Here is a 57,671-nt window from a genome sequence, read left to right on the forward strand (position 1 = left end):
CAGTCATTTTTAGTTGATGGGATTTTTGTGCGATAACCTTCAATACTTTCGTCTTCGACTCCCCAGTGCTCACATGCAATTTCAGTTGAGTTGGGTTTCGGTACACTCTGATGTTGGCGGTTTTTGGTTGCCTCGGTGACAAAACCATAAAGTTGAATGTCTACCATCTCGGCATATTTAATATCGGCATCAAATTCTTGAATTTGCTCAGTATCTTCGGCTGTGTCTTTAATAGCCGAACAGATTTTGTTGAATCCATGTATGACATACAGGATTTTTTTAACGGCAAGGCGAGGGCTTTTGCGTAACTTGCCAAGATTGATAGGATCCCACTGACGTTCCAGATAGTCGAGCATCTTCAGGTGCTCGGCTAAGTTGAGTTGTGAATCGGTTTGAGGTTTCGCAGTATGTAATTCGTCCTGTGTGCGTCTAAGTTGCCCCAGTAATATGGATGCATCCCAGCACAAAAAATTATCCGGGTAGTCGCGATCGGTTACGGGCATTGCCCCTGTGGGTTGTGATGGGTCGACATAAAAATGGTGTTGGGCAAACTTGGGGTGTTTTTCAAGGTTAACCAGATGTATCCATTTTTTGAGCCAGTGGTCTGCAATTTCAATTTCTCTGGCGGGTAATGCGCTGGGATGGATTTGTGTAAGTAAAAGTGCGCGTATATATTGTGCTGTGCATTTTGACTGTTTATCACCATACATTAATACTGATAGTTCGGCATAGTTGTGACTATCGGCATGTTGGAACAGTTTGTGCAGGATGCGCCAGAGTTTTTCATCAGGTTGTTCAAAATGAAAAAAACGCCATTTAAATAAATTTCCCAGATTGTGTAAGGCGCGAACCGTCAGTACAGGTAACAGTGCTTGTTGTTTTACTAGGCTGGGTTCTGCAACTATTGTGTTGATGTGGCTGTAATAAGCTAAGCTGATTTCACTGTAATAGGCATAAATGGCCTGCCATAACTTAGTTTCAACAGCAGTTGATATGCGTGTGTTACGTAAATATTGTTTGCATAGCATTTTTTGTATGGGCTGCGCATATTCATCCAGCGCTAAGAGCACATCCAGGCTATCAGGGTTGTATTCACTATCTTTGTTACGCAAGCGTATCAGTGCGTTTAATATTTCAGCATGATTATCGGTTGAGTCTGTATTGGGGAACTCATTCAACCAATTCATCACCGCTTTGCGATTGGCGAGAGGATCTGTGGAGGCGCTAGTTTTATTTAAGAAAGATAGAAAATTCAACATGGCGTAGTGCTACTCCCTAAATGGTGTGTTGTCTGCGCCAATATTGTTATTTTGTGCGTCTCCTGAAGTAGTGAATATCCATGTATTTAAATTTGGATATTCACCTAATTCATCACGCTGCAATCAGGCGCTATTTAATTTAATTGCTGTTGTATCCATTGTGCCACAGAAGTCAAAGCGGGTGGTAGTTTTGTAGGATTAGTACCGCCTGCCTGTGCCATGTCTGGCCTACCTCCGCCTTTTCCGTCTACCTGTAATGCGACGAAATTGACTAAGTCCCCAGCTTTTATACGTTTTGTGTAATCTGCACTTACTCCCGCTATCAGGCTGACTTTGTCTGTGGCAGTGCTGGCTAATACAATTGCACAAGGTGCCAATTTATCTTTGAGTCTATCCAGTGTGTCGCGTAAAACTTTGTTATCCGCATCGTCTAACTGTGCTGCAAGTACATTGAGTTCGCCGATTTTAATTACCTGAGTAAGTAATTCATTGCCTTGATGAGCCGCGAGTTTGCCTTTGATTCGATCCAGCTCTTTTTCGAGTGATTTGTTTTGTTCAAGCACTAGCGTTACTCGGTTTTGCAGCTCATTGCTCGGCGTTTTAAGTAAGTTTGCAACATCGTTAATCTGCTGTTGCTGCGCTTGTGTGTAGGTGAGTGCGACGTCCCCGGTGACTGCTTCGATACGGCGCACGCCTGCGGCAACACCAGATTCTGTGACTATCTTAAAAAGCCCGATGTCTCCCGTTCGTTTTACGTGAGTGCCACCACATAACTCAGTAGAAAATTCACCCATGCCGATAACACGAACTTCATCACCATATTTTTCGCCGAATAAAGCCATGGCGCCATGTTTGATAGCTGCATCGTGTGACATGATTTGTGTTGCAACTTCATGGTTGCTACGGATTTCCTGATTCACCAGTGCTTCAATTTGCTGAATTTGAGTAGGGCTAATAGATTCGTCATGCGCAAAATCGAAACGGGTCTTTTGTGTGTCAACCAAAGAACCCTTTTGGCTGACATGAGTGCCTAATACAGCACGCAAAGCGGCATGCAGCAAGTGGGTTGCTGAGTGATTGCGGGCAGCACGGCTACGTAAATCCGCATTGACGGTGGCGGTAATCGTGTCGCCGACACAAAGTGTGCCTTGATTGAGTATGCCACTGTGGCCAAAGACATCTGGCATGATTTTTTGAGTGTCTTCAACCTGGAAGGAAATATTGCCCGCGACGAATTGACCCTGATCTCCGGTTTGTCCGCCAGATTCTGCATAGAATGGGGTTTTGTCGAGTACGATAACTGCGTGTGCGCCAGATGAGATGCTGGTTACAGGCTCACCATTCAGATAAATGGCGAGTATTTTAGCAACGCTTTTAAGCTGGTTGTAGCCTTGAAACTCGGTAGTAGGACCTTCATAGCTTAAACCACTTGCCATGGAAAACTTGCTCGCAGCACGAGCGCGAGTGCGCTGGGCTTCCATGGCGCGCTCAAAGCCATCCACGTCAACACTGAAACCACGTTCACGACCTACATCTGCAGTAAGGTCCAGCGGGAAGCCAAAGGTGTCGTATAGTTTGAATGCGGTATCTCCATCGAGCAGGCTGCTGCCTGCAGGGACGGCTTGTTCAAGTATGGCCATGCCGTGTTCCAGCGTTTCCGCAAAGCGCTCTTCCTCTTGTTTTAATACTTGAGTTACGCGTGCCTGTGCAGCAACTAATTCTGGATAGGCGGCACCCATGACTTCGGCTAGATCAGCGACTATCAAGTGGAAGAAGGCTTGTTTCTGTCCCAATTTGTAACCGTGGCGTATAGCGCGACGAATCACGCGACGTAATACGTAGCCTCGGCCTTCATTGCTAGGAATTACACCATCGGTAATTAAAAACGAGCAGGCGCGGATATGGTCAGCAATAACTTTAAGCGAATTGTTGCTTAAATCTGTTGTGTTGGTGACACGTGCGGCAGCCTGGATAAGTGCCTGAAACAGGTCGATCTCATAGTTGCTGTGTACGTGCTGCATTACTGCCGAAATACGTTCCAGTCCCATCCCTGTATCGACGGAAGGTTTAGGTAGTGGATGCAAGGTACCTGTTTCATCACGATTGAACTGCATGAATACCAGATTCCAGATTTCTATATAACGGTCACCATCTTCATCGGGCGAACCAGGAGGGCCGCCTGCTACATCGGCACCGTGGTCGTAGAAAATTTCAGTGCATGGCCCGCAAGGACCGGTGTCACCCATTTGCCAGAAATTGTCTGACCCACCACTGGCTTTGTCGCCGATACGAATAACGCGATCACTAGGAATGCCCATTTCCTCTGTCCAGATGGTATGCGCTTCATCATCAGTGTGATAAACCGTGACCCACAGTTTTTCTTTAGGAATGTTGAGTTCGGTGGTCAGGAACTCCCAGGCAAATTGAATTGCATTACGTTTGAAGTAGTCGCCAAAGCTGAAGTTGCCCAACATTTCAAAAAAAGTATGATGACGTGCGGTGTAGCCTACGTTTTCCAGATCATTATGTTTACCACCTGCGCGGACGCAACGTTGTGAACTTGCCGCACGGACGTAGGGTCGGTGTTCGCGCCCAAGAAAGACATCTTTGAACTGCACCATCCCTGCATTAGTAAATAGCAGGGTGGGGTCATTGCCGGGTATCAGCTGGCTGGATGCAACAGGGGTGTGGCCATGGCGGGCAAAGAAGTCAAGGAAGCGTTGACGAATTTCACTACTTTTCATGATGATAGGCTAGGTAAATTGAATAACCCTCATTTTAGCTTGGAAACGTAATAAATTCACCACAAAAAAGAGCCACACAACGGTGGCTCTTGATTTTCGAGGTGGTCCTGATGAGTTAAACGACGTATCCTGGATTGTTGCCTATGCCAACTACTTTTGGTGTGTTCAGTTTCCGTGGTGTGACAACTTTAATATCACGCAAGTAGGTAGCGACTACATCCCAGATTGGGGTGCCAGTAACGCCTTCACCAACAGGCGCCCAGCCGGCAACTTTGTATTTCCGATTTGCATCTACGGGCTTGCCTTTGAGTGTCATGTTGCTAATGCGGTTACCTATCGTATTGTTGGGATTGACGGTATATTGGATGCCGCCCACTCGTACCATGTCACCACCTTGTTGGTAGTATGGGTCGCTATTGAATAGGTTGTCGCAAACATCTTCCATAATGCCCTTGATAGTAGCACCTGTCATTTCGTTCAAGGTGGACGATGGGTAGGTAATAGCAGTCTGATCCATCAATTTGTCCATAGTGATGACATCGCCAGACAACAGGCTGGTTCCCCAACGGAAGCCTGGTGAGAATGCAGCATCAGCACCTTTAACGGTCATTAGCGCATCAAGGATGAGTTGGTCAAATGTGCCATTGAAATTGCCGCGACGATAAAGCATGTCTTCTGTGACAGCGAGTTTTTCGTTGAGTTTTGCCGCGAAAGGTGCGCGTACATCTTCGATGTATTTAGCCATCTTTGCATCAGGTGCGATCAGATTAGAGAATACAGGCAGTAAGCGATATTTCCAGCCCACAATTTTGTTACCTCGGACATCGAAATCCATGACGCCGAGGAATTTGCCGTTAGAGCCTGCGTTGGTAACCAGTGTAGTGCCCTTTGCATTTTTAACCTGATAAGGTTGAGGCACGCCGTCATGTGTATGACCACCAAAAATAGCATCGATGCCAGTGACGCGTGAGGCCATCTTGATATCCACGTCCATACCATTGTGCGAAAGTACAACGACAACCTGTGCGCCTTTTGCGCGCGCTTCATCAACGATCTTCTGCATGTTTTCGTCTTGTATGCCGAACGTCCAGTCTGGAACCATGTAGCGTGGGTTTGCAATCGGGGTGTAAGGGAAGGATTGGCCAATAATAGCGACTTGTACGCCATTCATGACTTTCATCACATACGGTTTAAATACCTGATCACCAAAATCGTTGGTAGTCACATTTTGTGCAACAAAGTCGATACTGTTTTTAAAATCATTTTCTACGATGTGCTTAACGCGTTCTGCACCATAAGTATATTCCCAGTGACCAGTCATGACGTCTACACCTAATAATTTGCAGGCGTCGACCATGTCTTGTGCATTAGTCCATAGGGAGGTTGCTGAACCTTGCCAGGTATCGCCACCATCGAGCAACAATGAGTCTGGGCGGGAGGCACGTATTTTATCTACCAGCGTTTTCAGGTGGGCAAAGCCACCTACTTTGCCATAAGTGCGCGCTGCAGCCTGGAAATCGAGATAAGTAAACGCATAGGCTTCACGAGTACCTGGCCGTATGCCATAGTGCTTCAGTAAATACTCGCCTACCAAGTGCGGAGGTTGTCCCAGTGCACTGCCGATACCAATATTGACATTAGGTTCGCGGAAATAAATAGGGAGTAATTGTGCATGACAATCAGTCATGTGCATTAATGAGACATTGCCAAAAGTGGGGATGTCATAAAAATCGCTGGGTGCATTACCAGCCAAAGCCTGTTTACTGTCGATAGCCATGCCAGAAGCAGCTGCAACGGCGAGTAGTTGTAAAAATTCACGGCGATTCATCATGCTTAATTACTCCAAATTATAGAGAGCTGTTATGTTTGGGCCTTCAGTCAATTTTTATTACTATGCATGATTGAGCAAAGGTACTATTTTGCTGATTTTAGACGTTTGTCGAAATATGTAAATGGTATGAATAACCTACTTTCGACGGGTATAAAAAACGGCGAGGGGTTGCCTCGCCGAGTTTTGTTGCTGACCTGCTTGTGGCAGGTTATTTACGGAATACTGATGCTTTCATCGGTAAGCCATTGCTGATGTAGGAATGGAAATATTCCAGATTGTTATATTCTTCACTGCCTTCTTTAAAAGGTGTTGCTCGAACTAATTTATTGCAACCAACATAACGCATTTGCAAGGTGACTAAATTATCACCACCACGAAATACTGGCCAGTGTGTCGCTTGACCTACTACTGGGGAAAGTAATTCGGAGCGGAGACGACTGCCTGCGCTATAAACGTGGCAGCTTGCGCATGAGAAGCCCAGTTGGCCATGACGAGTATAAAACTCGGATTTACCCGCCTCGTATGCCGCTTCTGCTTTGGGTCCCTTGACTTTGATGTTCATTTTCATGCCGTCAGATAAAGTGCGCGCATAAGCTGTCAGTCTGCCTATGGTGGTCGCATCACTCAGGTTGAATGGTTCTTCGCCATTGCTAACGCGGCATTCATTGATAGCCATTTCAAAAGTAACAACCTTATTGGCTTTATCATCGAAGTACGGGTAGTTACCCGCTACATTTTTGCCGCCATTTGGAAAGCAGCTGGCATAGGTTTTGCCATTTTTGAATGGCGTTTCCCACATTTTCTGACCTTGGTCAACTACAGTACCAAATGGAGGGAAGTCCATGATGCTGTTGTACTGAGCCATCGAATCTTTATCAAAAGCAAGTGCGCCATAGACATATTGATCTAATTTGATGTCTGGATATTTTTGAGTGAAATACTTAACAAGATTCTTTTTGTCTTGTTCTGGGGTTGCATTTGCAGCGACTGCGCCCAACGTCAGGGTGGTTGCAACTAATGCTAGCAGCGTTTTCTTCATGCTGTCCTCCTTGGAATGTGGGGTGTGTCGCAAGTTACTCGACACACCTGATTTTAATTAGCGCCCGGTTTAAGCGCTAAGGCTATTTAGCGTCCAGGTATTAGCTAACGGTTGCGTCAGCAGTATTAGACTCACCTGTGTTGTCTTTCCAAGTGACAGTAACCTTGTCTCCAGCCTTAGCACCTTTAACTTTAATACCCAAGTATGGATTTTTGGAAATGGCGCCACTCCATTCAGCTTCCATAACGGTTTTGCCGTTAAGCGTTGCGGTTACTTCTGAAATGAAATGCGCTGGAATCAACTGACCTGTTTTAGGATCTTTACGTTGACCAGTTTCCATAGGGTGGTTCATTAATACTTTAATATCAGCTGTATCACCGGTCACGGTGGCACGGATTTTCATTGGTTCTGCCATGGTAATTCCTTTAAGTGTGAGTAATGTGTTGGGTTAAATACGGCAATTAACCGCCACAACCACCGATGGTTACTTTAACTTCTTTAGCTGCTGTGTAGGATTTTCCACCTGCGGTGACAACCGCACGTATCATTGCAGTCTGACCCATTTTAATACGAACAGAAACGTAAGGCTCAGCCCCATTTTCCAATTTAAAATCGGCAACTAGCGGATTAGGGTTCTTTTCAGCCAAGATAGCAATGTTGGTCGTGCCAGCGATTTTGCTGGTGACTTCTACAGGCACCACAGCACCATTTTCAGCGATTTCAGGCGCCTTGATTGCAATGTCTTTGCTCTCAGTTGGGGAAGTTGCGCCCATGCCTTTCAAGGCGTCAGCAACTGACTTTGCGCTGAACGCTGCGCTGTTATATGCGGCGAATGCGTTACCAGAACCAAATAAACCTGCTGCAATAGCTAATGTGCTAGCCGCGCTAGCGCCTTTTAAAATATTACGACGTAACATATTCATGCATTTCTCCTGTGTGAATTACAGACCGTAAATGAAATCGGTAACTTTGTTGATTTCGTCTTCGGTCAGGATTTTGTTTTTGCCAATCGAAGGCATAACTGTTTGTGGATTCGCATCCATCGCATTCCAGATTTGTGCACGTAATTTTGCTTTGTCTGGATAGCGTGCAGCCATCGCAATTAATGGAGGTCCTATGGTGCCTGCTGATATTGCATCTGTCTGAGTAGGCATAGCATGGCAAGCCAGACAATTACCCAGTGAACGATCATAAGCAATTTGCTTTCCGGTCATTTCAGGCTTGGCGTCATCTGCTGCTGCAGCGATGCTGACTATGCCAAGTGCACCAATTAAACCGACGACTAGTTTTGATAAAGTTGCGTGTGAACGCATGTCATCCTCCTGACTTATGGGTGCTAGCAAACACTAGCGAAATCTTACTTTATGTTCCTGATATCCATACTGGATTACATAAGGATAATGCAAAAAAATATTGAAACCAATAGCTAATGGCGTGTTTTTTTCCCAAAATGCTATTTTGGGTATATTTGTACTAAGCTGCACTGAGCCGAAATATACTATTTTTTCTCCATTTGTATTAATTTGTTCTGTGCGATTAATTGTTTCAGACGCGCATCAGCTATGGCGATTTGATAAAAATCGCCGTCTTTGGTTTTGAGTGCGATTTGTAACTGCTCTATCGCAGCGGTTAGGTTGCCAGATTTTGCATAGAATTCGCCTTGTGCATAATGCCGTAAAAAATCTTTGTTTTGCTGCGCATAGACACGGGCTTGCAACTGATAGAGCTTGGCGTCATCTGGATAAATTCGGATTAGGTCAGTCAATAATTTTACCGCATCATTAGACAAGCCTGCGTTAATCAGTGCGTCCGCATAGCTGTATATCAGTGGACGGTAATTAGGATAGTGCGCACGTGCCTGTTGATATCGCAATAACGCAGTTTTGATGTCGCCCGATTTGAATTTGATGTCCGCACCGAGTGTATCGATAATAGGGCTGTCGAGTTTCATTTGTTTGAGTTGCTGATAGCTGGTTTCAGCGTCGCTAAACTGGCGATTTTGTAATTGAGCAAAGCTCAGGCCATAAAGGACTGGCGCTAAGCTGGTATAGCGCTGATCTTTAATAGCAGCCTGATATTCTGTTACCGCCAAATCGGGGCGAAGATTGAGGACGCGTAATTTGGTTCGTACTAGCTGAAATGTCAGGCTATCTGCAACGGGTTTGTTGCTAAAATTGGCCGCCCGGTTTTGCATGTCTGCAATACGTTCGGTGGTGAGTGGATGGGTTTGCAGGTAGGCGGGTGCATTGTTTTCATACAGGCGGCTATATTTTTGCAGGCGTTCAAAAAAACTTGCCATGGCATGAGGGTCAAACCCCGCTGCGGCCATGGTCTGGATGCCGATGCGGTCGGCTTCACGCTCATTGTCACGGCTAAAATTGAGTTGTTTTTGTATGGTCGCTGCTTGCGTAGCGGCAATGGCGCCACCTGCAACTTGAGGATTTGATTTTGCAGCTAAAATAGCTATCGCTAGTACGGCTAATGATGGCAGAATACCATTGCTTTGGCTTTCTATCATGCGAGCCATGTGGTGTTGTGTGACGTGTGCGATTTCATGGCCTAGTACACCGGCGAGTTCTGACTCATTTTGTGTGGCTTCAATTAATCCAGTGTGTACCCCGATATAACCGCCGGGCAAAGCAAAAGCGTTGAGTGTATTATCTTTCAGCACAAAAAATTGAAATGAGCGTTGAGGTTCTGCACTGGCGGCGACTAAGCGGTCACCTAAATTGTTTAAATAATCAGTTAATTCAGCGTCATCGTAATACTGCGGATCAGCGCGAATTTCACGCATAATCTCGCTACCTACGCGCGCTTCGTCGCTGGCAGAGAAGCTGCTTTGTGAAACATCGCCCAGATCGGGTAATTCGCTGGCGATGACAGATTGGCCGTACAGGCACGTTATTAATATAAGTGTAATTAGTTTCATGCGTGTTTGATATGCGTGATAATTTTGGAGTTCCTTAAACTATGCAAGCTTTTACCCATTTTGACCAGCAGGGCCATGCCCAAATGGTAGATGTCGCTGATAAAGCTGACACCAGACGAATTGCAGTTGCACGTGGTCGTATCGTGATGCAGCCTGCTACTTTGCTTATGATACAACAAGGTTCAGCAAAAAAAGGCGATGTATTGGGGGTGGCGCGGATTGCCGCGATACAGGCCGCTAAACGTACTGCTGATTTAATTCCCTTATGTCACCCGCTGGCGTTGACCAGAGTGAATGTGGAGTTTGCGATAAATCAAGAACTATGTGCGATTGATGCTGAAGTCCGTGTGGAAACAGTAGGTAAAACAGGGGTGGAAATGGAGGCGCTGACTGCGTTGAATGTTGGCTTGCTTACTATTTATGATATGTGCAAAGCAGTGGATAGAGGCATGCGAATGGACGCGATACATCTGCATGAAAAGCTAGGTGGTAAATCTGGTCATTGGCTGGCCGAGTAACATGTTGTTACAGTTTTATTGATTTCAGAAATGTTTAAATAACGTATCGGTTCTAAGATGCAGATGTGGGTGCAAAGTGTTGTGCCCAAGTAGAAAGGTAGCTCATGACTAACTCTAAATTACTTGTCGGTATGCTGTGCATAGTCTGTTCCATGCCTGTATGGGCGGGGATGGGTCGTGCGCGTGATTTCCGGTCAAATGATGTTTATTCGGGGCGGGACAGTCAACAGAACGTGGGACGAGATGATCAACAGCAGCAACCCTCACGTAATGAAGTCACACCTGAACGTAACGAGGGTTTTGGTTATGGTTTTGAGCGTCGTCAGCAGCAGATGGAACAGCGCGGCAATAGTGGGCGACGCGGGAGTAATTAATCTACAACGTATCTGTGTTTATGAATCGGAGAATAAAATGAAAAAGTCGGTGTTAATAACTTTGCTGCTTGGTGCAGTAACTAATGTGGCATGGGCGGATAATCAAACCAGTTTTAATGATCGCGCCCAAGTGATTTCCAGCACGCCTGTTTATCAGCAAGTGAATGATCCACGTCGTGAGTGCTGGACTGAAACAGTCAACGCTAATGATGGCAATAATACAGCCGAGCATGGCTATGGCGGTGCGATTTTGGGTGGTTTGGTTGGTGGTTTGTTAGGTAATACTGTGGGTGGTGGCAATGGACGTACTGCTGCAACAGCGGTGGGTGCGGTAACGGGTGCAATGGTGGGTGATAAAATAGGGAATCAGCCTGTGGATAATCAGCCCCGCCAAGTTGAGCATTGCACCAATCATGATAATTATCATCAGATCATTAGTGGGTACAATGTAGTCTATCGATATCAGGATCGTACGTTCAATGCGGTTATGCCTCAGGATCCAGGCAAATTTGTGAATGTGAATGTCAATATAGGGCTGGCGGATAATCAGTATGATGAGCATCATGAAGGTCATCATCATGATCGGGATGCTAATTACAATAATTAGCATCAGTATGAAATCAAAAAAGCCAGCTCGCGAGCTGGCTTTTTTGATTTACAGGGGAATTAATAATAAGGCTGTATTCGACCACTTCGGTTCATGGCAAATTGTGCAGAATTGACTATACTGGGTTGTATCTCAATGATGGAGGAAATCATCATGAATACCCAATTTCTATCCCAATTAAATCGTATGCCTACCCACGATAGTAACAATCATGTGGTTTCTTGGCATGTATTCCGGTGTTTAAGTGAGGCTGAAGATTACGCCAAAAATGTTATGTTGGCAGGTGGGCAACATGTGGTTGGTGGTATGGATTTTGATAGTGTAGGTTCACTTTGGTGGGTAGGTGTCGCAGTAGAGGACATGGCGCACTGGGGGCATGCTGGCGCTATTAACAAACATGCAGCTTGAGGCTGGTGCGTAAATTTTAGCTGTCGCACTGATAAAGTGCGTGGTGACAGCGCAACTTTAGTGTAATCCAGAAAATTATTTTTAACTATATGATTAATAAATAATTATTTTTTCTGGCATGTGGTTTGCTTAGTGTCTGGTATGAATACTAAGCCAACAACCTCTCAGATTGCCTCAGCCTGCCCATATTGTGGCGTGGGTTGTGGAGTTTTGATTACAGCTGATGGCGGGCACATTACCGGTGTTCGTGGTGATCCTGATCACCCTGCCAACTTTGGGCGGTTATGTACCAAAGGTGCGACGTTGAATATTGCGTCAGACCAACTAGGTGCAGCACGTGCGCTTTACCCTGTATTGCGTACTGACCGCGATGCCGAACGTACACGTACCACTTGGGATGTGGCGCTGAATCATGCAGCAAATAAATTCGCCGACGTTATTCAAACGTATGGTGCGGATGCTGTGGGTATCTACATTTCTGGTCAGCTCTCGACCGAAGATTATTATGTATTCAATAAACTAGCCAAGGGTCTGATAGCGACCAATAACATTGATACCAATTCCCGCTTGTGTATGTCCAGCGCGGTGTCTGGCTATAAGGCTACATTGGGCGCTGATGCACCTCCTGTCTGTTACGAAGATATTGCACACACCCAGTGTTTGTTGATAGCGGGCTCCAATACCGCATTTGCTCACCCTATTATTTATCGCCGCATCGAAGATGCGCGTAAAGCCAATCCTGATTTAAAAGTTATCGTAGTCGATCCGCGGCGCACAGATACCTCGCGTGAAGCCGATTTGCATTTGCCGATTTTGCCCGGCACAGATGTGGCGTTATTTAATGCGATGCTGCATGTTATGTTGTGGGAAGATATGGTTGATCCCGCCTATATCGCTGCGCACACCAATGGTTTTGAAGAATTACGCGCCACAGTGCGAGAATATTCGCCAGAGTCGGTAGCTGCAGTGTGCGGTGTACCTGCTGCTGACATCATCACTGCTGCGCGCTGGTTTGGAAAATCGCCTGCCAGCTTATCCATGTATTGTCAGGGCTTGAATCAATCCAGTCACGGTACCGATAAGAATGCAGCGCTCATCAATTTGCATTTGGCAACAGGACAAATTGGGCGTGAAGGTGCGGGGCCATTCTCTTTGACGGGTCAGCCTAATGCAATGGGTGGACGTGAAGTGGGTGGTATGGCAAATCTGTTATCGGCACACCGCGATATGGCGAATGCTGAACACAGAGCGGAAGTTGCCAAGCTGTGGGGCGTCGATGACGTGCCAGCTACGCCTGGTAAATCCGCTATGGAAATGTTTGAAGCCGCGGCGGCGGGCGAAATTAAAGCCTTGTGGATCATCTGCACTAACCCCGCGCAATCGTTACCGAATCAGGTCATGGTGAGAGCAGCTTTGGAAAAAGCTGAGTTTGTTATCGTGCAAGAGGTCAACGCTTATACGGAAACCGCGGCATATGCCGATTTGTTATTACCTGCGGCAGCTTGGGGTGAAAAAGAATGTACGGTAACCAATTCTGAGCGCCGCATTACCCGTTTGCATGCGGCTATCTCAGCGCCAGGTGAATGTCGCCCTGATTGGGAGATCGCGACAGACTTTGCGCACCGTTTGGGTGCGAAATTGGGTAAATCGACAGCTAATTTATTCCCTTATGCTGACGTTGAGGCAGTGTTTAATGAACACAGAGAGTCCACTCGCGGACGTGATTTAGATATTACAGGCTTGACGTACGCGCTGCTGGATGAACAAGGGCCTCAGCAATGGCCTTTCCCTGAAGGTGCAATAGCGGGCAAGGTACGGTTGTATGTTGATGGTGTTTATCCTACAGAAGATGGGCGCGCCAAGTTTGCCAATGTACGCTATTTGCCCACCGCTGAAGTCATTGACGCACGATACCCGCTGCACTTGAATACTGGTCGCCTGCGCGATCAATGGCATGGTATGAGTCGCACAGGCATGGTAGCTCGATTGTACAGTCACGTTGAATCACCGGTTTTATCTATGCATGGTGATGATATGGCACGGCGCAGCTTGAGTACGGGTGATCTGGTGCGGGTCAAGAGTCGTCGTGGTGAGTTGTTGATTCCAGTAGAAATGAGTGACGACATGCGTATCGGGCAAGTCTACATGCCCATGCACTGGGGCAGTCGTTACATGAGTGGGTTGGGCGTGAATGCGCTCACTATGGATCAGCGTGATCCAATATCTAAACAGCCTGAATTAAAGCATGCCGCCGTGCAAGTGGAAAAAATGGCGTTGCCGTGGCACATGGCAGTCATGCGTCGTGATAACGCCGTGGCACGGATGTTGCGTATACAACCATTGTTGGATCAGTTTGGTTATGCGAGTTGCGGGCTGTATGGGCGGCAAAATCCAGTTCTGGTGTTGCGGATTGCAAATGCCACTCCACTGCCGGCTGAATTGATGAAGCAAATAGATGCGCTACTGGATATGCAGGATGAAACCAGCATCATGCGTTATGACGATGCTAAGCGGGGTGTTTCTAAACGCGTATTGGTTGAAGATGGTCGGGTTGTCGGTGTTCGTTTGACGGGAGAAATTGCCGCGCGAGACTGGCTTAAGGAAATGATGGCTGAAGGCGTAGAGATAGCGCCGTTACGTAATTGGGTATTGGCACCATTATCTACGCCTCCTACAGGTAGCGGTAGCAGAGGACGTATTGTGTGTAATTGCCTCAATATTTCAGAATCGCAAATTGTAGCCGCGATTGCGGCAGGAGAAGATTTGCCAGCACTGCAAGCTGGTTTGAAATGTGGGACGGAATGTGGGTCTTGTGTACCCGAATTGAAACGTATGGTGCTACTAGGGAAGCAGGGGGCAGCATGAGTTATTCCGCCATTTTGAAAGAAATTGCACGAGGTGTACATGGCGCCCGCAATCTGAATGTGGATGAGGCTGCCCGGTTATACGGCGCCATGCTGGATGGCGGTGTGCCGGAAATGGAGTTGGGCGCAATTCTGATTGCTTTGCGCATGAAAGGTGAGTCCGAGGACGAGTTGCTGGGCTTCTATCAGGCGCTGGAATCACGTGTATATACGCTGGATACACCAGCAGCAGGTGTCCGGCCTATTGTGATTCCGACTTATAACGGTGCGCGACATCAGGCAAATCTGGTGCCTTTGTTGGCCTTGTTGCTAGTGAAGTTTGGCATACCGGTGCTGATACATGGCACGCTGGAAAGCCAGGGTAGAACCACGACAGCTTATATTTTGCGCGAGCTGGGCATATTGCCGAGCGGGAGTCTGGCGCAGGCGAATACGGCGTTAGCGAACGACAATATCGCGTTTGTGCCGACGGCAGTGTTGTCGCCAGGATTAGCGAATTTGCTGGCTTTGCGTAATCGTCTGGGCGTGCGTAACAGCGCACATAGCCTGGCAAAAATGATGAGTCCGTTTAGCGTAGATAGTTTACGTCTGGTGAGTGTGTCTCACCCGGACTATTTAATCAAAATGCAGGCGTTTTTTGAGACAACTGGATTGCGTGCATTGTTGTTGCGCGGCACCGAAGGTGAGGCATTTGCTAATCCTAAGCGCCGTCCTGATTTGCTGTATTGCGATGATGGCCAATCGAAACTGTTGTTTGAGGCAGAGGCCGGGCCGTTGAAAATAGTGCCGCATTTACCTAATGCCATAGATGCAGTGACGACGGCAGCCTGGATACAGGACGCAATGGCGGGGCGGCAGCCGATACCGCTGGCGATCATTAATCAGTTGGCATGCTGTTTGTACGGTACGGGTTACACCAGCGATATGAATCAGGCGAAAGCAATAGTGGCGATGGAAACTAACAGCCTGACCATGGCGTAAGGAGAGCAGCATGAACGGTAAAGTTTATTTGATTGGTGCCGGCCCTGGTGACCCTGAGCTGATAACGCTTAAGGCAGTACGTATATTGCAGACGGCAGATGTGGTACTGGTGGATGATCTGGTCAATCCAGTGTTACTGGAACATGCGCGGAAAGATGCGCGCATTATTTACGTGGGTAAGCGTGGTGGCTGTTTATCCACACCACAAGAATATATCCAGAAACAGATGATAGCTGAAGCACGCGCAGGTCTGATGGTGGCACGACTCAAGGGTGGCGATCCCTTCATGTTCGGGCGCGGTGGTGAGGAAATCGAGGCATTACGTGCTGCGGGAATTGCCGTAGAAGTCATCAGCGGTATTACTTCAGGTATTGCGGCACCTGCCAGTCTGGGTGTGCCAGTGACTCATCGTGATAGCGCGCCCGGTGTGACTTTTGTGACCGGGCATAGTCGTGATGGCAATAGTGTGAACTGGCAAGCACTGGCAGCGAGCAGAACGACGCTGGTGATTTATATGGGCGTGAAAAATTTGCCCGATATCGTGGCTGAATTACTGGCTGGCGGTATGCGTGCAGATATGCCTGCACTGGCGATACAGAGTGGCACGCTGGCAAACCAGCGTCAGGTTCAAGCGACTTTGCAAACCCTGCATGCAGCGATGCAGGCAGCTGATCTGGGTAGCCCGGCAATTATAGTATTAGGTGAAGTAGTGAAATTGGCTGACATCGCAGCGCAGGCTGCATGGGTGGCACAAGCAGCATAAGTAGTAAAACTTATCTCATCAGCACAAGTAAGCTGCAACGGCGCGGCTCCTTGATACTGTGGTGTTAATTACTAGTTGATAGTGATCTATCCGCAATCAGAAGGAGTATCCGCAATGAAAAAAATGAAATTGGTAATGGTCGGCAATGGCATGGCTGGGGTGCGTACCCTGGAGGAGCTACTCAAGCTTGCGCCCGACATGTATGACATCACCGTATTCGGTGCTGAACCTCACGCTAACTACAATCGTATTCTGCTATCACCTGTACTCGCAGGCGAGCAGACTATTCAGGACATTATGCTCAATGATGTGGACTGGTATAGCGATCATGGCATTACTCTGAATCTCAACAAAAAAATAATCAGCATCGATCGTAAAAAACGCATCGTGACGGCTGCCGATGGTACAACGGCAACATACGACAGATTGATACTGGCGACGGGATCCAATCCGTTTATTCTGCCCGTGCCGGGCAAGGACTTGCCCGGGGTGATAGGTTATCGTGATATTGCAGATACTGACGCAATGATAGATGCGGCCAAAGTGCACAAGCATGCAGTAGTCATCGGCGGTGGTCTGCTTGGTCTGGAAGCTGCAAATGGATTGAAGTTGCGCGGTATGGATGTCACAGTCGTACACATCAACGAATGGTTGATGGAACGCCAATTGGATAAGCCGTCAGCTAAATTGTTGCAAAAAAGTCTGGAAGACAAAGGGCTGAACTTCCTGTTGCAGAAACACACTGCTGAATTGATACAAGGTGAATCAGGTCGGGTATGCGCGGTGAAATTCAAGGATGGTGACGAAATCCCCGCCGATATCGTGGTGATGGCAGTCGGTATTCGGCCTAATACAGCCCTGGCTGAATCCGCTGGTATCCATTGCAATCGCGGTATTGTCGTTAATGACACCATGCAAACCTTTGACCCGCGTATTTATGCGATAGGTGAATGCGTAAATCATCGCGGTATTGCATACGGTCTGGTTGCGCCTTTGTTTGAAATGGCCAAGGTTGCGGCAAATCACCTGGCTGAGTATGGAATTGCCCGTTATGTGGGTTCAGTGACTTCAACCAAGCTTAAGGTAACAGGCATAGATTTGTTCTCGGCAGGGGAGTTTACTGGCGGTGATGATTATGAAGAAATCCTGCTGTCTGACCCCGTCGGCGGCGTGTACAAGAAAATCGTCATCAAGGACAACAAAATTGCGGGTGCGGTCATGTATGGCGATACCGTTGATGGCGCCTGGTACTTCCAGCTATTGCGTGAAGGTCGTGATGTCTCAGACATCCGTGATCATTTGATGTTTGGTCAAAGTCACGTTGGCGATTTAGGTCACCAAGGCCAGAATCGTGCAGCAGCGATGACTGATGAAATGGAAATCTGTGGCTGTAATGGCGTGTGCAAAGGCACGGTAGTTAAGGCGATTAAGGAAAAAGGTTTATTCACACTGGAAGACGTGCGTAAACACACTAAAGCCTCGTCATCTTGTGGTTCGTGTACCGGGCTGGTAGAGCAATTGCTGGCAACTGTGCTGGGCGGAGATTACTCCGAAGCGCCGAAAAATAAATCCATGTGTGGTTGCACCGATCATACCCATGCGGAAGTGCGTGCTGCGATACGCGATCAAAAAATATTGAGTATTCCTGATGTGATGTCCACAATGGCGTGGCGTACACCGAACGGTTGCGCCAGCTGCCGCCCAGCATTGAATTATTATCTTATTTCATCCTGGCCGGGAGAGGCGAAAGACGATCCACAGTCTCGTTTCATCAATGAGCGCGCCCACGCTAATATTCAGAAGGATGGTACCTATTCGGTGATACCGCGTATGTTCGGTGGTCAAACCACGCCAGATGAGTTGCGTCGGATTGCCGATGTTGCAGATAAATATGCGATACCCACAGTGAAAGTCACCGGTGGCCAGCGTATCGATTTGCTTGGTGTGAAAAAAGCCGATTTGCCTGGCGTATGGCAAGATTTGGGCATGCCGTCTGGTCTGGCTTACGGTAAGGCATTGCGCACGGTGAAAACTTGCGTAGGCAGTGAATGGTGTCGTTTTGGTACGCAAGACTCAACCAAACTGGGTGTGGATATAGAAAAAGCGCTGTGGAAAATGTGGGCCCCGCACAAGGTTAAATTCGCCGTATCAGGTTGTCCGCGTAACTGTGCGGAAGCGGCGATTAAGGACGTAGGCATAATCGGCGTCGATTCGGGCTGGGAAATCTATATCGGTGGTAATGGCGGGATTAAAACTGAAGTTGCGCATTTCTTTGTGAAACTGAAAACCGACGTTGAAGTGATGGAGTATTCAGCTGCGTTCTTGCAGCTATATCGTGAAGAAGGTTTTTATCTGGAGCGCACCGTGCATTATCTGGCGCGCGTAGGCATGGATTACATCAAGCAGCGCGTGTTGGAAGACGAAGCGGGGCGTAAGGCGTTGTATGACCGCATGTTGTTCTCGGTGCAGAATGAAAAAGACCCATGGCTGGAACGCACCGAAGGTGGTGTGGGCAAGCATGAGTTTGAAATGTTAACAGCCTGATAAGAATAGAGAATGATGATGACTGACTGGAAAAAAATTTGTAATGTGACTGATATCCCTAATTTGGGTGCGCGCGTGGTGCAGACTGCGCAGGGAGATATCGCCGTATTTCGTACTAATGATGATGAAGTATTTGCCTTGCATGATAAGTGCCCACATAAAGGCGGCCCCCTGTCACAAGGTATCGTGGCAGGTAAGACTGTGACTTGTCCGTTGCATGGCTGGAAAATAGGCTTGGAAACTGGCAATGTTGATGCACCCGATGAAGGTCATACACCTTGTCTGCAAACCAGGATAGACGATGCTGGTGCAGTATGGTTGAATTTGGTCACCATACCTGCCTGTTAAATTTATATGAATAACATGCATAATCAACATGCTGCCAGTACGGATAGCCGTGTGAAAATGATATGATGCGCGGCGATTAGTGGGTATGGCAAATTTCGGGAACGTTATGACAGGGCTTATTTTATTTGCACATGGCGCACGTGACCCACGTTGGGCGCAGCCGTTTCGGCGTTTACAGATGATGTTGAGCGAGCAACAGCCGCAGCATCAAGTGGCGCTGGCTTACTTGGAGCTGATGTCACCACGGTTGCCTGATGCGGTTGCGGCCATGGTAGCGCAAGGTATTACGCATATTGATATAGCACCGATGTTTTTGGGGGTGGGTGCGCATATGCGTGATGATTTTCCTGCGATTATGGCGGAGTTGAATATACAGTATCCACATGTAGAATTAGCGGTTTTGCCTGTGTTGGGCGAGAGTGAAGAGTTGTTGCAGCGCATTGCCGACTGGGTGATGCAGGGCGTTAAGGGGTGACGATGTTAACAGTGATGATAGTAGATGATGATGCCGAGCGTGGGCAGCAATTGGTAAAAGCTTTTCGCAGCCAGGGGTATCAGGTTGCAGATCGGGTTGAATCTGCATTTGCGCTACCCGATGCAGTCGCCAAAAGTGCGCCTGATGTCATTATCATCGGTGCAGACTCACCTGACCGCGATATGCTGGAGCATTTGTGCGTCGCTACGCGTGATTGTCCGCGCCCTGTGGTGATGTTTACTGAAGATCAGGCAAGTGAATCCATTCGTGCCGCACTGAAAGCAGGTGTGTCAGCTTATATTGTCGATGGCCTGGAATCTGCGCGTTTGCAGCCTATCCTGGAGGTTGCCCGTATCAGGTTTGAAGAACATCAGGTGCTGGTGGATGCAGCCAATAAGGCTAATCGTTCCCAGCAAGAACGTGATCTGATTGCTGCGGCCAAACAGCGATTAATGGTTGATCAGAATATGAGCGAAACGGACGCTTATCACGCCATGCGTCGTACTGCGATGGCTGAGAATCGCAGATTGGTGGAAATCGCCGAGGCAATTATGCAGGCGATACCACCAATGGCCTGATGCGAAGATATTTTCAAACAGTCGTGATTAAAAGCTTTGCACGTATTTGATTTTCTGTATCTTATTGTGGGGTTTATCTGGTTCCTCGTGTAGGTGATAGCGTGTATGATTCAGCCATATTATGCTGAAAATAGCATTTTTTATGCAACGCTACGTGAGATTTAACAGATTTTACTTCGAAAACGATGAAGTGACAGAGACAGAGACGCGATGCAAACACCCATTATTCCTGACAACGAATCTCAGCGTTTAGCTGCATTGCATGGCTATGATGTACTGGACACACCCGCTGAGGCTGAATTTGATGATTTGACGAAGTTGGCGTCCATTATCTGTGGTACTCCCATCGCGCTGGTTTCACTTATAGATAAAGACAGACAGTGGTTTAAAAGTAGCGTGGGTTTAGCTGCACATGAAACGCCACGGGCTATTTCATTCTGCGGTCATGCAATTAATCAGCCTGAACAAATACTGGAAGTAAGTAATGCATTAGAGGATGATCGTTTTGCCGATAATCCTTTGGTGCTGGGTGCGCCGAATATCCGCTTTTACGCGGGTGCACCATTAGTGACCAGTGATGGTTATGCATTGGGAACTTTGTGTGTAATCGACACCATACCTCATCAACTGACTGAGCAGCAGCGCGAGGCATTGCAAGCGCTGAGTCGGCAAGCTACGCGACTGATAGAAAAACGCTTGATGCCGCAATTGATACAGGCACAATATCTGGCTTATCAGGAACAGGCCGCTATGCTGCATAATCAGGAACAGTACTTCGAGACGCTGTTTGACAAGTCAACCGATAGTGCATTAATTCTGCATCGTGGTCGGGTAGTGAATTGCAATCAGGCGGCGGTACGATTGTTTCATTGTGCTGAAAAGTTGCAGCTGGTTGACATGAGTCTGGCTCAGTTATCTACCACGCATCAGGCTGATGGAGTTTGTTCGCAAGAACGCCTGGCCGATATTGTTTCGCTGGCGTTAAGTCATGGCTATCATCATTTTGATTGGCGGATGATGCGCAGTGATGGCATGCCGTTTGATGCTGACGTTGCTTTAACGGCAATTACCATTAATGGCGAGTTGATGCTGCATGTGGCATTGCGCGATATTACCGATAAGCACCAGCTCGAACAGGCGCTTTACCTGGCCAAGGAACGCGCGGAAGTGACGTTGGCATCCATCGGCGATGCAGTTATTACCACGGATGCCGCGGGGCAGATTACGTTTATGAATCAGGTTGCCGTCAACCTGACGGGCTGGGCACTCGAAGAGGCGACAGGTTGTGCAATTTCTACCGTATTCAATATTACGCATGAAGATACCCATCAGCAAATAGTCAATCCTGTGGAGGTGGTGCTCAGACAAGGCAAGGCGGCTGCCCCCGTAGGTCATACCTTACTCGTGGCGCGAAACGGCATAGAGTACATAATTGAAGATTCTGCTGCGCCTATATTTCTTGCAGATAATACATTGATAGGCTGTGTGCTGGTATTCCGGGATGTGACTGAAAAATACCGGATGCAAAACGTAGTGCGCTGGCAAGCAGCGCATGATGCGCTGACCAATTTGCCGAATCGGGTACTGCTGGCGGAAAGTTTCAAACGTGCTATTGCGCGTGCGCAACGCCAACAAATGCTGTTGGCTGTGTGCATGATAGATCTGGATGAGTTCAAGCCAGTCAACGATGAATATGGTCATGATGTTGGCGATCTGCTGTTGGTGCAAGTGGCGACGCGCTTGAATGAAATGATACGCGGCGATGACACTGCTGCGCGCCTGGGCGGGGATGAATTTGCCTTGTTGCTCTCGGATATTACGGATGTGGACGAGTTGCAGGCTGTTGTGGCGCGCATACTGCAGGCGCTAGCCATGCCTTACATGATAGATGGCAAGATTATTAAGGTTTCTGCCAGTATAGGCAGTGCGTTATATCCATTGGATGACGTAGATGCGGATACCTTGCTGCGGCATGCGGATCAGGCTATGTATCAGGCTAAACAGCGTGGGCGTAATCAGCATCTGATGTTTGATGTGTCACTGGATACACAAATTATTGCGAGTCATCAGGTACTTCGTAACGTTAAAAATGCACTGCAGCACGATGAGCTGGTTTTGTATTATCAGCCCAAGGTGAATATGCGCTCGGGACTTATCGTGGGTATGGAGGCATTATTGCGCTGGCAGCATCCAGTGCAAGGGTTGATACCGCCATTGGATTTTTTACCGCAAGTCGAAAAAACCGATCTGATTATTGATATAGGTAAATGGGTAATTGAGCAAGCGCTGAGTCAAATCTCAGCATGGTGTAGTGCTGGCAGGTGCTGGACAGTCAGCGTTAATATTGCAGCGTTGCATTTTCAGTGTCGGCATTTTTTACAGGATTTGCAGGACAGTTTGCAGCGCCATTCTGACGTGCCGCCGCATTTGCTGGAGATAGAAATTCTGGAGTCAGTTGCGCTAGGCGATATTAATCTGGTTAACCAGCTGATACGAGATTGTCAGGCACTGGGTGTGAGCTTCTCGCTGGATGACTTCGGTACAGGCTATTCTTCATTGGGTTATTTGAAACGACTGCCAGCCGAAACGATTAAAATCGATCAGTCATTTGTACGTGACATATTAGATGATAAAGACGATCTGGCTCTGGTCGAGGCAGTTATCGGTATGGGCCGGGTATTCAACCGTAAAATTATTGCGGAAGGGGTGGAAACGGCTGAACATGGCGTATTGTTAATGCGTTTGGGATGCGATCTTGCTCAAGGTTATGGTATTGCCAAGCCTATGCCTGCAGCTAATGTGCTGGCATGGGCTGCAAGCTATGTGGCAGATCCAGTGTGGGCGATGTGGGCTGATACGCAATGGGAACTGGACGATTTCCCCTTGCTGGTTGCCCAGTATGACCATTTGAAGTGGGTTAAACGTCTGGTGTTATCAGTCAGACATCCGCATATAGCCTTGAACAAGTCGGAGATCACGGATGCGCATCAATGCCGGTTTGGTCATTGGTATTATGGTTATGGTAAAGCGCACTATGGGAGTCTTAGCGAGTTTATCGACATTGAGCCTTTGCACAATAAAGTGCATGAAATAGGGGTGGCAATTGTGCAAGCGTGTGAGGATGGCGATAAAGAAACCGCACAACGCTTATGTGGTGTGCTGTTGGCGACCAAGGATGGTATTTTGGGCATGATGGCGAGATTGCAGCAAGCTGTACGCCTGGAAGTGCATGACATAAGTATTCATCCACATAACAGCCATTGATGGCGCGCTGTTCTGGTGCGTGGTGTGTTGGTGAGCGCACCATATGTTTGCTTTGATAACGCCATCTCTTTATCTTTATCCTTGGTTTTATCGATAATAATTCTTTTATTATCATGCTGTTGTAGTTAATTTATTGAGTTGGCACGGCGTTTGCTATGTATCTATGCAAGAGCCTTGTTCAATGGTGAGCGATCTCTGACAAACCTATTTTTTAATAAATGGAGTAACTCAGATGAGCGACCACAATCCCGACAATTCTGTCGATACCACAATTTCTACTATTACTACCGATACCAATTCACGCCGTGATTTTCTGAAAAAATCCACAGGCATGTTAGGAGCTGCTGCCTTGATGAATCTTGTTTCCCCTGAAGTCCGTCAGGGTGCCTGGGCTGCTGGCTCAGATGCGCCAGAGCTGAGCGAGGTTAAAGTAGGCTTTATTCCATTGACCGATTGCGCGTCTGTAGTTATCGCCAGCGTGATGGGCTTTGATAAAAAGTATGGCATCAAAATTATACCGAGCAAGGAAGCTTCTTGGGCGGCAGTGCGCGACAAGCTGATCAATGGCGAGCTGGATGCATCCCATGTGTTGTATGGTCTGATTTATGGCGTGCAAATGGGTATCGGTGGGCCGAAGAAAGATATGGCTAACCTGATGACTCTTAATAATAATGGTCAGGCGATTACCTTATCTAACCAACTCAAAGCAAAAGGTGCGATTGATGGTCCTAGCCTGGCTAAACTGATTAAAGCCGAGCCACGTGAATATACCTTCGCGCAAACCTTTCCAACAGGTACCCATGCAATGTGGCTGTACTATTGGTTAGCTTCTTATGGCGTGAATCCATTTACCGAAGCTAAAGTCATCACCGTACCGCCACCGCAAATGATTGCGAACATGCGTGTGGATAACATGGATGGCTATTGTGTAGGTGAGCCGTGGAATGCACGGGCGATTCGTGACAAGGTTGGCTTTACAGCGGTAACAACCCAGGAAATCTGGCAAGACCATCCAGAAAAAATCCTCGGCACAACGGCAGAATGGGTAGCGAAACATCCTAACACTGCACGTGCATTGATTATGGCCGTGCTGGATGCATCACGTTACATAGATGACATGTCACATCGTTCAGAAGTGGCCAAGATTATTTCGGATAAGTCTTACGTGAATACCGATTTTGATTCCATAGAAGACCGTATGCTGGGTCAGTATGACAACGGTAACGGCAAGAAATGGCAAGATCCTAACTACATGAAATTCTTTAATGACGGCAAGGTTAACTTCCCTTACCTGTCCGACGGCATGTGGTTCCTGACTCAGCATAAGCGCTGGGGCTTGCTCAAGGAAGATCCTAACTATCTGGCTGAAGCGACCAAGGTCAATCAGATCAAGCTCTACACCGAAGCGGCAACGCAACTCAAGATTGCCGTGCCCAAGAGCCCGATGCGCACCTCCAAGCTGATAGACGGCACAGTGTGGGATGGTAAGGATCCGAAAAAATACGCAGCTTCATTCAAGATCCACGCGTAAAACCATGGACGTAGCAAGTTAGCTTGCTACGTCATCAGTTACACCTAGGAGAATATGATGAGTGCTGTTTATGAAACTGTGCAGGCGCAGCCTGATGTCAAAGTGGTTGCGCCCCCAGCTCAGCCAGTACCCGTTAAGACGACCATGAATAAACCTAAATTTGAGTTAAAAGAAAAGCTGGCTGACGCGTTGCGTTGGGTCATCCCGCCTGTGTTAGGTATTTTGGCATTTATTGCGCTGTGGGCATTGGTTGCACAAGAAACAGAAAATCTGCCTGGACCATTAAAAACCTGGGAATCAGCAAAATTGTTATTCGCTGATCCATTTTATAACAAAGGTCCTAACGATCAGGGTATAGGCTGGAATATTCTGTATTCGCTTTATCGCGTCGGCATAGGCTTCGGTCTGGCTGCGCTGGTGGGTATTCCGCTGGGATTCATGATAGGTCGTTTCAAGTTTCTGGCAGCGATGACCGCACCGATTATCAGCCTGTTGCGTCCGGTTTCGCCGCTGGCCTGGCTGCCTATTGGCCTGCTGGTGCTGCATAAAGCCGAGCCAGCTTCGATCTGGGTGATTTATATTTCCAGTATCTGGCCGATGATATTGAATACCGCGGTGGGTGTGCGCCAGGTGCCGCAGGATTACCTCAACGTCGCTCGCGTGCTGAACCTGTCGGAGTGGAAAGTGTTTACCCGTATTCTGTTCCCTGCCGTATTGCCGCATGTTTTGACTGGTGTGCGTCTGGCAATAGGTATAGCCTGGCTGGTAATCGTTGCGGCTGAAATGTTGACCGGTGGTGTGGGTATCGGTTTCTGGGTTTGGGATGAGTGGAATAACCTGAATGTCGAGCACATTATCATCGCGATTTTTGTGGTGGGCATCATCGGACTATTGCTAGAGCAGGGTCTGATCTGGATCGCCAAACGTTTCAGTTACGAATAAGGGAATAATCATGGAAAAGTTCGTACATTTAGATCATGTTGATGTGAAATTTAGCACCAAAAAAGGGGTTTATCATGCGCTGAGCAACATTAATCTGAGCATAGATCAGGGCCAGTTCGTTACTTTGATCGGTCACTCGGGTTGCGGTAAATCGACGTTACTTAATATTATTGCAGGCTTGCAGGATGCAACAGAAGGTGCTGCTTTGTGTGCAGGTCGTGAAATTAAAGGTCCGGGACCTGAGCGTGCGGTGGTGTTTCAAAATCATAGCTTGCTGCCATGGCTGACCTGCTATGACAATATCTATTTGGGTGTGGAACGCGTGTTTGGCGCTAAAGAAGGTAAAGCTAAACTCAAGGAGCGTACTCTGGCGGCGTTAGATTTAGTTGGCCTGAGTCATGCCGAACATAAGCGCCCGAATGAAATATCCGGTGGTATGAAGCAGCGTGTAGGTATTGCTCGTGCATTGGCCATGGAACCAAAAATCCTGCTGATGGATGAGCCTTTCGGTGCGCTCGATGCCCTCACGCGTGCTCATTTACAGGATGAGTTGATGAAAATCGTCGCTGCAACCAATAGTACTGTAGTAATGGTGACACACGATGTGGATGAGGCAGTGTTGTTGTCTGATCGTATTGTGATGCTGACTAACGGACCTGCCGCTACCATCGGTGAAATATTAACTGTGGATTTGGCGAAACCGCGTGATCGCCTCGCTTTGGCTAACGATCCGCATTATCACCATATCCGTTCCAAAGTGCTGGAGTTCTTGTATCAGCGGCAAATGCGCCCGGCTGCTGCTTGATTCAGAATAACTGCAACAACCGTACTTCAACACCGCTACGGTACGCAGGGGCTGGGTAGTAGGCCACGGGGGGCGGTGGTGCGTATATTACACGTGGCGGCTGATAATAAGGCTGAGCGTAATATGTGTCGTAGTCACGTCCGTGTCCGTGTTCATATCCATGCCCATGTCCGTGATCCCAGTTCCTGTCGCCGCGGTCGTCTCCACGGCCGTGATCCTGATAATAGTGTGGCGCATCATAGCCACGATAGCCATCTCGACCGTCGTGGTCGCCGTGGCCATCAGCCAAAGCAGGTGCAGTGAAACTGGCAAATAATGCTAGTGCAAAAATTTTAGTGAGCGTCTTGTTCATGATATTGTCCTCGTAAGCGTTGGGCGGTGGCGAAAGCTACCGCCATTTTTCATTAATACTGACCAGGTACACGGGCTCTATCATGCTTCTCTTGATAGATATTGCCGCTGGACTGCTGCAAATCCTGATGCACATCCTGGCGTTCAGCTGGCGTGTAACGGCCGTCCGATTTATAAGCGCGTTCTTCAGTACGAATTTGTTTCTGATTCTGTACTAAGCCTTTGGCTTCTTCACGTGTCAAACTTCCTGATTGCACACCTTGTTTAATGCGTTGTGCTTCGTGGTGTTGCATTTGGTTATTGTTCTGGTGATGGTAATTGTCAGCATAAACGCTGGTTGCACCCATAAAGCCGATAACTAATAATCCTGAACCGATAAATTTATTCATGGCATCTCTCCTTTAGGTAAATTGGTCTTCCTTGTGGAAGTGAGTCCATCATAAAGGCGAGTTGTAAGCGAATTGTTGCTCAATATGAAGCAAGTGGTAACAGGATGTTACCGTGTCGAAAATGTAAGTTATTGGGTAATCTATAGCTGTTTTATAGCGTTGAGAGCTGTGGTGTTTAATGGGCTGTGAGCAAATAACTACGGGTTATGCTTATTTTAGTTGCGGTGATAAATAGGCGGGCATACTATGCGTAAACAGGGAGCATGTTTACATTAATTTAAGCATGATGATGCTTATATAAAGATAAAGCGATTCGATTATGGCGACTCCGTCTCTAGCTTTACGCATACAGTATCAGCTTGGGCCGTTGCTGATTATTGCTATTTTAGCCATGACCATCGCGGCTTATTTCAATATGATTCACGATACTGAAAGCCGCACGCTTGCTTATTTGAAAGATACCCTGACAAATCGAGCACTGTTTGACAGTGTGTCATTTAAACAAGCGCAAACTAACACCCAGCAGTTGCGCGCAGAGTACCTGAGACGATTAAAAAATGCTGGTGATCAGGATTTTTCGCCGCAATTTGATCACTGGTTTGAGCGCTACCCTGATGGTCTGGTACGCGTACGTAAGTCGCTGGATGATTATCAACATTTACCCAGTCTGTATATCCGTCCAAATGTGAAAATCACGCCAGAATTGCAAAAGCTGGTCTGGGTGGGTTTTCAACTCCTGAGAGAGTGGGGGCCAGCACTGACGCGTTATTATTATTCGGCTTATATCGACTTGCCTGGTGTTGGCCTGATTATGTATTCGCCATCCGTTAACTGGGGTGCATTAGCTGACCCCACTACTAATAATTATGATTATCCCCCGGTCAGAAATTCAGCCCCTGATCGTAATCCGCTACGCAAAACATCATGGAGCGAAGTTTATTATGATGATAAAGCCAGGATATGGATGGTGTCAGCCATTACCCCCGTTGATCTGGATGGGAAATGGATAGCCAGTATTTCTCAGGATGTGTCCGTCGATGCATTAATTGCGCGAACCAACGATAACGCTATTCCTCATGCTTACAATCTGATTATAGATACTCAGGGACGCTTGATTACTCATCCTTATATGATGGATAAAATCCATGCCAGTGGCGGCAATCTGCTATTGAAAAATGTGGCCGATCCTCAGTTGCAGGAAATTTCCAGATTGCTTCAGCATGCGGGTGCAAAAACAGAGCTGCAACGGAGTGGAGACGAGCAGGAGATTTATGGTTTTACCCGTATACAAGGACCTGATTGGCATTTCGTAACGGTATATCCATATTCTGACATTCGTAAAGCCGCATTTGATAATGCACGTACGATACTGGTCATTGGTGTAATCGTATTGTTTTTTGGGTTGGTAATACTTTTTATTGTGTTGCGTTCACAAGTAGGGCGGCCATTAGGCGCATTGAGCGCTGCCATGCAGAAAATGGAAAATGGCCAATACGATGTGCATATAGATCGATTCGGTAAAGGCGAATTACGTCAACTTGCGACTGGTTTTAATCGCATGGTTCACAAAATCGCAGAACGTGATCAGGCGCTGATACGGCAAGCACGAATTGATTCGCTTACAGGGTTATCTAATCGTTATCACCTGACGCAAGAATTGCCTATCAGCATGGATTTGTGTGATAACTATTCGCAAAAACTGGCTATATTGTTCATAGATCTTGATCGATTTAAGACAGTCAACGACAGTTTGGGACATAACATTGGTGATGAGTTACTGCGCCAGGTTTCATCACACATTATTTCAAATTTACGCGGTGGCGACTGGGTCGTCAGGCTGGGTGGCGATGAATTTATCGTAGTTGTTCATGATGAATTCGATACGCGGAAAGCGGCGATGGATCTGTCCCAGCGGCTGATAGCTGCGCTGGAAAAAGCAATCAGAATTGGTGACTATTCATTACATACCTCGCCATCGATAGGTATCAGTATTTTTCCTGATGATGGTCGGGATGTGGATACGTTGATACGCAAAGCCGATATAGCCATGTATAAAGTAAAAGAAAGTGGTCGTAATGGCTATGCATTTTATGAGGAGAATTTTGAGCGTAGTAGCGATGATATACATTTGGCCAGTGCCTTACGTGCAGCGTTCGAAAACAATGAATTTGTATTGTATTACCAGCCAAAAGTGAATTTAAAAACGCGTCAGGTTGTAGGCTCTGAAGCGCTGATACGTTGGCAGCGTCCAGGACATGGATTGATGATGCCAGATGAGTTTCTGGGGCCGTTGGGAGAGCTGGGATTATTCCCTCAGCTTAACAAATGGGTGTTGAAAGTGGCTTTGCAGCAATTGGCTGTTTGGCAGGATACGGTTGGTCAGCCACTACCCGTTGCAATTAATTTGACACCAGATTTTTACAGGCAGGTCACGCTGGTGAGTGATATTCTGCAGCTCTGTAAAACTGCTGGGGTTGCGCCCGAGTTAATCGAATTAGAGGTGACAGAAGGCGCGTTGTTGGAAGGTAATCCGTTAGTCAGACAAAACATTAACAGTCTGCGTGCGGCGGGTATTAAGCTGGCGATTGATGACTTTGGTACGGGCTATTCGGCTTTGTCATACTTGCATCAGTTCTCTTTTGATTATCTGAAAATAGATCGCAGTTTTGTTATGAGCCTGGGTGAACGGAAATCAGACTCGCCTATGACGCGTGCCATTATATTGATAGGTGAAAGTATCGGTCTGGGTGTAATTGCTGAAGGTGTGGAAACGGAAGCACAAGCAGCTGTTTTACTGGAGCAGGGTTGTGGCATGGCACAGGGCTATTTGTTTGGCCGTCCTGAAACCGCTGCTGACTTTACCCAGCACTGGTTATTACAGGAATCGTGAGCAAGGCTGTTGATGAAGAAGCATTACAGGCCGACTCCTGTTAGACTGCGGTACTTGTTTAATTTGCCTTAAAATCATGTCTAATACCCACGCATTTGCAACACTACCCCTTTCTCCTGCTTTCCTGCGTAATCTGGAAAATATGGGCTACCAAGCCATGACTGATATTCAGGCGCAAAGTCTTCCGCCGATACTTGCTGGGCGCGATTTAATCGCGCAGGCTAAAACAGGTAGCGGCAAAACGGCGGCATTTGGCATCGGTATACTGCATAAACTCAACCCCAGTTATTTCGCAATACAAGGTCTGGTACTGTGCCCTACACGTGAGCTGGCGGATCAGGTGGCTGACTCGATACGTAAGTTGGCGCGCTTTACCAGCAATATCAAAGTGCTGACTTTGTGTGGCGGTTCACCGATGGCGCCGCAAATCGCTTCGTTAGAACATGGTGCGCATATCGTCGTTGGCACGCCGGGACGCATGCTCGATCACGTTGGGCGTGGCAGTGTGAATCTGAGCAGTGTGCAGACGCTGGTGCTGGATGAGGCCGATCGCATGGTCGATATGGGTTTTTATGACGAAATAACTGCCGTTGTCCGTGCCTGCCCTAGCCGTCGCCAGACCCTGATGTTCTCTGCCACATATCCCGACAATATCCGCAAAGCCAGTTCGATGTTCCTGCGGGATCCTGTCGAAGTCAAAGTAGAAGCGATACATGAAGCCAGTCACATCGAGCAGCGTTTTTACGAAATAGGTTATGAAGATCGCAATGCTGCGACAGCTAAACTGTTGCAGCATTTTCAGCCAGTTTCCACGCTGGTATTTTGCAATACCAAAGCGCAATGCGACGGGCTGGCAGAGGAATTGCGTGCACAGGGTTTTTCAGCATTGTCCTTGCATGGTGATTTGCTCCAGCGCGAACGCGATGAAGTGCTGGTGTTGTTTGCTAATCAGAGCTGTTCGGTACTGGTCGCCACCGACGTAGCTGCCCGTGGTCTGGATATTCAGACGCTGGATGCAGTCATCAACGTCGATGTCAGCCGCGATGCGGAAGTGCATATACACCGCATCGGGCGCACCGGGCGTGGTGAGGCAACAGGGTTGGTGTTGAATCTGGCAACGCCGAATGAACTCAAATGGGTGAAATTGATAGAAGACTATCAGGGTAGTCCTGCCCTATGGTATCCGCTGGATGAACTCACTCCAGCCACGGCTAGCCCGCAACCTGCGCCTATGGCGACATTGTTCATGATGGGTGGTAAAAAAGACAAGCTGCGTCCTGGCGATATATTGGGCGCGTTAACAGGTGAAGTTGGCCTGAAAAAAGAACAGGTCGGTAAAATTAACGTGTTCGAATTTGTGACTTATGTGGCGCTCGACAGGCGCATAGTTAATCAGGCATTTGCACGTCTGAGCACCGGCAATATCAAAGGGCGCAGTTTTAAGATGCGTTTGATTAACTGTTAATTATCAATTTCAGTCAGCGGCAATGATAGTGTTTCTTTGACCTCCTCCATTACGATATAGCTTCTCGATTCCTGTGCACCGGGCAAGGTGAGCAGGATGTCTCCCAGCAGTGTTCTGTAGTCCGCCATCTTGGGTATGCGTGCTTTGATCAGGTAGTCAAAATCGCCTGACACCAGGTGGCATTCGAGCACGCTTGGCAGTTTGATAATCTCCTTTTTGAATTTCTCGAAGATGCCGCCTGATTTGGCGGACAGCTTGATTTCTACGAATACCAGTAACGACAATTCCAGCGCTTGCGGATCAAGTCGGGCGTGGTAACCCAATATGACGCGCTCTTTTTCCATACGCTTGACGCGCTCACCACAGGGGGTGACAGAAAGCCCGACTTGGTCAGCCAGATCAGTGATGGAGATGCGGGCATCTTGCTGCAAAATGGCGAGTATCTTACGGTCTATTTTGTCCAGTTCACGAATGGCGTGGGTGCGTATTCTCATATGGATTCGTCCTCAGATAAGCTGGGTCTGCCGCTATGTCTAAATTTTAAGATAATTTATTTGTATATATTAATAAATATGGTTATTTATACTATAAAAATCTATATTTAAAGATAATATTTTTATACCTGTAGCATAGAATTTGATTATTCGCTGTTATCAAATTGTTGTTCTGGAGGTGTGTGATGCGTGTCGTCGTGCTTGGGAGTGGAGTGGTGGGCATTACCAGTGCCTATTATCTGGCGCGGGCTGGTTTTGAGGTGACTGTAGTGGATCGCCAGCCGGGTCCGGGGATGGAAACCAGTTTTGCCAATGCGGGTCAGGTTTCACCGGGTTATTCTGCGCCTTGGGCTGCACCTGGTATTCCATTGAAAGCCGCAAAATGGTTATTTCAGCACCATGCGCCATTGTCCATACGCCCAGATGGCACGCTGTGGCAATTGCAATGGGTGGCTAAGATGCTGCGTAATTGTACCGCTGAACGGTATAACTTAAATAAATCACGTATGGTGCGGTTGGCGGAATACAGTCGTGACTGTTTGCGTGAACTGCGTGCTGAAACCGGGATTTCTTATGAGCATAGGACTCAAGGTACATTGCAGGTATTTCGCACCCAGCAGCAACTGGATGCGGCGGGTAAGGACATTGCCGTACTGGCCGAATGTGGCGTGGCGTATGAGTTGCTGGACCGAGATGGCTGTGCGCGGGTTGAACCTGCACTAGGTCTGGTCAAGGAAAAACTGGTAGGCGGTTTGCGTTTGCCAGGGGACGAAACGGGCGATTGCCAATTGTTTACCAGCTTGCTTGCAGAAGAAGCTAAAAAACTGGGCGTAGTGTTTCATTACAATTTGCCTGTGGACAGACTGCTCAGTGCTAATGGTCGTATTACGGGTGTTGAGGCGGGTGGTGAGCGCATCATGGGCGATCATTTTGTGGTCGCAATGGGGAGTTATTCCCGTGCCATGTTGCAGTCGTTAGGGCTTGATGTGCCTGTGTACCCGGTCAAGGGTTATTCGTTGACGGTGCCAATTACCAATGTAGCCGCGTCCCCTGTTTCTACCATCATGGATGAAACTTACAAAGTAGCAATTACCCGTTTTGATGACCGTATTCGGTTAGGTGGAATGGCCGAGCTGGCAGGCTTTGACCTGACGCTTAATCCGCGCCGTCGTGCCACGCTGGAAATGGTGGCGGGGGATCTGTTTCCGCAGGGTGGTGATATTCCAGCGGCTACTTTCTGGACTGGGCTACGGCCGATGACACCCGATGGTACGCCGATTATTGGTGCTACCCGTTACGAAAATCTGTGGCTGAATACCGGTCATGGCACGCTGGGTTGGACCATGTCCTGCGGCTCGGCGCAGGTATTGGCTGATTTGATGGCTGGGCGTGTGCCCGCGATTGCAGCAGATGATCTGAATTTGTCACGTTATGCTGGCAAGCGTGCAGCTCATACCAAGGTTACTGTGAGTAGCCAGATGGCGGGTTAATGTTATGAGTCGTCCTGCTGTTGCGCATATACGTTTGGATGCATTCCGTCACAATTATCGTCTGGCAAAAAAAATGCATGGCGGGCGTGCGCTTGCTGTCATTAAAGCCAATGCTTATGGGCACGGTGCTGTGCAGTGTGCGCTTGCTATTGCCGATGAAGCAGATGGTTACGCGGTGGCTGCGATCGAGGAAGCGCTGAGCCTGCGCGCGGCAGGCATTACTGCACCTATATTGTTGCTGGAAGGTTTTTTTGAAGCAGCAGAATTACCCGAGATAGTGGCGCATAATTTGTGGGTGGTTATTCATCATCTCTGGCAGGTTGAAGCGTTGATGGCGGCCCAGTTACGCACGCCGCTTACTGTCTGGCTAAAAATGGATAGTGACATGCACAGGGTGGGCTTAGCGACTGATGAGTATCGGCGGGTCTATGAACGGTTGCAGGGGCATCCTAATGTAGCGGATATCATACTCATGAGTCATTTTGCGCGTGCAGATGAACTGGATTCCTGCTATACATCCCGTCAAATACATACCTTTCATACTGCAATTGCAGGCATTAATGCGTCTATCAGTTTGTCCAATTCGGCAGCCGTGTTAGGTTGGCCCGATGCTTATGCAGACTGGGCCAGACCTGGCATCATGTTGTATGGTGCAAATCCGATTGCGGGGCAGGAAGGGCAGCTGAATATGCCTTTGCGTCCGGTGATGCAGCTAACGTCAGCGGTGATTTCTGTGCGTACTGTATCTATGGGTGAGGCTGTTGGTTATGGTGGCGTCTTCGTAGCTGACCGAACTACACGGGTCGGTGTAGTGGCCTGCGGTTATGCCGATGGCTATCCGCGTGTTGCGCCGTCGGGCACCCCAGTGGCAGTGGATGGTAAGTTGACTTGCGTTATAGGGCGAGTTTCCATGGATATGCTCATGGTGGATTTGACCGACTTGCCAGAAACAGGGCTGGGAAGCCGGGTGGAATTGTGGGGTGATCAGGTGTCAGTGAATGAAGTTGCGAGACGCGCTGGTACGATTGCTTATGAGTTATTGTGTAACGTTAAACGTGTCCGTTTTGTTTATACGGACACACCAACTGAGGAGAAATTATGAAACTGATACAAACACAAAATGCACCAGCAGCTATAGGTCCCTATTCACAAGCGATACAGGTCGGCTCGCTGCTATTCACTTCTGGGCAAATTCCACTGCGTGCGGATGGTAGTCTGGTCGAGGGTGGGATAGAAGTGCAGACTCAGCAGGTGTTTGATAATCTGCGTGCAGTCATCGAAGCCGCTGGTGGCTCGCTAGGTGAAGTAGTGAAAACCACGGTGTTTTTAAAAGATTTGCAGGATTTTGCAGCTATGAATGGCGTGTACGAAGCGGCATTTGGTAGCCATCGTCCCGCGCGATCAGCGGTACAGGTAGCGCGCCTGCCACGTGATGTGTTGGTGGAAATTGAAGCGATAGTTGCTCTGTCGTGAACGGCTTGATACATGCTGGTTGAACTGATTGGCTGCGTTTGACAAAGTTTGTCATATCATAAGGGTCTAGCCTTGTAGCTTAAGTCCTTCCATTCAACCGTGAGGAGGTGATAGTTGCGGCACATCGAACAGGCGGTTATAGCTATTAAGCGATCGCTGATTATTTTGGCTTACATTTCACAACGGTGGGTAAGATAGTCAGACGTGTGCGATGAATGCATCTTTTCTAGACCTGACACTGAGGCTCCGCCGCGTTAACCTTCAGTGCCAGCCATCAGGGTGCAACGATGCGGTTGATGACATTAATTAACCGGTGCAATTTGTAACAAGGCTACATCATGAAAATCGTGCGCAAGACCATTACTTTGATTGATCAGCAAGACGGCTGGATTAAAGCGCAGATTGAAGCTTGACACTATAGCAACGATAGTGAATATATCCCGACCTTATCCGTCGCGAACAAGAGCGCAGCGGCGAAATCGAGGCTACACGCGCTGCGCTGATTGAGGGCGAAGCCAGCGGAGAACCAAGTTCATTCGATGTTGTTGCCTGATGGCAATTATGATGTGATTTTTTATCGCATTTAGGTGCGAGTGTTTTGTTCGTCCACTTGACTGTGGGAGGCTAATGGGTGACTCTGCACTTCCTTAAACTCGATGTATTATTGTCTTGACTGAGGGGGCAACTTTAGTTGTCATGAACGTTAATATAGCTATTATATTTAGATACAAGGAAATGGTTTTGGGTAAACTTGATTAGATTCATGCCAATGTTTATTATGTGGAAAAGCAGCAAACTAAAAACACAATTCTGGAGAAAAGATGAATATCAGCAAGGCAGTTAAATTTACGTTATTGACACTATCAGCTTCTATTTTAGCCAGTTGCCAGAGCGCACAAAGCATTCCTCAAGATCAGCTAAAAAACTATGCTGTTGTTGAAACTGGAACAAATGAATATGGTGCTGATTTGGATACTTCTACAGACAAATTCCCTGCGCTTGTTAGTTATATAAATGGAACAGCTCGTTGGGTTTCGTCTCGAACCATGGACTTGTTGCCTGGTGAGTATCAAATCCAATTGGGAATGGCGTGTGGAAATACTGCGACATGTCATCCAGGGAGGAAATATGATCTTAATGTAGAAGCTGGAAAACGTTATGTATTAAAACCATATGCTGTTCTGGTAAGTGATCGCGATGCGTCTCGTAGTGGCGAAATTCCATATAAAAATAGATATTAAATGCTTGTCTTAAAACATAATGGCCAATAAGAAAATTCAGAAATATGCATAAATATACAATTAAATTGAGCATCATAATATTGATGCTTTCTGGGTGTACATCGGTACCTCCGAAAATAACTCCTATTACAGAACAAAATATTCAAACAAGCAAAGGTGATTTTGAAGAGCTTTGGAACGCTTGGATTAAGCCGCAGATCAATTGGAGTGAGCCTGGTGTTGGGTCTGGTGTTGCTGTTTCTACTCAGAAAGAAGTGAATTCGACAGAACAGTCCATCATGGATGGATTCCATCGTTTTTGCTCTAGCATGAATGGTATAACGGCATCAACTGAACAAAAATTTGGATATAAATCAATTTGTACAACAGCAACAGGGGATTATTTAGGAGCCGTTAGCACGAGTCGTTATCTTGCTTATAATTCGCACTCTAGATTTGCTGGAATTGTAATTTCATTTGATTCAAAGTCCATAGCAGAAAAGAGACAGGAGGAAAAGTCAGCTCTTGCCGCGATAGAAGATGAAAAACAATATCGCCTTTTATCTGCGCCTATACTCCCGACAGCCATGTTGTCTCAGTTAATTGAGAAATTTAAAAACAATGATCCTGATAATTTAATTCCTAAAGCAAAAGAGAGGTTGGCAGCTTTAATTTCGGAACAAAAGAAACAAATGGCTGAACAAGAAGCGCAACAAACACGTCAAGCTGCAGCTGCTGCATCACTAAAATTATGGCACCAAGAGCATAGGCATATCGGAGACCAAATTTGTAATGTAGCTGGTGGAACATATGATGAATACACGGGTATTGTTTCATATGGCAAGGGAGAATACAGAAAAATTGAAGGTATTAATCGAATAGTTGGATTTGTAGAAAATATCTCTGGAAAACGTATCCAAATCCGAATTTCTGGAATTAATTTTACTGGCTTAGCTTTATATGGACGAAAAGTTGATGTCAACATTGACGAGTTACATAACTTTAACGGCGGATCATCTCTGAAAATCAACAATATTATCTGGGATGATATTTATAACTGGAATGATTGTTGACGAAATTCAGGTAGTGGGGTTGCTCATGAGCCTCCCGGAGTCAAGCACCTTTTGTCATGTCCAGACCAATCAGAATTGATACGCAGGTGCGTTATATCATGTGAAGACGAGTGGGCGTCGCAAAAATATTTATGTTGACGATCAGGACAGGCAACTGTTTTTGTCTATTCATGAGGATGGTTGATGGGTTTCGCTATGCGTTACCCATCCTACTGGTCTGCTAACAGGTTGCTCAAAATCGTTGTTTTCAATAAATGGCATCGTGGTCACCTACATTGATAGGGATGATTTGCTTGTCCTGAATCAAGAGTTCCAGTGTGATGCGGTATGACAAGTTGATGGAAATAGAATGTATGCCTTGCAGTCTGCCGTTTAATGGGTGTAAGCGCAGCGATGGGTGGAATGGGTTGGCTTCCAGTAATTGCAGGGTTTTAAGATATTGTTGACGTAAATCAGGATGTTTTTTAAGCCAGCGCAATGCACGGCGGTTATATGTTTCGGTAAAAGCAAGCATGTAGTTCATGCAGTGTTATCCAGTCTTGCCAAGTGCGCTTCTGGTGACTCCTGCACATAATTGCCGGATGCTAAATCTGCGCGCGTTTCGACCAGTGCGGCTTCAAGTTCACATTCTCGCAAAAAATTGTATTGCGCTATTTCCATGACTACAAATCGATTTTTCCCGCGGACAGACACAATCGCTTCAGAATGTTCGGCAAGGATAGTTTCTATCGCTGCAATCCCTTTTGTTTTTAGTTCGTTAGCGCTGATGTTTTGCAAAATAATCTCCTTGGTAAACGTGTAAATAAATTGGTTAATCGTGCTATTTATCGTATTGTAGTTGGTATTGATGAGTATGTGTACAATCATAGATATGATTTTAATTTGACCAACGCCGAATACTGCGTCCGTGTTGCAATCTGTCGGCTAAAACTTGCATAATCCTAGAAACGGCAATTGACCGCTAATTTGTTGAGTTAACATCATCATACTTAACGCTTGTTTTGGTGATTTACCTGTCACCTATTTGGTGACTGCGCTACCCATTGAATTGCACACCCCTCACGGCACATGGCGGCGTTGCTCCGCACCTGAATGGAATGGCCATTCAGGCTTGTCGCGCCTTGCCCTGCACCCTGATGGGCGTACACTTCAACGTGTCCAACTGCCGTTTCTAGGATAACAGCAATTCTCAAACTAGTAACCGGATCATTAAGCTAGGCCATTTCTGAAATTGGCTCTGTAATTTTTGCAAAAGCGGCTCTGGTTGTCATGCCATTTTATAGAGTAGTATTTCGCGTATGTGTCGTCGCTGTATGAATTGAACGGAGTGTAATATGAACCATGCTTTTGCCTATTTATCTGCGGGTGGATTTCTCGGTCTGCCAATTACCCCTGATGCCGCACCAGCTGCAACCTCGGGTAAACCATTTGCTATCGCTGGTGTGAACTGGGATTGCAGTGTGACCAATCGACCTGGTGCGCGTATGGGTCCCAGTGCCATACGCCAGACCAGTCGTATGCTTTGCGATGCCACACATCCGCTATTTGATACCTCGCCGCTGGAATTGATGGCTGATCTGGGCGATCTGTTGCTCCCCAATACCAGCCTGGAAACCATGCGCGCAGCGCTGATGCCACAAGCCAGTACATTGATAGCGCAGCATGAGATGGTGTGGCTGGGTGGTGATCATTCGATTACGCTGCCGCTGCTGCGGGCTTATCGTGCGCATTACGGACGACCACTGGCGTGTATTCATTTTGATGCGCACTGCGATACTTGGAGCGACCATTTTGGCGAGCCTTCTGGACATGGTACCTGGGTGTATGAAGCGATTACTGAAGGTTTGGTTGATCCTGCAAGCTTTGTGCAGATAGGCATCCGCTCCTCTGGCGTGCGTGAGGCGCGTGAATATGTGAATGATCAGGGTGGTCGTATCTACACTGCCCGCGAATTGCGGGGGCGTGATGGGGCGGCATTGCAGGATGTGATTACTGAGGTGCGGGAACGCATGGCGTTGGCAGGCAATCCGCCGCTGTACCTGACTTTTGATATTGATGCCCTAGATCCTGCTTACGCGCCAGGTACAGGTACGCCAGAACCCGGTGGGCTGACTACTGCGCAGGCGATGACGCTGCTTGAAGGCTGGCATGACCTCAACTGGGTAGGCATGGATTGTACCGAGGTGTCACCGCCATATGATCATGCAGAATTGACCAGCAATGCTGCTGCAACCTTAATCTGGACGTGGTTGTGCGGACGCATTGCCGCCAAGTCCGCTCTTTGAAAGTCACCCATGCTCGCCTGTGAACAAAAACTGATACAAAATTCCTACTATACCGACAGTGTCAATGCCAAACCAGACTATCCCCGACTTGAGGGCGATTTGGAGGCCGATGTATGCGTGGTTGGTGCGGGTCTGGCAGGTCTGTCGGCAGCGATAGAGTTGGCCGATCGTGGTTATTCAGTGATCGTACTGGAGGCCGAAACCGTAGGTTGGGGCGCGAGCGGTCGGAATGGCGGTCAGATCATTGCGGGTCTGGCCTGTGATCAGTCAGTGATCGAGAAAGCCTTGGGATTTGAAGCCGCGCGTCAGGCATGGGACATTACTATCTCGGCACTTAATCTGGTGCGAGAACGCATTAAGCGCTTTGATATTAAGTGTGATCTGGTCGATGGTTTCCTCGGCGTGGCCGTGGGTGCGCGTAAAGGTGCTGCGCTGCGTGAGTGGTATGACAGCATGGCGCAGCGTTATCACTATGACACGGATGCCGAATGGATAGATGCTCAGGACTTGCATAAATGGATAGACAGTCCGCGCTTTCATAGCGGCTATTATGATCGCCGTTCTGGGCACTTGCATCCGCTTAACTACACGCTGGGTCTGGCACGTGGTGCAGTAAGTCTGGGCGTGAAAATATGCGAACATTCACCAGTGCGTGCCATGACCAAAGGTGAGCCCGCCATGCTGTGGACTGACCATGGTAGCATCAAGGCGCGTTTTGTCGTGCTCGCAGGTAATATGTATTTGCCCGAGGTGGCTCCTGATCTGGCGCCTGAACTGGCGAGGCGTATCATGCCAGTGGGTACTTACATTGTCGGGACTGAACCACTGGATCCTGCGTTAACAGCCAGCCTGGTTCCGACCAAAGCAGCTATTTGTGATACCAATTTTGTGCTCGATTATTTCCGTTTTTCAGCCGATAACCGCATGCTGTTTGGTGGGCGGGTTAGCTATAGCACGATGACGCCGCCTAATCTCAAAGATGATATGCATAAGCGTATGCAGCTGGTGTTTCCGCAATTGGCTAGTGCTAAAGTGGAATATGCGTGGGGTGGCTTTGTCGATATCACCATGAATCGCGCGCCTGATTTTGGTCGCGTTGCGCCTAATGTCTATTATCTGCAGGGCTTTTCAGGGCATGGCGTTGCGCTTACTGGCATGGCAGGTAAGCTGGTTGCTGAGGCGATTAGCGGTCAGGCAGAACGACTGGATTTGATGGCGCGTATTCCGCATCATGATTTCCCCGGTGGCAAAATACTGCGTACCCCAGCACTGGTGCTGGGCATGGCCTGGTATCGACTGCGTGACGCGTTGGGCTGAGCGTTAGTGACTTAGCGCTGCCCGTATTACGTCTGCAAGGATGCGTCCATTCGGTGCGATGCGTTCGGTGGCGGCGTAAGCATAACCAACTATCAGTCCTTTTTCTCTATGTTCCCCTATGCCATAGCCAGATAGCGGGTAGACGTGCAGCCCCTGTTCTGCCGCCAGTTCTGCAACACGTACATCATCGCAGTCGGGTGGCAGTTCTATCACCAGATGCAGGCCAGAACCCGCAGGCGGGAGACGCGCGCCGACGCTGGTAACGGGCGCCAATGCTTTCTGTAACAGCCGTCGCCGCTCCCCGTAAATTTGGCGCAGGCGGCGGATGTGGCTGGCAAAATGGCCTTCTTCAATGAACTCCGCAAGCGCCGCCTGGATAACGACTTGCCCGGGGCGCTGCAGTTCGTATAAGCCGCGTTTAAAGCTTTCCGCCAGATTGGGTGGTACCACCAGGTAGCCTAATTTGATGCCGGGGTACATGACCTTGGAAAAGGTACCCAGATACAGCACGCGACCACTTTGATCCATACCCTGCAGCGAAGACAGTGGCCGCCCCTCGAAACGGAACTCGCTGTCATAATCATCTTCCAGTATCCACGCGCCCTGACTGGCAGCATAGTCTAGCAGCAGGCGGCGGCGTCCATAACTCATGACCACCCCTTTGGGATACTGGTGTGATGGTGTGGTGTAGATGAGGCGCGGTGGTCGCCGAAAATCGGCATTACCTGGTGCCATTCCTTCATCGTCTACGGGCACGGGATGCAGTTGCAGACCATTGACCTCCAATACGCGGCGTGCGCCCCAGTAACAGGGATTCTCTATCCAGACGCGGTCGCCGTGATCGGTCAGCAGCCGTGCGCACAGATCTATGGATTGCTGGGTGCCAGAAGTGATCAGTATTTGTTCCACCGTCAGGTTAACTGCCCGCGACATGCGCAGGTAATTGGCGATGGCGCGGCGCAAAGGTAAATAGCCGCCAGCATGTCCGTAATCGAGGTGGGCAGGCTGCGGATTGCGCCACTGGCGGTTAAGCAGGCGGCGCCAGAGTTGAGTGGGAAATGCTGAGAAATCGTCTTCGCCTGGTGCGAAGGGTTGTACTTCATAGCTGGGCTGGTCAACCAGACCAGCTGCCACTGTGCCTCGTACCGACAGTCCATTGGCAGTAATCGTGGTATTAGTCGCTGTGGGTAATGTATTTTTTTCAGCGTAATCCTCAGGTAGCATTTTGGCGACACGAGTGCCGCTGCCGGTCTGGGATACCACGTAACCCTCATCATGTAACTGTTCAAATGCTGCCAACAAGGTATTTCTGGAAAACCCTAATGCATCTGCCAGGCTGCGTGTGGAGGGCAGGCGAGTGCCGGGCGTCAGATGGTGGCTGGCAATGGCACGACGTATGGTTTCGTAGACTCTGCGATGCGCAGGCATGCGTGGCGGGAATCGGCCTAGCTTGAGTTCGGTAAGTAACCAGTCCGAGATGGTCAATGATTCCACGATGCTGCTCCTGATAGTATAAAGTGGTACCAATAAAATAATCAAAATGGCTCTTGTAAGATTGCCAATTTAAGCGAAGAATACACCTATAGCTTGGATTTGTGCAATATGTATTTCATATAAAACAACATGTTATTTGTTTTATAGGTCGTTTCGCATTTGTATCGAATTAGGTACCAATTAGCAAATAGTGAAGCAAAGTGGTGATTATGAAGATGAGGTTGTATAAATGATGCAGAACCGTACGCCGGTAGTTTTGCTGCCAGCAGACAGCAGGCAGCTTGGAGATCATCCATTTCATGTGGCTGGCCATAAATATGTCAAAGCTGTTGTGCAGGCTGCGCATGCTTTGCCGTTGATAGTGCCTGCATTGGGTAGTGAAAGTGATATCGCAGCGTTATTGGAAGTGGCTGACGGTATTTTATTGCCAGGTGCAGTGTCCAATGTTCATCCCTCGCATTTTGATCAGGATGTACGTGATCCCTCATTGCCGCTGGATCCGGCACGTGATGGTCTGACCTTGCGACTGATACGTGCAGCAGTAGATGCCAGGGTTCCTGTGCTGGGTATTTGCCGTGGCTTTCAGGAAATTAATGTGGCGTTTGGTGGTAGTCTGCATCAGGCAGTGCATGAGACCGCAGGTATGGCTGATCACCGTGAACCCGACACGCCGGAACTGGAACAGCAGTATGCCCAAGTGCACACCGTACGTACGGTCGCGGGTGGTCAGCTGGCTGCCATGACGGGTAGCAGTGAATTTATGGTCAATTCTCTGCATGGTCAGGGCATAGACCGACTAGGTGCCGGACTGGTTGCCGAAGCTTATGCACCAGACGGTTTGATTGAAGCGGTTAGTGTCGCAGGTGCGAAAACTTTTGCACTGGCGGTGCAGTGGCATCCCGAATGGGATGTATTGAATACGCCAGCCTATCTGGCGATATTTCGTGCGTTTGGCGCAGCTTGTCAGGCACGAGTTGTAAAGCGGAACTGATAATAAGATAGCTACCTAGGAGAAAGAAATGAGTGATCGTAAAGACTTTTCCCATACTGACATGGAACAGTGGTTAGCAGAAAATCGGGTGACTGAAATTGAATGTCTGGTGCCCGATCTGACAGGTGTGGCGCGTGGCAAGATACTGCCGCGCGAAAAATTCACGGCTGAGCGCGCCATGCGTTTGCCCGAAGCAGTGCTGGGAGTGACTGTAACTGGCGAGTCACCTGAAAACCATGACGGTTATGACAATGTGTTTGGTTTTACTGATAAAGATATGGTGTTAATGCCAGACCCAAGCACGGTGCGACTGGTGCCATGGGCAGTGGATCCAACTGCGCAGGTCATTATGGATTGTTTTTTCCATGATGGTACGCCAGTGGATTTTGCGCCGCGCAATGTGTTACGGCGGGTGACGGATTTGTATAAAGGCATGGGCTGGACACCTATCGTTGCACCTGAGCTGGAGTTTTATTTGCTGGCGCGTAACACTGATCCTAATCAGCCACTGGTGCCGCCTATCGGGCGCAGCGGGCGTGCTGAAACCAGTCGGCAGTTATATAGCATCGATGCAGTGAACGAGTTCGATCCGCTGTTCGAGGATATTTACGATTACTGCGACATCATGGGGCTGGAACTGGATACACTGATCCACGAATTTGGCGCAGGGCAGATGGAAATCAACTTCCTGCATGACGAGCCGATGGTGCTGGCCGACAAGGTATTCTTCTTTAAACGCACTTTGCGTGAAGCAGCTTTGCGCCACAACATGTATGCGACTTTCATGGCTAAACCCATGACTAATGAGCCTGGGTCGGCCATGCACATCCATCAGAGCGTGATTGACACTAAAACGGGGCTGAATATTTTCAGTAATGCTGATGGCAGTGAGTCTCCGCTGTTCCAGCATTACATCGCCGGTTTGCAAAAATACCTGCCGTCCGCCATGGCGTTATTGGCACCCTATGTTAATTCCTATCGTCGTATTGTTCGTCATGGCGCAGCGCCTATCAATATTGAATGGGGCTACGACAATCGTACCGTAGGGATACGCGTGCCTATTTCTGAACCAGAAGCGCGCCGTGTGGAAAATCGGGTGGTGGGCGCGGATGCTAATCCTTATTTGGCGATGGCGGTTACGCTGGCTTGCGGGTATTTGGGCATCATGGAGAAGCTGACCCCAAGTGCAGTAACGACGGGCAGTGCTTATGATTCAACTTATCAGTTGCCACGTGAATTATCCGAAGCCCTGCGTATGCTGGATGCCTGCAAACCTTTGCATGATGTGCTGGGTAAACGCTTTTTGGATGTCTACGTGGCAGTGAAAGAAACCGAACACGACGAATTCATGCGCGTAATCAGCCCTTGGGAACGTGAGCATCTGTTGATGCACGTTTGATTCGTATACCGAAAAGTAAGGAGAACATTATGCCACTCACCACGAGCGAAATACAGGCGCTGGATTCAGCCCACTACATGCACCCATTCACCGATCATAAGGCGTTGGCAGAAAAAGGCGCGCGCGTCATCACCCGGGGTGAAGGCGTATATATCTGGGATTCGGAAGGTAACAAGATATTGGATGGGATGTCGGGACTGTGGTGTGTCAACGTAGGCTATGGTCGCAAAGAGCTGGTTGAGGCTGCCGTAAAGCAGATGGAAGTGCTGCCGTATTACAACAGCTTTTTTCAGACCACCAACGTGCCCGCTGTGCAACTGGCCGACCGTATTATCAAATTGGCGGGTGAGCGCTACTCTCATGTGCTGTTTGGTTCGTCAGGTTCGGAATCCAATGACACCATAGTGCGTATGGTGCGGCATTACTGGACGACCCTGGGTCAGCCTGAGCGCAGTGTGATTATTAGTCGTAAGAATGCCTATCATGGCTCGACCATGTGCGGCGCTTCGCTGGGTGGCATGTCTGGCATGCATGCGCAGGGTGGATTGCCGATACCGGGTATTGTGCATATAGAGCAGCCTTATCACTTTGGGCTGGCACCCGATCAGGACAAAGATGCATTCGGTATTGAAGCCGCTGGCTGGCTGGAACAGAAAATACTGGAGGTTGGTGCAGACAAGGTTGCTGCATTCATCGGTGAACCAGTGCAGGGTGCTGGTGGCGTGATTATCCCGCCGAAAACATACTGGCCAGAGATACAGCGTATTTGCGATAAGTACGGCATTTTGCTGATATGCGATGAAGTCATCTGTGGCTTTGGGCGTCTGGGTGCATGGTTCGGTTCGGAATTAATGGGCGCCAAACCGGATTTAATGACTTTTGCCAAGGGTGTGACTTCCGGGTATATCCCGCTGGGCGGCGTGGTGGTTGGCAAACGTGTGGCCGAAGTGTTGATAGAAAAGGGTGGGGAGTTTAATCACGGTTATACCTATTCTGGCCATCCTGTCGCCTGTGCTGTCGCGCTGGCGAACCTCGATCTTATTGAAAAAGAGGGCTTGGTTGAGCGCGTGCGTGATGAAACGGGTCCGCACTTGGCGCACTGTTTTGCAGCATTGGCTGAACATCCGCTAGTTGCTGGGGCAGAAACCTTTGGCATGGTCGCCGGCTTGGTGTTGATGAAAGATAAACATCAACATCTGGCATTCGATGAAGACCTGGAAGTGGGCATGATTTGCCGCAAGCATTGTTTTGCCCATGGTTTGATCATGCGTGCAGTGGGTGATCGTATGATAGTTGCGCCGCCGCTGGCAATGACTAAAGAGCAGATTGATGAAATGGTCAGACTGATACGGCTATGTCTGGATGCGACATTGCAGGAGTTGAAAGAGCGCGGATATATGGATTGAACATGATAAGATTATTTGACCGCACTGCTTGTACGGTCTCGCATAATTTTTGCATGAGTAGTGAAGTTGGTGGGTCTTTATTTAATCTTGGCTAAAAGTGACTTTAAAGGAGAGTTTGAATGAAATCGTTATACAGTAAACGTTTGCTCGCAGTGTTGACATGTGTAGTGGTGGCGGCAGGATTGGTTACCACGGCTAATGCCAAAGAAGAAGAGAAAGTGCTGAATATCTACAACTGGTCTGATTATATTGCACCAGATACAATCAAAAACTTTGAAAAAGAAACTGGCATCAAAGTCCGTTATGACGTGTTTGACAGCAATGAAATTCTGCACGCTAAACTCATCGCTAAAAAAACAGGCTACGATATTGTTGTACCTTCTTCCAACTGGGCAAAGCTGCAAATCGCAGGCGGTTTGTTCCAGAAGCTGGATAAATCCAAGCTGACCAACTACGGTAACCTCGATACCGGTCTGCTCAAACAGCTGGCGCAAGTTGATCCGGGTAACCAGTATCTGATCGACTGGATGTGGAGTTATAACACGGTAGGTATTAACGTAGATAAAGTTAAAAAAGCGCTGGGTACTACCCCAATGCCAGACAATGTCTGGGAACTCGTGTTCAATCCTAAATATGCCGACAAACTGAAAACCTGTGGTATTACTTTCCTTGATACCGCTTCCGATGTGTTTCCTGCAGCGCTGCATTATATGGGTAAGGATCCATACAGCAACAACGCCGCAGATTATAACGCAGCGTACGACATGATGAAAAAGATACGACCAGATATCAAGCGCTTCAATTCAGGTGGTCAGATAGATGAATTGGCCAGTGGTTCTATTTGCGTCGCTTATGGTTGGGCAGGTGATTTCAATCTGGCGCGTAAGAAATCTCAAGATAATAAATCACCGCAGAATATCGTGGCGCTGGTGCCAAAAGATGGTGGTCTGATGTTTATGGATACCATGGCAATTCCAGCAGATGCGCCTCATCCAGGTAACGCGCTTAAATTTATGAATTACGTGTTGCAGCCTAAAGTTGTGGCGGCAATTACTAATGAAGTGACTTATGCTAACCCGAATCGCGCAGCAACACCTTATGTTGATGCTGAGATACGCAATAACAAATCCATCTTCTTGTCGGATGAGGATATTGCCAAGCTGGTTGCACCGGGTACTGTAGATAACAACACTCGTCGTGTTATGACTCGTTTGTTTACACGTTTCAAATCAGGTCTGTAATTTTGAGATCATTGCACGATTACTGCGCTTGTTCATATGTCGTTGGAAATCAACTCAAAATGCTCATGTACCACTTGTACATTCCGCTTTTTCGCTGATTTCCGCCTCATCTGAACTGCGCTCGCTACATCGTGCAAAGGTCTCAATTTGGTAAAAAACGCCTGCTGATATCAGCAGCGGGCGTTCACTAACATTGTTGTTCACGTAATCAGGGGGATTTATGGCAACAGCGCCAAAGGCCAGATTTGCACGCGAAGATTTGCTACGGGTAGAAGGGCTGACCAAAGTCTTTGACGGTACGGTCAAGGCAGTAGATAACGTTTCGCTTACGGTTGCGACGGGCGAAATATTCGCACTGTTGGGTGGCTCGGGTTGTGGTAAATCCACTTTATTACGCATGCTGGCAGGATTTGAAACCCCTACAGAAGGGAAAATATTTTTGGCGGGGCAGGACATTACGCACCTGCCTCCCTATCAGCGGCCTATTAACATGATGTTTCAGTCTTATGCGTTATTTCCGCATTTGACAGTTTGGGACAATATAGCCTTTGGTCTGCGTCGTGACGGCATGGCTAAAGCCGACGTGGCGGAGCGTGTTGAATCTATGTTGAGCTTGGTGCAGCTGAATAAGTTTGCCAAACGCAAACCACATCAATTATCTGGCGGACAGCAACAGCGGGTGGCATTGGCGCGCAGTCTGGCAAAACGTCCAAAATTATTACTGCTGGATGAGCCATTAGGTGCACTGGATAAAAAACTGCGGGAAAAAACCCAGTTTGAGTTAGTCAATATTATCGAAGAAGTTGGTGTAACTTGCGTGCTGGTGACGCATGATCAGGAAGAAGCAATGACCATGGCTTCGCGTATCGCGGTGATGAGCGAAGGCTATTTCCTGCAAGTAGGTTCGCCAGATGCAGTCTATGAAATACCCAATAGCCGCCAGGTGGCGGATTTTATTGGTAATGTGAATATGTTTGAAGGCATCCTCGAAGAGGATGAGCCGGATCACGTCACCGTGCGCAGTGCCGAATGTGTACATTATGTCGGGCATGGTATCAGTGGCACCACAGGCATGGCAGTGGGTGTTGCATTGCGGCCAGAAAAAATACTGCTGTCCAAGGAGCGCCCTACAGGTGAATACAACTGGTGCGAAGGTGAAGTTGTCGAGATAGCCTATTTTGGCGCCTATACGACCTATCACCTGCAACTGGCTAGCGGCATGATCTTAAAAGCACAGGAGCTGAATAGCACGCGGGATTTAAGTTGTGGGCTGACCTGGGGTGACCGGGCTTATGCGAGCTGGCATGATCTGGCGATGGTGGTGCTGTCACAATGATAACGAAACTGACTGATATGTATAGCTACCTGCGGCGTTATATTAACGGTCGTCAGTTGGTGATAGGCGTGCCATATTTCTGGTTTGTGATGCTGGCGCTGGTGCCCTTGCTCATCATACTCAAAATCAGTCTGTCGGAAATGGAAACTACCGAGGTTTCCAGTATGTTCACGACCAGTGATGGCTGGCTCACCATTAAGCTGAATTTTTCCAATTACTTGTTTCTGGGTACTGACCCGCTTTATTTCGATACCTTTGTGTCATCGATTAAATATGCGCTGGCAACTACACTGATTTGTCTGGCGATTGCCTATCCATTTTCGTATTTCATGGCGCGTTCCCCGGCGCATTTGCAACCTATGTTGCTAATGCTCATCATGCTGCCATTCTGGACTTCGTTTTTAATCCGTATTTATGCCTGGAAAACGCTATTGGTGAATGATGGTGTGTTCAATAATGTATTGATGGGATTAGGTATTATTCATACCCCATTCCAGATTATGAATACCTCGACTTCACTGATGATAGGCATGGTGTATTCCTATCTGCCATTCATGATCTTGCCGCTGTATGCCAATTTATCCAAGCTGGATGTGCGTTATCTGGAGGCAGCTGCAGACTTGGGTGCCAGCCCATTTAAAACTTTCTGGCTGATTACCGTGCCGCTGTCCAAAGCTGGGATTATTGCAGGTTCGATGCTGGTGTTTATTCCAGCATTGGGCGAGTATGTGATTCCTGAGTTGTTGGGCGGTTCGGATACCTTGATGATAGGTCGCGTGTTGTGGGATGAATTCTTCAGCAACAACGACTGGGCGATGGCATCGGCCGTTGCGGTGGTGATGATATTGCTGATTTTGCTGCCCATGGCGATCTTTAATAAATATCAGGCTGATCAAACGGAGGCTAAAGGATGAATAGCAAGTTTGGTAGGGCCTGGCTGATAGCGGTATATGTGTTTTTATATCTGCCTATTGTTACCTTGGTGATATATTCATTTAATTCCTCCCCGCTGGTCACAGTCTGGAGTCACGCTAGCGTGAAATGGTATATCGCGCTGGCAGCTGATGATGATTTGATTAGCGCGGTGGGGTTATCTTTGAGAGTTGCTTTCTACTCGGCGCTGATTTCGGTGTTCTTTGGTACATTCACCGCATTTGTGTTGCATCACTATCATCGTTTTGCGGGCCGTACTCTGCTGTCATCCATGTCCAGTTCACCGCTGGTTATGCCGGATGTCATTGTTGGTTTGTCACTGTTATTAATGCTGGTTTCAGTACAGAACTGGCTGGGTTTCCCTGAACGTGGCCTGTTCACTATTTTACTGGGGCATGCCTTGTTAGGTACAGCATATGCTGCGGTTGTTATTAAAGCACGCTTGCATGAAATGGACGGTACGCTGGACGAAGCTGCGATGGATCTGGGATGCAAACCATTTCAGGTATTTCGCTTAATTACCTTGCCGCTGTTGGTACCTGCTCTGGTATCCGCTTTTTTGCTGACTTTCACCCTGTCATTTGATGACGTAGTGTTGTCATCGTTCTTGTCTGGTCCGGGGTATTCAACATTGCCTATGGTAATTTTCTCAAGGGCGCGGTTAGGCTTGAATCCCTCTATCAACGCGGCGGCGACGGTGATGATAGCGACAGTCACGATAGCCGTGGTGGCATTCAGTATTTATCAGTCACGGATTTCAAAACAGCGCCAACGGGAAGTTGCATTGGCATATAGCGAAAATAATCAAACAGCTTAATTTACCGCAGATAAAAAAGATGATGACTCTAGAATTAAACTACCCCGCATTACTCAAGCAAAATGCCGCTTTACTGGCTGGCTCATGGGTCGCTGCAGATTCAGGTGAGTATTTTGCTGTGTATAACCCAGCAACGGGCGTCATGATTGCACAAGTACCGCGCATGGGACGCGTGGAAACCGAACGCGCTATTGCTGCCGCCGCTGTGGCGCAGAAACAGTGGCGCACACTGACTGCCAAAGACAGGTCGGCGCGACTGAAAACATGGTTTGCGCTCATCATGCAGCATCAGGAAGATCTGGCGCGCATACTGACCGCCGAACAAGGCAAACCACTGGCTGAAGCGCGTGGTGAGATAGCTTATGGCGCCAGTTTTATTGAATGGTTTGCCGAAGAGGCCAAGCGTGTATATGGCGAAGTGATACCTGCGCCACTGGGTGATCGCCGCTTGCTGGTGCTAAAACAACCGATAGGCGTGACTGCTGCCATTACACCGTGGAATTTCCCGACTGCGATGATTACACGCAAGGCAGCACCAGCTCTGGCCGCTGGTTGTACGATGATAGTCAAGCCTGCGGAACAGACGCCGTTATCTGCACTGGCACTGGCGGTGCTGGCCGAAGAAGCGGGTATCCCGGCTGGCGTATTTCAGGTCATTACTGGCGATGCACGTGAAATCGGTGCCGCTATTTGTGCCAGCCCGGTAGTGACCAAGCTGTCATTTACCGGATCAACCGAAGTCGGGCGTATCCTGATGCGCCAGAGCGCAGATACCATCAAGAAACTATCATTGGAACTAGGTGGCAATGCACCATTTATCGTGTTCGACGATGCCGATCTGGATGCCGCCGTGGAAGGCGCCATTGCCAGCAAATACCGCAATGCCGGCCAGACTTGTGTGTGCGCAAATCGTCTATTTGTGCAGGATGGTGTGTTCGATACTTTTGCGCAAAAGTTGGCAGATCGTGTAGCGCAATTACAGGTAGGTGATGGTTTCGTTGACGGTGTCACCCAAGGGCCGCTGATCGATGATGCAGCGCTGGCCAAAGTTGAAAGTCATGTCGCTGATGCCATAGCCAAAGGTGCGCGACTGGTATCCGGCGGCAAGCGTCATTCGCTGGGTGGTACATTCTACGAGCCTACCGTGCTGGCTGATGTCAGTCCTGACTCACTGGTATTTGGTGAGGAAACATTTGGTCCGGTAGCGCCGCTGTTCCGCTTCAAGACTGACGATGAAGTGATAGAGTTGGCCAATCGTACTGAATTTGGTCTGGCTTCGTATTTCTTTAGTCGTGACATTGGTCGCATCTGGCGTGTAGCAGAAGCGCTGGAATATGGCATGGTCGGTGTTAATACCGGCATCATTTCTAACGAAGTCGCGCCGTTCGGCGGCGTCAAGCAGTCAGGTCTGGGGCGCGAGGGATCACATCACGGCATCGATGAATATCTGGAAATCAAGTACGTTGCCATGGCTGGGTTATAAGTAAAAAACTGAGGATGTGAAATGAATACTATTGACTGGCACGCCCGTGCCGCTGCATTAACTATAGATGGTCGCGCCCTGATAAACGGTCAGCGTGTCAATGCCGCAGATGGCGGCAGTTTCGAGTGCATGTCGCCGATAGACGGGCGTAAGCTGGCAGACGTTGCGCGTTGCCGTCAGGCTGATATTGATCTGGCGGTAGCTGCGGCGCGTGCCGCATTTGAGGACAGGCGTTGGGCAGGAAAGTCACCAGCCGAGCGCAAGCGCACCATGATCCGCTTTGCTGATCTGGTAATGGCTAACCGTGAGGAACTGGCACTGTTGGAAACGCTGGACATGGGTAAACCCATTACTGCCAGCATGAATACTGACGTACCGGGATCAGCCAACACCCTGCGCTGGTTCGGTGAAGCCATCGATAAAGTATATGACGAGATTGCACCGACAGACGGCAACACCCTGGCGCTGATTACGCGTGAAGCGATTGGTGTGGTCGCTGCCATCGTGCCGTGGAATTATCCTATGCTGATGGCGTCATGGAAGATCGCTCCGGCACTGGTAGCAGGTAACAGCGTGGTATTGAAACCTTCGGAAAAGTCTCCGCTGACGGCGTTGCGCCTGGGTGATCTGGCACTAGAGGCAGGTATCCCAGCAGGTGTATTCAACGTGGTGCCAGGTTTTGGCGCAGAAGCCGGTTCACCGATGGCTTTGCATATGGATGTAGACTGCATTGCGTTTACAGGTTCGACCGGGGTAGGCAAAAAGATTCAGGTTATGGCAGGCGAGAGCAACCTTAAGCGCGCATGGTGCGAGCTCGGTGGTAAATCGCCCAATATCGTGTTTGCCGACTGTCCAGATTTGGACAAAGCGGTTGCAGCGGCTGCCGGATCGATTTTTTACAATCAGGGCGAGAGCTGCAACGCACCGTCACGTCTGCTGGTCGAGCGTTCCATCCGTGACGAGTTTGTAGAGAAATTAAAGCAGCATTCGCCTAAACACATGCCGGGCGATCCGCTTGATCCGAATACCAAGATGGGCGCGCTGGTCGATCAGGGACAGATGGATAACGTGCTCAAATATATCGCAGCAGGCAAGCAGCAGGGTGCCAAATTATGTTGCGGCGGCGAACGCGTGCGTACCGAGACTGGCGGTTATTATGTGGCACCGACCATATTCGACAATGTGACTAATGAAATGATTATTGCTAATGAGGAGATCTTCGGCCCGGTGCTGTCCATTATCACCTTCGACACGCAGGAAGAAGCGATCCGCATCGCCAACGATACCAGCTACGGTCTTGCCGCCGCAGTATGGACGCGCGATATTTCCCGCGCGCATCTGGTAGCACGAGCATTGCGCGCAGGTACAGTGCACGTCAATAGTTACGATGAAGACGATATTACCGTGCCGTTCGGCGGTTTCAAGCAGTCTGGTAACGGTCGTGATAAATCGCTGCACGCGCTGGAAAAATATACTGAACTGAAAACAACCTGGATTAGCCTCGCTTAGTACTCAGTCAATAATAACTGGATGAAAGAAAATAATATGGATACGTCTATCAGTAACGCCGATCTTCATCAACGTCGTTTAGCTGCTACCCCACGTGGTATCGGCGTGATGGCAGGTTTCTATATCGACCGAGCCCTGAATGCCGAAGTATGGGACGTGGAAGGCAAACGTTATATCGATTTTGCTGGTGGCATTGCCGTACTCAATACTGGCCATCGTCATCCACGTATGGTGGCGGCCATAGCGGAGCAGCTCCAGCGCTTCACCCATACCTGTTATCAGGTGCTGCCGTACGAGAGCTATGTCACGCTGGCTGAACGTATCAACGCGCTGACTCCCGGTGATTACCCTAAGAAGAGCGCATTTTTTTCTAGTGGCGCAGAAGCTGTTGAGAATGCCATTAAAATTGCGCGCGCAAGTACCGGTCGTTCCGGCATCATCGCTTTTTCCGGCGGCTTTCACGGCCGTACCATGATGGGCTGCGCGTTGACTGGTAAGGTTGTGCCATACAAGGTTGGCTTCGGGCCGTTCCCGTCGGAAATTTACCATGTGCCATTTCCGATGGCACTGCATGGTGTCAGCGTTGATGACGCGCTGCATGCTATACAGACATTGTTTAAAGCCGATGTTGATCCGCAACGGGTTGCTGCGATTATTATTGAACCAGTGCAGGGTGAGGGCGGCTTCTATGTTGCGCCACCAGAATTGATGATTGCACTGCGCCAGATTTGCGACCAGCACGGCATCTTGCTGATTTTTGATGAAGTGCAGACTGGTTTTGGCCGTACTGGCAAGCTGTTTGCTGCTGAACATTATGCTGTGCTACCCGACATCATGACCATCGCCAAGAGCATGGCGGGCGGCATGACTTTGTCCGCAGTGTGCGGCAAGGCCGAAGTGATGGATGGCCCATTGCCGGGTGGTCTGGGCGGTACCTACGCTGGTAATCCGCTGGCAATAGCGGCCTCGCACGCAGTGATAGACATCATCGAGCAGGAGCAACTGGTAGAACGCTCCAATGTGCTCGGACAGAAACTTACCGCCTTCCTGCAGGCTGCACAGGCGACCGTGCCGGCATTAAAAGAAGTGCGCGGTCTGGGTTCGATGATTGCCGCTGAATTCATAGATCCAGCCACTGGCGAGCCTTCGCCCGATGCGGTCAAACGTGTGCAGCAGGCCGCGCTGGATGAAGGGTTGATCCTGCTCACTTGCGGTGTTTATGGCAACGTCATGCGCTTCCTCTATCCGTTAACTACGGAAGATACAATTTTTGATGAGGCGCTGGAGATACTGGGTCGTGCTTTGGCAAAAGCGAGCGCCTGAACGACTTGTTTTAGCGTATGCTTTAATCATCTAGTACGCATGGTGAAGATGAAAATGAAACGTACATTATGGTTAATCGTGTTGCTGTTAATAAGCGATCTCACTTTCGCTGCTGATTATGCACGCGAACAGAAATGGGCGGATGAAGTTGTGCCTGGTGTAGTGGTGGGTGATCCGGTTTATCTGGAACAGGCTGATGGGCATAAATTTTTAACGATCTACACACCTGTTAAAGATGCCAAGGCAGCACTGGTGATCGTTCATGGGCGGGGCATTAATCCGGATTGGGGCTTGATAGGCGTGTTGCGCAGTGAACTGCCAGATCATGGATACACTACCTTGTCGGTACAAATGCCAGTATTAGCGAGTAGCGCTAATGAGAGTGCATATTTGGCGACTTTTCCGGATGCTGTGCAGCGCTTGCAAATTGCTGTGGATTTCCTCAAGGCCAAGGGCTATACCAAAATTGGACTGGTGTCGCATAGCTTGGGGTCGCGTATGAGTGCCAAGTACATGACTGGCAAACCTGATGCGGCAGTGCAAGTCTGGGTGGCTATCGGCATGCCTGACTCTGTTAACTATAGTAAGATCAGCGTGCCAGTGCTGGATTTGTATGGTGAGAATGATTTGCCTGCGGTGCTGAAAACAGCCCGTGCCCGTCTAGCATCATTGCAAGGCAAGGCGGGATCAACCCAACAGCGAGTAGCGCATGCCGATCATTTTTTCGATAATATGGATGCGCAGTTAATTGATGCAGTTGCAAAATACCTGGATCAGCGATTTTAATAAAATAATTAAGGAGTTAAGGCTATGCGTAACTGGATGATGTTCCTCATGGTGTTATTGACTTTGAGCCTGAGTGGCTGCGGCTATAATACTTTTCAGAGCAGTGATGAGCAGGTAAAAGCCAGCTGGGCTGAAGTGCTTAATCAATATCAGCGTCGCGCTGATCTGGTGCCAAATCTGGTTAATGTAGTAAAGGGCTATGCGTCCCATGAAAAAGACGTGCTTACCGAAGTCACCGCAGCACGTGCTCGTGTCGGACAGATACAGGCTACGCCTGAACTGATCAATGACCCTGAAGCATTTGCCAAATTTCAGGCAGCGCAGCGTGATATGAGCAGCTCGCTGGGACGCCTGATGTTGGTTACCGAAAACTATCCACAGTTAAAGGCTGATGGTGTATTCCGCGACTTGCAGGCGCAACTGGAAGGTACTGAAAACCGCATTACTGTCGCACGTAAACGCTATATCGAAGCGGTGCAGGTCTATAACAACACCGTGCGCCAGTTCCCCAGCAACCTCACTGCGATGGCATTTGGCTATAAGGTGAAACCCAATTTTACCGTGGACAACGAAAAAGAAATCTCCACTGCGCCCAAGGTTGATTTTGGCGCGCCAACCAGTCCAGCACCAGCACAATAGTTGACTATGAAACGCTGGCTGGTCGCGCTGCTGGCTCTGCTGGTGGTGTCGTGGCTCACCCCCGCACTGGCGGAGGTGGCTGTGCCAGTGCTCAAGGCACGTGTAACCGACCTTACCAATACCCTGACGTCGGCTCAGGTGGCCAATATCGAGCAGCAGTTGCAAGCGCTGGAACAGCGCAAAGGTAGCCAGCTGGCCGTGCTCATCGTGCCAACCACTCAGCCGGAAGCGATAGAGCAATATAGTTTGCGGGTGGTGGAAACGTGGAAGCTGGGGCGTAAGGGTGTGGATGACGGTGTGCTGTTAATCATTGCCAAAAATGACCGAACGTTGCGGATTGAGGTAGGTTACGGTCTGGAAGGCGTTATCCCCGATGCAATTGCCAAACGTGTTATCGCCGAGACCATTGTGCCATATTTCAAACAAAATGATTTTGCTGGAGGCATACAGGCAGGGGTTACTCAGCTCATCAAACTGGTAGATGGTGAGCCTTTGCCACCACCAAAAGCACAATCTCAGAATGACAAGCGCGATCCGATGAGCATGCTGTTTGTCGTAGTCATTGCCGCAGCTGTCATCGGTCAGGTACTAAGTGCCGTGTTTGGCCGTTTTGTCGGCTCTGGTCTGGCTGCTGCAGCTGTGGGCGGATTGGGCTGGATAGTGCTGGGCTCTGTGTTGATGGCGGGGCTGGCAGCGATGGTGGTATTTATTGCGGTGTTTTCTGGCATTAATCTGGCTGGGTTGATCGGTGGCTTCGGTGGCGGCAGATCCGGTGGTTCAGGCGGGTTTGGCGGCGGAGGTGGCGGTTTTGGTGGCGGCGGCGCATCGGGGCGGTGGTGATATGAGTTATTTACGCGTATTCAAACATCTGCTGCATTTCCCCTGGCAAGTACATCGTGCTTTTCCCGCGCGTACCATGCATGCTATCGAGTCAGCCATACTTAATACAGAACAGCAGCATGCTGGCGAACTGCGTTTTGCCGTAGAGGGGGCGCTGGATTTGCCCGAACTGTTGCGCGGAGTTACGGCTCGCGAACGCGCGCTGGAAGTGTTTGGCAATTTG

52 protein-coding genes (2 of these 52 running past the window's edge) are annotated in these 57,671 nt (G+C 48.6%); 38 read left to right on the forward strand and 14 right to left on the reverse strand.

Annotation, left to right across the window (positions count from 1 at the left end; genetic code table 11):
- The 8 genes from SFSGTM_RS01485 to SFSGTM_RS01520 form a co-directional block, all read right to left on the reverse strand.
- Positions 1-1,259, reverse strand: partial view of a cyclic-di-GMP receptor FimW-related protein gene (locus SFSGTM_RS01485; protein WP_162083609.1) — the 5' portion only. Its footprint begins 409 nt before the window's first position; 1,259 of the gene's 1,668 nt are visible here — the first part of the coding sequence; its start codon is at positions 1,257-1,259; its stop codon lies beyond the left edge, outside the window.
- A gap of 134 nt (positions 1,260-1,393) precedes the next feature.
- Positions 1,394-4,003 carry an alanine--tRNA ligase gene (gene alaS, locus SFSGTM_RS01490; protein ID WP_162083610.1) on the reverse strand — a complete coding sequence of 870 codons (2,610 nt, stop codon included), beginning with the start codon at positions 4,001-4,003 and terminating at the stop codon, positions 1,394-1,396.
- 115 nt (positions 4,004-4,118) lie between these two features.
- Entirely contained in the window at positions 4,119-5,834 is a 1,716-nt protein-coding gene (gene soxB / locus SFSGTM_RS01495) for a thiosulfohydrolase SoxB (protein ID WP_162083611.1), read from the reverse strand.
- 208 nt (positions 5,835-6,042) lie between these two features.
- Complete coding sequence (gene soxA / locus SFSGTM_RS01500) at positions 6,043-6,873, reverse strand: sulfur oxidation c-type cytochrome SoxA (protein WP_162083612.1); 831 nt, start codon at positions 6,871-6,873, stop codon at positions 6,043-6,045.
- 100 nt (positions 6,874-6,973) lie between these two features.
- A complete protein-coding gene (soxZ, locus tag SFSGTM_RS01505; protein ID WP_162083613.1) occupies positions 6,974-7,288 on the reverse strand; it encodes a thiosulfate oxidation carrier complex protein SoxZ in 315 nt (104 codons plus the stop codon).
- A gap of 46 nt (positions 7,289-7,334) precedes the next feature.
- A complete protein-coding gene (soxY, locus tag SFSGTM_RS01510; RefSeq protein ID WP_162083614.1) occupies positions 7,335-7,796 on the reverse strand; it encodes a thiosulfate oxidation carrier protein SoxY in 462 nt (153 codons plus the stop codon).
- Positions 7,797-7,814: 18 nt separating this feature from the next.
- Positions 7,815-8,186: a sulfur oxidation c-type cytochrome SoxX gene (gene soxX / locus SFSGTM_RS01515; protein WP_162083615.1), complete on the reverse strand. Its 372-nt coding sequence runs from the start codon at positions 8,184-8,186 to the stop codon at positions 7,815-7,817.
- Positions 8,187-8,371: 185 nt separating this feature from the next.
- Positions 8,372-9,802, reverse strand: coding sequence for a M48 family metalloprotease (locus SFSGTM_RS01520; RefSeq protein ID WP_162083616.1), 1,431 nt, complete (start codon positions 9,800-9,802; stop codon positions 8,372-8,374).
- 41 nt (positions 9,803-9,843) lie between these two features.
- Between SFSGTM_RS01520 and moaC the strand changes: the two genes are divergently transcribed.
- From moaC to SFSGTM_RS01595, 15 genes are all read left to right on the forward strand, one after another.
- A complete protein-coding gene (moaC, locus tag SFSGTM_RS01525; RefSeq protein WP_162083617.1) occupies positions 9,844-10,320 on the forward strand; it encodes a cyclic pyranopterin monophosphate synthase MoaC in 477 nt (158 codons plus the stop codon).
- Between the two features lie 104 nt (positions 10,321-10,424).
- Entirely contained in the window at positions 10,425-10,694 is a 270-nt protein-coding gene (locus SFSGTM_RS01530; RefSeq protein WP_162083618.1) for a hypothetical protein, read from the forward strand.
- 37 nt (positions 10,695-10,731) lie between these two features.
- On the forward strand, positions 10,732-11,301 hold the full coding sequence (locus SFSGTM_RS01535) for a glycine zipper 2TM domain-containing protein (RefSeq protein WP_162083619.1): 570 nt from the start codon (positions 10,732-10,734) through the stop codon (positions 11,299-11,301).
- A gap of 153 nt (positions 11,302-11,454) precedes the next feature.
- Positions 11,455-11,709: a hypothetical protein gene (locus SFSGTM_RS01540; RefSeq protein WP_162083620.1), complete on the forward strand. Its 255-nt coding sequence runs from the start codon at positions 11,455-11,457 to the stop codon at positions 11,707-11,709.
- A 141-nt stretch (positions 11,710-11,850) separates the two neighbouring features.
- Positions 11,851-14,574: a nitrate reductase gene (locus SFSGTM_RS01545; protein ID WP_162083621.1), complete on the forward strand. Its 2,724-nt coding sequence runs from the start codon at positions 11,851-11,853 to the stop codon at positions 14,572-14,574.
- Entirely contained in the window at positions 14,571-15,554 is a 984-nt protein-coding gene (ybiB, locus tag SFSGTM_RS01550) for a DNA-binding protein YbiB (protein ID WP_162083622.1), read from the forward strand. Before SFSGTM_RS01545 ends, ybiB begins: the two co-directional genes overlap by 4 nt.
- Before the next feature lie 10 nt (positions 15,555-15,564).
- On the forward strand, positions 15,565-16,317 hold the full coding sequence (cobA, locus tag SFSGTM_RS01555) for a uroporphyrinogen-III C-methyltransferase (RefSeq protein WP_162083623.1): 753 nt from the start codon (positions 15,565-15,567) through the stop codon (positions 16,315-16,317).
- A gap of 114 nt (positions 16,318-16,431) precedes the next feature.
- Positions 16,432-18,861, forward strand: coding sequence for a nitrite reductase large subunit NirB (gene nirB / locus SFSGTM_RS01560; protein ID WP_162083624.1), 2,430 nt, complete (start codon positions 16,432-16,434; stop codon positions 18,859-18,861).
- Between the two features lie 18 nt (positions 18,862-18,879).
- Entirely contained in the window at positions 18,880-19,209 is a 330-nt protein-coding gene (nirD, locus tag SFSGTM_RS01565; protein ID WP_162086157.1) for a nitrite reductase small subunit NirD, read from the forward strand.
- 106 nt (positions 19,210-19,315) lie between these two features.
- The gene (locus tag SFSGTM_RS01570; RefSeq protein WP_162083625.1) at positions 19,316-19,684 is read left to right on the forward strand and encodes a sirohydrochlorin chelatase; all 369 of its coding nucleotides are present in this window, start codon (positions 19,316-19,318) and stop codon (positions 19,682-19,684) included.
- Positions 19,685-19,686: 2 nt separating this feature from the next.
- Positions 19,687-20,262 (forward strand): ANTAR domain-containing response regulator, encoded by a 576-nt coding sequence (locus SFSGTM_RS01575; RefSeq protein WP_162083626.1) that lies wholly within the window; start codon positions 19,687-19,689, stop codon positions 20,260-20,262.
- Between the two features lie 210 nt (positions 20,263-20,472).
- The gene (locus SFSGTM_RS01580; RefSeq protein WP_162083627.1) at positions 20,473-23,526 is read left to right on the forward strand and encodes an EAL domain-containing protein; all 3,054 of its coding nucleotides are present in this window, start codon (positions 20,473-20,475) and stop codon (positions 23,524-23,526) included.
- A 232-nt stretch (positions 23,527-23,758) separates the two neighbouring features.
- Positions 23,759-25,057, forward strand: a complete 1,299-nt coding sequence (locus SFSGTM_RS01585; protein ID WP_162083628.1) for a CmpA/NrtA family ABC transporter substrate-binding protein — start codon at positions 23,759-23,761, stop codon at positions 25,055-25,057.
- Between the two features lie 54 nt (positions 25,058-25,111).
- Entirely contained in the window at positions 25,112-25,999 is an 888-nt protein-coding gene (ntrB, locus tag SFSGTM_RS01590) for a nitrate ABC transporter permease (RefSeq protein ID WP_434784338.1), read from the forward strand.
- A 10-nt stretch (positions 26,000-26,009) separates the two neighbouring features.
- Positions 26,010-26,804 carry an ABC transporter ATP-binding protein gene (locus SFSGTM_RS01595; protein WP_162083629.1) on the forward strand — a complete coding sequence of 265 codons (795 nt, stop codon included), beginning with the start codon at positions 26,010-26,012 and terminating at the stop codon, positions 26,802-26,804.
- A 1-nt stretch (position 26,805) separates the two neighbouring features.
- On the opposite strand, the gene SFSGTM_RS01600 is transcribed toward SFSGTM_RS01595, so the two are convergent.
- Together SFSGTM_RS01600 and SFSGTM_RS01605 are read right to left on the reverse strand one after the other, a co-directional pair.
- Positions 26,806-27,156: a hypothetical protein gene (locus SFSGTM_RS01600; protein WP_162083630.1), complete on the reverse strand. Its 351-nt coding sequence runs from the start codon at positions 27,154-27,156 to the stop codon at positions 26,806-26,808.
- Between the two features lie 52 nt (positions 27,157-27,208).
- Positions 27,209-27,544 carry a hypothetical protein gene (locus SFSGTM_RS01605; RefSeq protein WP_162083631.1) on the reverse strand — a complete coding sequence of 112 codons (336 nt, stop codon included), beginning with the start codon at positions 27,542-27,544 and terminating at the stop codon, positions 27,209-27,211.
- A gap of 319 nt (positions 27,545-27,863) precedes the next feature.
- Here SFSGTM_RS01605 and SFSGTM_RS01610 point away from each other — a divergent pair, with 319 nt between their 5' ends.
- Together SFSGTM_RS01610 and dbpA are read left to right on the forward strand one after the other, a co-directional pair.
- Complete coding sequence (locus SFSGTM_RS01610) at positions 27,864-30,434, forward strand: putative bifunctional diguanylate cyclase/phosphodiesterase (protein WP_162083632.1); 2,571 nt, start codon at positions 27,864-27,866, stop codon at positions 30,432-30,434.
- A 76-nt stretch (positions 30,435-30,510) separates the two neighbouring features.
- Positions 30,511-31,899 (forward strand): ATP-dependent RNA helicase DbpA, encoded by a 1,389-nt coding sequence (dbpA, locus tag SFSGTM_RS01615; RefSeq protein WP_162083633.1) that lies wholly within the window; start codon positions 30,511-30,513, stop codon positions 31,897-31,899.
- Here the strand turns inward: dbpA and SFSGTM_RS01620 are convergent.
- Positions 31,896-32,393 (reverse strand): Lrp/AsnC ligand binding domain-containing protein, encoded by a 498-nt coding sequence (locus SFSGTM_RS01620; protein ID WP_162083634.1) that lies wholly within the window; start codon positions 32,391-32,393, stop codon positions 31,896-31,898. The two genes, dbpA and SFSGTM_RS01620, sit on opposite strands and share 4 nt — an antisense overlap.
- A 185-nt stretch (positions 32,394-32,578) precedes the next feature.
- Between SFSGTM_RS01620 and SFSGTM_RS01625 the strand changes: the two genes are divergently transcribed.
- The 5 genes from SFSGTM_RS01625 to SFSGTM_RS01650 all read left to right on the forward strand — a co-directional run bounded on the left by SFSGTM_RS01625 (position 32,579) and on the right by SFSGTM_RS01650 (position 37,649).
- Positions 32,579-33,883: a D-amino acid dehydrogenase gene (locus tag SFSGTM_RS01625; protein WP_162083635.1), complete on the forward strand. Its 1,305-nt coding sequence runs from the start codon at positions 32,579-32,581 to the stop codon at positions 33,881-33,883.
- Between the two features lie 4 nt (positions 33,884-33,887).
- A complete protein-coding gene (alr, locus tag SFSGTM_RS01630; protein WP_162083636.1) occupies positions 33,888-34,985 on the forward strand; it encodes an alanine racemase in 1,098 nt (365 codons plus the stop codon).
- Entirely contained in the window at positions 34,982-35,356 is a 375-nt protein-coding gene (locus tag SFSGTM_RS01635; RefSeq protein ID WP_162083637.1) for a RidA family protein, read from the forward strand. Before alr ends, SFSGTM_RS01635 begins: the two co-directional genes overlap by 4 nt.
- A gap of 821 nt (positions 35,357-36,177) precedes the next feature.
- The gene (locus SFSGTM_RS01645) at positions 36,178-36,597 is read left to right on the forward strand and encodes a hypothetical protein (RefSeq protein ID WP_162083638.1); all 420 of its coding nucleotides are present in this window, start codon (positions 36,178-36,180) and stop codon (positions 36,595-36,597) included.
- 44 nt (positions 36,598-36,641) lie between these two features.
- The gene (locus SFSGTM_RS01650; protein ID WP_162083639.1) at positions 36,642-37,649 is read left to right on the forward strand and encodes a hypothetical protein; all 1,008 of its coding nucleotides are present in this window, start codon (positions 36,642-36,644) and stop codon (positions 37,647-37,649) included.
- Positions 37,650-37,896: 247 nt separating this feature from the next.
- Here the strand turns inward: SFSGTM_RS01650 and SFSGTM_RS01655 are convergent, their stop codons facing one another.
- Together SFSGTM_RS01655 and SFSGTM_RS01660 are read right to left on the reverse strand one after the other, a co-directional pair.
- Positions 37,897-38,172: a type II toxin-antitoxin system RelE/ParE family toxin gene (locus tag SFSGTM_RS01655; RefSeq protein ID WP_162083640.1), complete on the reverse strand. Its 276-nt coding sequence runs from the start codon at positions 38,170-38,172 to the stop codon at positions 37,897-37,899.
- Positions 38,169-38,426 (reverse strand): type II toxin-antitoxin system Phd/YefM family antitoxin, encoded by a 258-nt coding sequence (locus tag SFSGTM_RS01660; protein ID WP_162083641.1) that lies wholly within the window; start codon positions 38,424-38,426, stop codon positions 38,169-38,171. Before SFSGTM_RS01660 ends, SFSGTM_RS01655 begins: the two co-directional genes overlap by 4 nt.
- Before the next feature lie 557 nt (positions 38,427-38,983).
- Between SFSGTM_RS01660 and speB the strand changes: the two genes are divergently transcribed.
- Entirely contained in the window at positions 38,984-39,934 is a 951-nt protein-coding gene (speB, locus tag SFSGTM_RS01665) for an agmatinase (protein ID WP_162083642.1), read from the forward strand.
- 9 nt (positions 39,935-39,943) lie between these two features.
- Complete coding sequence (locus SFSGTM_RS01670) at positions 39,944-41,251, forward strand: NAD(P)/FAD-dependent oxidoreductase (RefSeq protein ID WP_162083643.1); 1,308 nt, start codon at positions 39,944-39,946, stop codon at positions 41,249-41,251.
- 3 nt (positions 41,252-41,254) lie between these two features.
- Here SFSGTM_RS01670 and pdxR read toward each other — a convergent pair whose 3' ends face one another.
- Entirely contained in the window at positions 41,255-42,745 is a 1,491-nt protein-coding gene (gene pdxR / locus SFSGTM_RS01675; protein WP_162083644.1) for a MocR-like pyridoxine biosynthesis transcription factor PdxR, read from the reverse strand.
- Positions 42,746-42,974: 229 nt separating this feature from the next.
- Between pdxR and SFSGTM_RS01680 the strand changes: the two genes are divergently transcribed.
- The 14 genes from SFSGTM_RS01680 to SFSGTM_RS01745 all read left to right on the forward strand — a co-directional run.
- Positions 42,975-43,736, forward strand: a complete 762-nt coding sequence (locus tag SFSGTM_RS01680; RefSeq protein WP_162083645.1) for a gamma-glutamyl-gamma-aminobutyrate hydrolase family protein — start codon at positions 42,975-42,977, stop codon at positions 43,734-43,736.
- A gap of 28 nt (positions 43,737-43,764) precedes the next feature.
- Positions 43,765-45,135 (forward strand): glutamine synthetase family protein, encoded by a 1,371-nt coding sequence (locus SFSGTM_RS01685; protein ID WP_162083646.1) that lies wholly within the window; start codon positions 43,765-43,767, stop codon positions 45,133-45,135.
- A gap of 29 nt (positions 45,136-45,164) precedes the next feature.
- Positions 45,165-46,541 (forward strand): aspartate aminotransferase family protein, encoded by a 1,377-nt coding sequence (locus SFSGTM_RS01690; RefSeq protein ID WP_162083647.1) that lies wholly within the window; start codon positions 45,165-45,167, stop codon positions 46,539-46,541.
- Positions 46,542-46,660: 119 nt separating this feature from the next.
- Entirely contained in the window at positions 46,661-47,782 is a 1,122-nt protein-coding gene (locus SFSGTM_RS01695; protein WP_162083648.1) for a polyamine ABC transporter substrate-binding protein, read from the forward strand.
- A gap of 220 nt (positions 47,783-48,002) precedes the next feature.
- Positions 48,003-49,118 (forward strand): ABC transporter ATP-binding protein, encoded by a 1,116-nt coding sequence (locus SFSGTM_RS01700; protein ID WP_162083649.1) that lies wholly within the window; start codon positions 48,003-48,005, stop codon positions 49,116-49,118.
- On the forward strand, positions 49,115-50,032 hold the full coding sequence (locus SFSGTM_RS01705; RefSeq protein ID WP_232526021.1) for an ABC transporter permease subunit: 918 nt from the start codon (positions 49,115-49,117) through the stop codon (positions 50,030-50,032). The genes SFSGTM_RS01700 and SFSGTM_RS01705 overlap by 4 nt, the downstream gene beginning before the upstream one ends.
- Complete coding sequence (locus tag SFSGTM_RS01710) at positions 50,029-50,868, forward strand: ABC transporter permease (protein ID WP_162083650.1); 840 nt, start codon at positions 50,029-50,031, stop codon at positions 50,866-50,868. The genes SFSGTM_RS01705 and SFSGTM_RS01710 overlap by 4 nt, the downstream gene beginning before the upstream one ends.
- A gap of 19 nt (positions 50,869-50,887) precedes the next feature.
- Complete coding sequence (locus SFSGTM_RS01715; RefSeq protein WP_434784339.1) at positions 50,888-52,351, forward strand: NAD-dependent succinate-semialdehyde dehydrogenase; 1,464 nt, start codon at positions 50,888-50,890, stop codon at positions 52,349-52,351.
- 21 nt (positions 52,352-52,372) lie between these two features.
- Entirely contained in the window at positions 52,373-53,860 is a 1,488-nt protein-coding gene (locus tag SFSGTM_RS01720) for an aldehyde dehydrogenase (protein WP_162083651.1), read from the forward strand.
- A 36-nt stretch (positions 53,861-53,896) separates the two neighbouring features.
- Complete coding sequence (gene gabT, locus SFSGTM_RS01725) at positions 53,897-55,183, forward strand: 4-aminobutyrate--2-oxoglutarate transaminase (RefSeq protein WP_174237382.1); 1,287 nt, start codon at positions 53,897-53,899, stop codon at positions 55,181-55,183.
- Positions 55,184-55,237: 54 nt separating this feature from the next.
- Positions 55,238-55,969, forward strand: a complete 732-nt coding sequence (locus SFSGTM_RS01730; RefSeq protein WP_162083652.1) for a DUF3530 family protein — start codon at positions 55,238-55,240, stop codon at positions 55,967-55,969.
- A gap of 24 nt (positions 55,970-55,993) precedes the next feature.
- Positions 55,994-56,608 (forward strand): LemA family protein, encoded by a 615-nt coding sequence (locus SFSGTM_RS01735; RefSeq protein WP_162083653.1) that lies wholly within the window; start codon positions 55,994-55,996, stop codon positions 56,606-56,608.
- A gap of 6 nt (positions 56,609-56,614) precedes the next feature.
- The gene (locus SFSGTM_RS01740) at positions 56,615-57,448 is read left to right on the forward strand and encodes a TPM domain-containing protein (RefSeq protein WP_162083654.1); all 834 of its coding nucleotides are present in this window, start codon (positions 56,615-56,617) and stop codon (positions 57,446-57,448) included.
- A gap of 1 nt (position 57,449) precedes the next feature.
- Positions 57,450-57,671: the beginning of a TPM domain-containing protein gene (locus SFSGTM_RS01745; RefSeq protein WP_162083655.1), read on the forward strand. Its footprint extends 282 nt past the window's final position; only the first 222 of its 504 coding nucleotides appear in the window; the start codon lies at positions 57,450-57,452; the stop codon falls past the right edge of the window.

It is taken from the genome of Sulfuriferula nivalis, from assembly GCF_009937995.1.
In the GTDB taxonomy this organism is placed as follows: domain Bacteria; phylum Pseudomonadota; class Gammaproteobacteria; order Burkholderiales; family Sulfuriferulaceae; genus Sulfuriferula; species Sulfuriferula nivalis.

What these genes read in the sequence shown, in the direction of transcription:
- alaS (WP_162083610.1), bottom strand. Translation starts at nt 4,003, where the DNA reads ATGAAAAGTAGTGAAATTCGTCAACGCTTCCTTGACTTCTTTGCCCGC.
- SFSGTM_RS01685 (WP_162083646.1), top strand. Translation starts at nt 43,765, where the DNA reads ATGAGTGATCGTAAAGACTTTTCCCATACTGACATGGAACAGTGGTTA.
- ybiB (WP_162083622.1), top strand. Translation starts at nt 14,571, where the DNA reads ATGAGTTATTCCGCCATTTTGAAAGAAATTGCACGAGGTGTACATGGC.
- alr (WP_162083636.1), top strand. Translation starts at nt 33,888, where the DNA reads ATGAGTCGTCCTGCTGTTGCGCATATACGTTTGGATGCATTCCGTCAC.
- SFSGTM_RS01605 (WP_162083631.1), bottom strand. Translation starts at nt 27,544, where the DNA reads ATGAATAAATTTATCGGTTCAGGATTATTAGTTATCGGCTTTATGGGT.
- soxA (WP_162083612.1), bottom strand. Translation starts at nt 6,873, where the DNA reads ATGAAGAAAACGCTGCTAGCATTAGTTGCAACCACCCTGACGTTGGGC.
- speB (WP_162083642.1), top strand. Translation starts at nt 38,984, where the DNA reads ATGAACCATGCTTTTGCCTATTTATCTGCGGGTGGATTTCTCGGTCTG.
- SFSGTM_RS01710 (WP_162083650.1), top strand. Translation starts at nt 50,029, where the DNA reads ATGAATAGCAAGTTTGGTAGGGCCTGGCTGATAGCGGTATATGTGTTT.
- SFSGTM_RS01680 (WP_162083645.1), top strand. Translation starts at nt 42,975, where the DNA reads ATGATGCAGAACCGTACGCCGGTAGTTTTGCTGCCAGCAGACAGCAGG.
- cobA (WP_162083623.1), top strand. Translation starts at nt 15,565, where the DNA reads ATGAACGGTAAAGTTTATTTGATTGGTGCCGGCCCTGGTGACCCTGAG.
- SFSGTM_RS01570 (WP_162083625.1), top strand. Translation starts at nt 19,316, where the DNA reads ATGACAGGGCTTATTTTATTTGCACATGGCGCACGTGACCCACGTTGG.
- SFSGTM_RS01645 (WP_162083638.1), top strand. Translation starts at nt 36,178, where the DNA reads ATGAATATCAGCAAGGCAGTTAAATTTACGTTATTGACACTATCAGCT.
- SFSGTM_RS01650 (WP_162083639.1), top strand. Translation starts at nt 36,642, where the DNA reads ATGCATAAATATACAATTAAATTGAGCATCATAATATTGATGCTTTCT.
- SFSGTM_RS01535 (WP_162083619.1), top strand. Translation starts at nt 10,732, where the DNA reads ATGAAAAAGTCGGTGTTAATAACTTTGCTGCTTGGTGCAGTAACTAAT.
- SFSGTM_RS01730 (WP_162083652.1), top strand. Translation starts at nt 55,238, where the DNA reads ATGAAACGTACATTATGGTTAATCGTGTTGCTGTTAATAAGCGATCTC.
- soxZ (WP_162083613.1), bottom strand. Translation starts at nt 7,288, where the DNA reads ATGGCAGAACCAATGAAAATCCGTGCCACCGTGACCGGTGATACAGCT.
- soxX (WP_162083615.1), bottom strand. Translation starts at nt 8,186, where the DNA reads ATGCGTTCACACGCAACTTTATCAAAACTAGTCGTCGGTTTAATTGGT.
- ntrB (WP_434784338.1), top strand. Translation starts at nt 25,112, where the DNA reads ATGATGAGTGCTGTTTATGAAACTGTGCAGGCGCAGCCTGATGTCAAA.
- nirD (WP_162086157.1), top strand. Translation starts at nt 18,880, where the DNA reads ATGACTGACTGGAAAAAAATTTGTAATGTGACTGATATCCCTAATTTG.
- SFSGTM_RS01585 (WP_162083628.1), top strand. Translation starts at nt 23,759, where the DNA reads ATGAGCGACCACAATCCCGACAATTCTGTCGATACCACAATTTCTACT.
- SFSGTM_RS01720 (WP_162083651.1), top strand. Translation starts at nt 52,373, where the DNA reads ATGAATACTATTGACTGGCACGCCCGTGCCGCTGCATTAACTATAGAT.
- SFSGTM_RS01575 (WP_162083626.1), top strand. Translation starts at nt 19,687, where the DNA reads ATGTTAACAGTGATGATAGTAGATGATGATGCCGAGCGTGGGCAGCAA.
- SFSGTM_RS01690 (WP_162083647.1), top strand. Translation starts at nt 45,165, where the DNA reads ATGCCACTCACCACGAGCGAAATACAGGCGCTGGATTCAGCCCACTAC.
- SFSGTM_RS01520 (WP_162083616.1), bottom strand. Translation starts at nt 9,802, where the DNA reads ATGAAACTAATTACACTTATATTAATAACGTGCCTGTACGGCCAATCT.
- dbpA (WP_162083633.1), top strand. Translation starts at nt 30,511, where the DNA reads ATGTCTAATACCCACGCATTTGCAACACTACCCCTTTCTCCTGCTTTC.
- SFSGTM_RS01530 (WP_162083618.1), top strand. Translation starts at nt 10,425, where the DNA reads ATGACTAACTCTAAATTACTTGTCGGTATGCTGTGCATAGTCTGTTCC.
- SFSGTM_RS01600 (WP_162083630.1), bottom strand. Translation starts at nt 27,156, where the DNA reads ATGAACAAGACGCTCACTAAAATTTTTGCACTAGCATTATTTGCCAGT.
- SFSGTM_RS01655 (WP_162083640.1), bottom strand. Translation starts at nt 38,172, where the DNA reads ATGAACTACATGCTTGCTTTTACCGAAACATATAACCGCCGTGCATTG.
- SFSGTM_RS01740 (WP_162083654.1), top strand. Translation starts at nt 56,615, where the DNA reads ATGAAACGCTGGCTGGTCGCGCTGCTGGCTCTGCTGGTGGTGTCGTGG.
- moaC (WP_162083617.1), top strand. Translation starts at nt 9,844, where the DNA reads ATGCAAGCTTTTACCCATTTTGACCAGCAGGGCCATGCCCAAATGGTA.
- SFSGTM_RS01700 (WP_162083649.1), top strand. Translation starts at nt 48,003, where the DNA reads ATGGCAACAGCGCCAAAGGCCAGATTTGCACGCGAAGATTTGCTACGG.
- SFSGTM_RS01545 (WP_162083621.1), top strand. Translation starts at nt 11,851, where the DNA reads ATGAATACTAAGCCAACAACCTCTCAGATTGCCTCAGCCTGCCCATAT.
- gabT (WP_174237382.1), top strand. Translation starts at nt 53,897, where the DNA reads ATGGATACGTCTATCAGTAACGCCGATCTTCATCAACGTCGTTTAGCT.
- soxB (WP_162083611.1), bottom strand. Translation starts at nt 5,834, where the DNA reads ATGATGAATCGCCGTGAATTTTTACAACTACTCGCCGTTGCAGCTGCT.
- SFSGTM_RS01540 (WP_162083620.1), top strand. Translation starts at nt 11,455, where the DNA reads ATGAATACCCAATTTCTATCCCAATTAAATCGTATGCCTACCCACGAT.
- SFSGTM_RS01610 (WP_162083632.1), top strand. Translation starts at nt 27,864, where the DNA reads ATGGCGACTCCGTCTCTAGCTTTACGCATACAGTATCAGCTTGGGCCG.
- SFSGTM_RS01580 (WP_162083627.1), top strand. Translation starts at nt 20,473, where the DNA reads ATGCAAACACCCATTATTCCTGACAACGAATCTCAGCGTTTAGCTGCA.
- SFSGTM_RS01620 (WP_162083634.1), bottom strand. Translation starts at nt 32,393, where the DNA reads ATGAGAATACGCACCCACGCCATTCGTGAACTGGACAAAATAGACCGT.
- SFSGTM_RS01625 (WP_162083635.1), top strand. Translation starts at nt 32,579, where the DNA reads ATGCGTGTCGTCGTGCTTGGGAGTGGAGTGGTGGGCATTACCAGTGCC.
- SFSGTM_RS01635 (WP_162083637.1), top strand. Translation starts at nt 34,982, where the DNA reads ATGAAACTGATACAAACACAAAATGCACCAGCAGCTATAGGTCCCTAT.
- SFSGTM_RS01595 (WP_162083629.1), top strand. Translation starts at nt 26,010, where the DNA reads ATGGAAAAGTTCGTACATTTAGATCATGTTGATGTGAAATTTAGCACC.
- SFSGTM_RS01735 (WP_162083653.1), top strand. Translation starts at nt 55,994, where the DNA reads ATGCGTAACTGGATGATGTTCCTCATGGTGTTATTGACTTTGAGCCTG.
- nirB (WP_162083624.1), top strand. Translation starts at nt 16,432, where the DNA reads ATGAAAAAAATGAAATTGGTAATGGTCGGCAATGGCATGGCTGGGGTG.
- SFSGTM_RS01670 (WP_162083643.1), top strand. Translation starts at nt 39,944, where the DNA reads ATGCTCGCCTGTGAACAAAAACTGATACAAAATTCCTACTATACCGAC.
- soxY (WP_162083614.1), bottom strand. Translation starts at nt 7,796, where the DNA reads ATGAATATGTTACGTCGTAATATTTTAAAAGGCGCTAGCGCGGCTAGC.
- SFSGTM_RS01715 (WP_434784339.1), top strand. Translation starts at nt 50,888, where the DNA reads ATGATGACTCTAGAATTAAACTACCCCGCATTACTCAAGCAAAATGCC.
- SFSGTM_RS01705 (WP_232526021.1), top strand. Translation starts at nt 49,115, where the DNA reads ATGATAACGAAACTGACTGATATGTATAGCTACCTGCGGCGTTATATT.
- SFSGTM_RS01695 (WP_162083648.1), top strand. Translation starts at nt 46,661, where the DNA reads ATGAAATCGTTATACAGTAAACGTTTGCTCGCAGTGTTGACATGTGTA.